This window comes from Bdellovibrio svalbardensis (assembly GCF_029531655.1).
Taxonomy (GTDB): Bacteria; Bdellovibrionota; Bdellovibrionia; order Bdellovibrionales; family Bdellovibrionaceae; genus Bdellovibrio; species Bdellovibrio svalbardensis.
Window position 1 is genome coordinate 57,672 of sequence record NZ_JANRMI010000003.1, and the last position, 56,805, is coordinate 114,476.

The 56,805-nt window shown below is 45.4% G+C and carries 60 protein-coding genes (2 of these 60 running past the window's edge); 20 read left to right on the forward strand and 40 right to left on the reverse strand.

The window, feature by feature from the left end; all coding sequences use genetic code 11:
• Nucleotides 1-1,781 carry the 3' portion of a DUF7844 domain-containing protein gene (locus NWE73_RS10360; protein WP_277578247.1) on the forward strand. 136 nt of this gene lie to the left of the window's left edge, so 1,781 of the gene's 1,917 nt are visible here — the last part of the coding sequence; the start codon falls outside the window, past its left edge; the stop codon is at nt 1,779-1,781.
• On the opposite strand, the gene NWE73_RS10365 is transcribed toward NWE73_RS10360, so the two are convergent.
• The gene (locus NWE73_RS10365; RefSeq protein WP_277578248.1) at nt 1,778-2,311 is read right to left on the reverse strand and encodes a dihydrofolate reductase family protein; all 534 of its coding nucleotides are present in this window, start codon (nt 2,309-2,311) and stop codon (nt 1,778-1,780) included. The two genes, NWE73_RS10360 and NWE73_RS10365, sit on opposite strands and share 4 nt — an antisense overlap.
• A gap of 31 nt (nt 2,312-2,342) precedes the next feature.
• On the opposite strand from NWE73_RS10365, the gene NWE73_RS10370 reads away from it, so the two are divergent.
• Nucleotides 2,343-2,861: an asparaginase domain-containing protein gene (locus NWE73_RS10370; protein WP_277578249.1), complete on the forward strand. Its 519-nt coding sequence runs from the start codon at nt 2,343-2,345 to the stop codon at nt 2,859-2,861.
• Nucleotides 2,862-2,946: 85 nt separating this feature from the next.
• Complete coding sequence (locus tag NWE73_RS10375; RefSeq protein ID WP_277578250.1) at nt 2,947-3,849, forward strand: hypothetical protein; 903 nt, start codon at nt 2,947-2,949, stop codon at nt 3,847-3,849.
• Here NWE73_RS10375 and NWE73_RS10380 read toward each other — a convergent pair.
• The 5 genes from NWE73_RS10380 to yihA form a co-directional block, all read right to left on the reverse strand.
• On the reverse strand, nt 3,846-4,448 hold the full coding sequence (locus NWE73_RS10380; RefSeq protein WP_277578251.1) for a TonB family protein: 603 nt from the start codon (nt 4,446-4,448) through the stop codon (nt 3,846-3,848). The two genes, NWE73_RS10375 and NWE73_RS10380, sit on opposite strands and share 4 nt — an antisense overlap.
• Before the next feature lie 5 nt (nt 4,449-4,453).
• Nucleotides 4,454-5,434 (reverse strand): KpsF/GutQ family sugar-phosphate isomerase, encoded by a 981-nt coding sequence (locus NWE73_RS10385; RefSeq protein WP_277578252.1) that lies wholly within the window; start codon nt 5,432-5,434, stop codon nt 4,454-4,456.
• A gap of 11 nt (nt 5,435-5,445) precedes the next feature.
• Nucleotides 5,446-7,050, reverse strand: coding sequence for a CTP synthase (locus NWE73_RS10390; protein ID WP_407652953.1), 1,605 nt, complete (start codon nt 7,048-7,050; stop codon nt 5,446-5,448).
• Nucleotides 7,051-7,139: 89 nt separating this feature from the next.
• Entirely contained in the window at nt 7,140-7,880 is a 741-nt protein-coding gene (kdsB, locus tag NWE73_RS10395; protein WP_277578254.1) for a 3-deoxy-manno-octulosonate cytidylyltransferase, read from the reverse strand.
• A complete protein-coding gene (gene yihA / locus NWE73_RS10400; RefSeq protein ID WP_277578255.1) occupies nt 7,877-8,452 on the reverse strand; it encodes a ribosome biogenesis GTP-binding protein YihA/YsxC in 576 nt (191 codons plus the stop codon). Before yihA ends, kdsB begins: the two co-directional genes overlap by 4 nt.
• A 208-nt stretch (nt 8,453-8,660) precedes the next feature.
• Here yihA and NWE73_RS10405 point away from each other — a divergent pair, with 208 nt between their 5' ends.
• Nucleotides 8,661-9,899: a sigma 54-interacting transcriptional regulator gene (locus NWE73_RS10405; protein WP_277578256.1), complete on the forward strand. Its 1,239-nt coding sequence runs from the start codon at nt 8,661-8,663 to the stop codon at nt 9,897-9,899.
• Here the strand turns inward: NWE73_RS10405 and NWE73_RS10410 are convergent.
• Nucleotides 9,889-10,863 (reverse strand): flagellar basal body-associated FliL family protein, encoded by a 975-nt coding sequence (locus NWE73_RS10410; protein WP_277578257.1) that lies wholly within the window; start codon nt 10,861-10,863, stop codon nt 9,889-9,891. The two genes, NWE73_RS10405 and NWE73_RS10410, sit on opposite strands and share 11 nt — an antisense overlap.
• A gap of 101 nt (nt 10,864-10,964) precedes the next feature.
• Here NWE73_RS10410 and NWE73_RS10415 point away from each other — a divergent pair, with 101 nt between their 5' ends.
• Both NWE73_RS10415 and NWE73_RS10420 read left to right on the forward strand, forming a co-directional pair.
• On the forward strand, nt 10,965-11,600 hold the full coding sequence (locus NWE73_RS10415; RefSeq protein WP_277578258.1) for a hypothetical protein: 636 nt from the start codon (nt 10,965-10,967) through the stop codon (nt 11,598-11,600).
• Nucleotides 11,601-11,876: 276 nt separating this feature from the next.
• Nucleotides 11,877-12,332, forward strand: coding sequence for a hypothetical protein (locus NWE73_RS10420; RefSeq protein ID WP_277578259.1), 456 nt, complete (start codon nt 11,877-11,879; stop codon nt 12,330-12,332).
• A 73-nt stretch (nt 12,333-12,405) separates the two neighbouring features.
• Here the strand turns inward: NWE73_RS10420 and polA are convergent, their stop codons facing one another.
• The 9 genes from polA to NWE73_RS10465 all read right to left on the reverse strand — a co-directional run bounded on the left by polA (nt 12,406) and on the right by NWE73_RS10465 (nt 21,194).
• Complete coding sequence (gene polA / locus NWE73_RS10425; RefSeq protein ID WP_277578260.1) at nt 12,406-15,024, reverse strand: DNA polymerase I; 2,619 nt, start codon at nt 15,022-15,024, stop codon at nt 12,406-12,408.
• A 76-nt stretch (nt 15,025-15,100) separates the two neighbouring features.
• Nucleotides 15,101-15,436 carry a helix-turn-helix domain-containing protein gene (locus tag NWE73_RS10430; protein ID WP_277578261.1) on the reverse strand — a complete coding sequence of 112 codons (336 nt, stop codon included), beginning with the start codon at nt 15,434-15,436 and terminating at the stop codon, nt 15,101-15,103.
• Nucleotides 15,437-15,533: 97 nt separating this feature from the next.
• Entirely contained in the window at nt 15,534-15,839 is a 306-nt protein-coding gene (locus NWE73_RS10435; RefSeq protein ID WP_277578262.1) for a septum formation initiator family protein, read from the reverse strand.
• A gap of 84 nt (nt 15,840-15,923) precedes the next feature.
• The gene (gene eno / locus NWE73_RS10440) at nt 15,924-17,192 is read right to left on the reverse strand and encodes a phosphopyruvate hydratase (RefSeq protein ID WP_277578263.1); all 1,269 of its coding nucleotides are present in this window, start codon (nt 17,190-17,192) and stop codon (nt 15,924-15,926) included.
• Nucleotides 17,185-18,219: a hypothetical protein gene (locus NWE73_RS10445; protein ID WP_277578264.1), complete on the reverse strand. Its 1,035-nt coding sequence runs from the start codon at nt 18,217-18,219 to the stop codon at nt 17,185-17,187. The genes eno and NWE73_RS10445 overlap by 8 nt, the downstream gene beginning before the upstream one ends.
• Nucleotides 18,220-18,438: 219 nt before the next feature.
• Nucleotides 18,439-19,551: a CpaF family protein gene (locus NWE73_RS10450; protein WP_277578265.1), complete on the reverse strand. Its 1,113-nt coding sequence runs from the start codon at nt 19,549-19,551 to the stop codon at nt 18,439-18,441.
• Between the two features lie 53 nt (nt 19,552-19,604).
• The gene (locus NWE73_RS10455; RefSeq protein WP_277578266.1) at nt 19,605-20,123 is read right to left on the reverse strand and encodes a cupredoxin domain-containing protein; all 519 of its coding nucleotides are present in this window, start codon (nt 20,121-20,123) and stop codon (nt 19,605-19,607) included.
• Nucleotides 20,083-20,361, reverse strand: coding sequence for a cytochrome (locus NWE73_RS10460; protein ID WP_277578267.1), 279 nt, complete (start codon nt 20,359-20,361; stop codon nt 20,083-20,085). Before NWE73_RS10460 ends, NWE73_RS10455 begins: the two co-directional genes overlap by 41 nt.
• Nucleotides 20,362-20,570: 209 nt before the next feature.
• Nucleotides 20,571-21,194, reverse strand: coding sequence for a hypothetical protein (locus NWE73_RS10465; protein WP_277578268.1), 624 nt, complete (start codon nt 21,192-21,194; stop codon nt 20,571-20,573).
• A gap of 326 nt (nt 21,195-21,520) precedes the next feature.
• Here NWE73_RS10465 and NWE73_RS10470 point away from each other — a divergent pair, with 326 nt between their 5' ends.
• Nucleotides 21,521-22,312, forward strand: coding sequence for a DsbA family protein (locus NWE73_RS10470; RefSeq protein ID WP_277578269.1), 792 nt, complete (start codon nt 21,521-21,523; stop codon nt 22,310-22,312).
• Between the two features lie 113 nt (nt 22,313-22,425).
• Nucleotides 22,426-22,812, forward strand: a complete 387-nt coding sequence (locus NWE73_RS10475) for a HEPN domain-containing protein (protein WP_277578270.1) — start codon at nt 22,426-22,428, stop codon at nt 22,810-22,812.
• A 159-nt stretch (nt 22,813-22,971) separates the two neighbouring features.
• Here NWE73_RS10475 and NWE73_RS10480 read toward each other — a convergent pair whose 3' ends face one another.
• From NWE73_RS10480 to sfsA, 4 genes are all read right to left on the reverse strand, one after another.
• Nucleotides 22,972-23,790, reverse strand: a complete 819-nt coding sequence (locus NWE73_RS10480) for a murein L,D-transpeptidase catalytic domain family protein (RefSeq protein ID WP_277578271.1) — start codon at nt 23,788-23,790, stop codon at nt 22,972-22,974.
• 132 nt (nt 23,791-23,922) lie between these two features.
• On the reverse strand, nt 23,923-25,440 hold the full coding sequence (locus NWE73_RS10485; RefSeq protein ID WP_277578272.1) for a hypothetical protein: 1,518 nt from the start codon (nt 25,438-25,440) through the stop codon (nt 23,923-23,925).
• Nucleotides 25,441-25,446: 6 nt separating this feature from the next.
• Nucleotides 25,447-25,812: a hypothetical protein gene (locus NWE73_RS10490; protein WP_277578273.1), complete on the reverse strand. Its 366-nt coding sequence runs from the start codon at nt 25,810-25,812 to the stop codon at nt 25,447-25,449.
• A gap of 108 nt (nt 25,813-25,920) precedes the next feature.
• Nucleotides 25,921-26,652 carry a DNA/RNA nuclease SfsA gene (gene sfsA / locus NWE73_RS10495; protein ID WP_277578274.1) on the reverse strand — a complete coding sequence of 244 codons (732 nt, stop codon included), beginning with the start codon at nt 26,650-26,652 and terminating at the stop codon, nt 25,921-25,923.
• A 300-nt stretch (nt 26,653-26,952) separates the two neighbouring features.
• On the opposite strand from sfsA, the gene NWE73_RS10500 reads away from it, so the two are divergent.
• From NWE73_RS10500 to NWE73_RS10515, 4 genes are all read left to right on the forward strand, one after another.
• Entirely contained in the window at nt 26,953-28,563 is a 1,611-nt protein-coding gene (locus NWE73_RS10500; RefSeq protein WP_277578275.1) for a 2-oxo acid dehydrogenase subunit E2, read from the forward strand.
• 24 nt (nt 28,564-28,587) lie between these two features.
• Nucleotides 28,588-30,012 carry a dihydrolipoyl dehydrogenase gene (gene lpdA, locus NWE73_RS10505; RefSeq protein WP_277578276.1) on the forward strand — a complete coding sequence of 475 codons (1,425 nt, stop codon included), beginning with the start codon at nt 28,588-28,590 and terminating at the stop codon, nt 30,010-30,012.
• A gap of 122 nt (nt 30,013-30,134) precedes the next feature.
• On the forward strand, nt 30,135-30,611 hold the full coding sequence (locus tag NWE73_RS10510) for a DUF421 domain-containing protein (RefSeq protein WP_277578277.1): 477 nt from the start codon (nt 30,135-30,137) through the stop codon (nt 30,609-30,611).
• Between the two features lie 164 nt (nt 30,612-30,775).
• Nucleotides 30,776-31,189, forward strand: a complete 414-nt coding sequence (locus NWE73_RS10515; protein ID WP_277578278.1) for a hypothetical protein — start codon at nt 30,776-30,778, stop codon at nt 31,187-31,189.
• Here the strand turns inward: NWE73_RS10515 and NWE73_RS10520 are convergent.
• Nucleotides 31,186-32,298: a hypothetical protein gene (locus NWE73_RS10520; RefSeq protein ID WP_277578279.1), complete on the reverse strand. Its 1,113-nt coding sequence runs from the start codon at nt 32,296-32,298 to the stop codon at nt 31,186-31,188. The genes NWE73_RS10515 and NWE73_RS10520 overlap by 4 nt on opposite strands.
• Before the next feature lie 65 nt (nt 32,299-32,363).
• Nucleotides 32,364-33,644, reverse strand: coding sequence for an acetyl-CoA C-acetyltransferase (locus tag NWE73_RS10525; protein ID WP_277578280.1), 1,281 nt, complete (start codon nt 33,642-33,644; stop codon nt 32,364-32,366).
• A 318-nt stretch (nt 33,645-33,962) separates the two neighbouring features.
• On the opposite strand from NWE73_RS10525, the gene NWE73_RS10530 reads away from it, so the two are divergent.
• The 3 genes from NWE73_RS10530 to NWE73_RS10540 all read left to right on the forward strand — a co-directional run bounded on the left by NWE73_RS10530 (nt 33,963) and on the right by NWE73_RS10540 (nt 37,845).
• Complete coding sequence (locus tag NWE73_RS10530) at nt 33,963-35,153, forward strand: clostripain-related cysteine peptidase (protein ID WP_277578281.1); 1,191 nt, start codon at nt 33,963-33,965, stop codon at nt 35,151-35,153.
• A gap of 182 nt (nt 35,154-35,335) precedes the next feature.
• Complete coding sequence (locus tag NWE73_RS10535; protein ID WP_277578282.1) at nt 35,336-36,526, forward strand: clostripain-related cysteine peptidase; 1,191 nt, start codon at nt 35,336-35,338, stop codon at nt 36,524-36,526.
• 401 nt (nt 36,527-36,927) lie between these two features.
• A complete protein-coding gene (locus tag NWE73_RS10540) occupies nt 36,928-37,845 on the forward strand; it encodes an HNH endonuclease (RefSeq protein ID WP_277578283.1) in 918 nt (305 codons plus the stop codon).
• A 331-nt stretch (nt 37,846-38,176) separates the two neighbouring features.
• Here NWE73_RS10540 and NWE73_RS10545 read toward each other — a convergent pair whose 3' ends face one another.
• The 8 genes from NWE73_RS10545 to NWE73_RS10580 all read right to left on the reverse strand — a co-directional run bounded on the left by NWE73_RS10545 (nt 38,177) and on the right by NWE73_RS10580 (nt 44,562).
• Nucleotides 38,177-38,677: a hypothetical protein gene (locus NWE73_RS10545; protein WP_277578284.1), complete on the reverse strand. Its 501-nt coding sequence runs from the start codon at nt 38,675-38,677 to the stop codon at nt 38,177-38,179.
• A 445-nt stretch (nt 38,678-39,122) separates the two neighbouring features.
• The gene (locus tag NWE73_RS10550; protein ID WP_277578285.1) at nt 39,123-40,307 is read right to left on the reverse strand and encodes a hypothetical protein; all 1,185 of its coding nucleotides are present in this window, start codon (nt 40,305-40,307) and stop codon (nt 39,123-39,125) included.
• Nucleotides 40,304-40,744, reverse strand: a complete 441-nt coding sequence (locus NWE73_RS10555) for a hypothetical protein (protein ID WP_277578286.1) — start codon at nt 40,742-40,744, stop codon at nt 40,304-40,306. The genes NWE73_RS10550 and NWE73_RS10555 overlap by 4 nt, the downstream gene beginning before the upstream one ends.
• A 327-nt stretch (nt 40,745-41,071) precedes the next feature.
• Nucleotides 41,072-41,506: a hypothetical protein gene (locus tag NWE73_RS10560; RefSeq protein ID WP_277578287.1), complete on the reverse strand. Its 435-nt coding sequence runs from the start codon at nt 41,504-41,506 to the stop codon at nt 41,072-41,074.
• A gap of 240 nt (nt 41,507-41,746) precedes the next feature.
• Nucleotides 41,747-42,178, reverse strand: a complete 432-nt coding sequence (locus NWE73_RS10565; RefSeq protein WP_277578288.1) for a BLUF domain-containing protein — start codon at nt 42,176-42,178, stop codon at nt 41,747-41,749.
• Entirely contained in the window at nt 42,171-42,590 is a 420-nt protein-coding gene (locus NWE73_RS10570; protein WP_277578289.1) for a MaoC family dehydratase, read from the reverse strand. Before NWE73_RS10570 ends, NWE73_RS10565 begins: the two co-directional genes overlap by 8 nt.
• A 10-nt stretch (nt 42,591-42,600) precedes the next feature.
• On the reverse strand, nt 42,601-43,917 hold the full coding sequence (locus NWE73_RS10575) for a PhoH family protein (RefSeq protein WP_277578290.1): 1,317 nt from the start codon (nt 43,915-43,917) through the stop codon (nt 42,601-42,603).
• 141 nt (nt 43,918-44,058) lie between these two features.
• Nucleotides 44,059-44,562: a PilZ domain-containing protein gene (locus tag NWE73_RS10580; protein WP_277578291.1), complete on the reverse strand. Its 504-nt coding sequence runs from the start codon at nt 44,560-44,562 to the stop codon at nt 44,059-44,061.
• A gap of 122 nt (nt 44,563-44,684) precedes the next feature.
• On the opposite strand from NWE73_RS10580, the gene NWE73_RS10585 reads away from it, so the two are divergent.
• The gene (locus NWE73_RS10585; protein ID WP_277578292.1) at nt 44,685-45,578 is read left to right on the forward strand and encodes a TonB family protein; all 894 of its coding nucleotides are present in this window, start codon (nt 44,685-44,687) and stop codon (nt 45,576-45,578) included.
• Nucleotides 45,579-45,615: 37 nt separating this feature from the next.
• Here the strand turns inward: NWE73_RS10585 and msrB are convergent, their stop codons facing one another.
• Nucleotides 45,616-46,035 (reverse strand): peptide-methionine (R)-S-oxide reductase MsrB, encoded by a 420-nt coding sequence (msrB, locus tag NWE73_RS10590; protein WP_277578293.1) that lies wholly within the window; start codon nt 46,033-46,035, stop codon nt 45,616-45,618.
• An 89-nt stretch (nt 46,036-46,124) separates the two neighbouring features.
• Between msrB and NWE73_RS10595 the strand changes: the two genes are divergently transcribed.
• Complete coding sequence (locus NWE73_RS10595; protein WP_277578294.1) at nt 46,125-46,694, forward strand: outer membrane protein; 570 nt, start codon at nt 46,125-46,127, stop codon at nt 46,692-46,694.
• A 50-nt stretch (nt 46,695-46,744) separates the two neighbouring features.
• Complete coding sequence (locus NWE73_RS10600) at nt 46,745-47,725, forward strand: aminopeptidase (RefSeq protein WP_277578295.1); 981 nt, start codon at nt 46,745-46,747, stop codon at nt 47,723-47,725.
• 2 nt (nt 47,726-47,727) lie between these two features.
• Here the strand turns inward: NWE73_RS10600 and NWE73_RS10605 are convergent, their stop codons facing one another.
• Genes NWE73_RS10605 through NWE73_RS10615 form a run of 3 tightly spaced genes read right to left on the reverse strand, consistent with a single transcriptional unit; the run spans nt 47,728 to nt 49,374 of the window.
• Nucleotides 47,728-48,231: a hypothetical protein gene (locus NWE73_RS10605; protein ID WP_277578296.1), complete on the reverse strand. Its 504-nt coding sequence runs from the start codon at nt 48,229-48,231 to the stop codon at nt 47,728-47,730.
• Nucleotides 48,232-48,281: 50 nt separating this feature from the next.
• Nucleotides 48,282-48,764 carry a hypothetical protein gene (locus NWE73_RS10610; protein ID WP_277578297.1) on the reverse strand — a complete coding sequence of 161 codons (483 nt, stop codon included), beginning with the start codon at nt 48,762-48,764 and terminating at the stop codon, nt 48,282-48,284.
• Nucleotides 48,765-48,768: 4 nt separating this feature from the next.
• Nucleotides 48,769-49,374, reverse strand: coding sequence for an RNA polymerase sigma factor (locus NWE73_RS10615; RefSeq protein WP_277578298.1), 606 nt, complete (start codon nt 49,372-49,374; stop codon nt 48,769-48,771).
• Between the two features lie 317 nt (nt 49,375-49,691).
• On the opposite strand from NWE73_RS10615, the gene NWE73_RS10620 reads away from it, so the two are divergent.
• On the forward strand, nt 49,692-49,946 hold the full coding sequence (locus NWE73_RS10620; protein ID WP_277578299.1) for a hypothetical protein: 255 nt from the start codon (nt 49,692-49,694) through the stop codon (nt 49,944-49,946).
• Between the two features lie 23 nt (nt 49,947-49,969).
• Here the strand turns inward: NWE73_RS10620 and NWE73_RS10625 are convergent, their stop codons facing one another.
• The 3 genes from NWE73_RS10625 to NWE73_RS10635 form a co-directional block, all read right to left on the reverse strand.
• The gene (locus NWE73_RS10625; RefSeq protein WP_277578300.1) at nt 49,970-50,815 is read right to left on the reverse strand and encodes a hypothetical protein; all 846 of its coding nucleotides are present in this window, start codon (nt 50,813-50,815) and stop codon (nt 49,970-49,972) included.
• Nucleotides 50,816-50,976: 161 nt separating this feature from the next.
• Nucleotides 50,977-51,909, reverse strand: a complete 933-nt coding sequence (locus NWE73_RS10630; RefSeq protein ID WP_277578301.1) for a diguanylate cyclase — start codon at nt 51,907-51,909, stop codon at nt 50,977-50,979.
• A gap of 138 nt (nt 51,910-52,047) precedes the next feature.
• Nucleotides 52,048-52,956 carry a S1 family peptidase gene (locus NWE73_RS10635; RefSeq protein WP_277578302.1) on the reverse strand — a complete coding sequence of 303 codons (909 nt, stop codon included), beginning with the start codon at nt 52,954-52,956 and terminating at the stop codon, nt 52,048-52,050.
• Nucleotides 52,957-53,194: 238 nt separating this feature from the next.
• On the opposite strand from NWE73_RS10635, the gene NWE73_RS10640 reads away from it, so the two are divergent.
• Nucleotides 53,195-53,605 carry a DUF3465 domain-containing protein gene (locus NWE73_RS10640; protein ID WP_277578303.1) on the forward strand — a complete coding sequence of 137 codons (411 nt, stop codon included), beginning with the start codon at nt 53,195-53,197 and terminating at the stop codon, nt 53,603-53,605.
• Between the two features lie 40 nt (nt 53,606-53,645).
• Here NWE73_RS10640 and NWE73_RS10645 read toward each other — a convergent pair whose 3' ends face one another.
• The 3 genes from NWE73_RS10645 to NWE73_RS10655 form a co-directional block, all read right to left on the reverse strand.
• Nucleotides 53,646-54,863, reverse strand: coding sequence for a glucose-6-phosphate isomerase (locus tag NWE73_RS10645; RefSeq protein WP_277578304.1), 1,218 nt, complete (start codon nt 54,861-54,863; stop codon nt 53,646-53,648).
• 81 nt (nt 54,864-54,944) lie between these two features.
• Nucleotides 54,945-56,087, reverse strand: a complete 1,143-nt coding sequence (locus NWE73_RS10650) for a metallophosphoesterase family protein (RefSeq protein WP_277578305.1) — start codon at nt 56,085-56,087, stop codon at nt 54,945-54,947.
• A gap of 2 nt (nt 56,088-56,089) precedes the next feature.
• Nucleotides 56,090-56,805, reverse strand: the 3' portion of a protein-coding gene (locus tag NWE73_RS10655; RefSeq protein WP_277578306.1) for a hypothetical protein. Its footprint extends 655 nt past the window's final position; the window shows 716 of its 1,371 coding nt (coding positions 656-1,371); the start codon falls outside the window, past its right edge; its stop codon occupies nt 56,090-56,092.

Genomic DNA, 56,805 nt, shown 5'->3' on the forward strand with positions numbered 1-56,805 from the left:
AATTCGTCAGCGCTTATGAGCTGCTTCCTCCGATAATGAGAATTCGCCTTGAAGGACGAATCAAATTCGATCACTACCAGCTGAAAGCCATCCCGATGGAGGCCCATGTCGCGGGCGAAGTGAACAAGGACGGGATCATTCAGATCAACAGCAATCTTCTTAATAAGCCAGAGCTGGTGACACGCATTTTAGTGCATGAACTTTCACATGTTTACGACTTCCTCAAAGTCATTCCCCAGGATATCCGCAGTCAAATCAGAGATTGCGAGATCTGGAAAGACCACTATCGCGATTACGGTGTGCCGGACTCCTGTGAACTGTATCAGAAGACCCGAACGACAGTTTCAACAATGCCAGATTTCTTAGATGCCGCCGGTTGGTATCAAACACTCAATGGCAAAGGCCTGCGCATTGATAACACTACGTTTGGCTTCAGATCACCAGATCCTTACGAAGCGACCAATCCCAAAGAAATGTTCGCGGTGAACATGGAGTACTTCCTCACGGATCGTGAGTACCAATGTCGTCGTCCTTCTTTATATAGATACTTGGCTAAGCACTTTAGCTATCAGCCTTTTGGCGAACAAGCCTGCCCGAAGACTTTGGCCTTTGTCGACCCTCAGTTTGATAAGGCTCAACAGGCGATTCGGGTCATTAATCCCAACAGAGTCTATGCAATTCACTATCTTTTAGCCGGGTCCGGCGAAGGAATCATGAGTGCCTTTGGTCATTCCATGGTTCGTGTGATTATGTGCGCACCGGAGCGTACGACTGTGGGACCTGAATGTCTTAAAGACATTCAGCACCATATCGTCTTGTCATTCCGTGCTTTCGTAGACTCTCCGCAAATCAATGGCTGGGCCGGTCTTACTGGTGCCTATGCAAGTCGTTTGTTCTTCATTCCGTTCCCACAAATTATAAATGAATACAATATCTCTGAACTCCGCGATCTGTTCAGCTATCCGCTGGCTCTTTCGCGCGAGCAGATCCAGTCTTTCTTGGAACGCGCCGTGGAAACCCACTGGTCTTACAACAGCAATTATTATTTCCTCAGTAACAACTGTGCTGTCGAAATCATGAATCTCTTTAAAGCAGGTATTGCAAATCCATCTCTTATGAACTCTCGCGAACAGACTCCAAAAAGTGTTTTGTTCGAACTTAAAAGAAAAAATATGATTTCTAATGAAGTCGACTTTGAAAATTTGGAAAATGCCAAAGAGCGTGGTTACTATTTCACTTCATATGAAAAAACGCTCGATCAAGCGTTAAGTGTCATTCGCACGCTGTCTGGACAAAAATATTCCATCAAAAAATGGGCTGAAATGGATCCGGAAGAGCGTCGCGCGCTCTATGGCAGTGTCCGATTTGGTGATTCGGGATCTTACAGAAAGTGGTCGGCTGCGTTCCTTTTCCTGGAGAGATACCTTGAGAAACAAGTGACTCAAAGCACTTACAATCGCTTCCTGCAAGGTGACATCGATCAAAAATCTGAAGCAGGTCAACAAACCAAAAAGTACGTGGATAGCATACTAAAAATATTTACTTTCGACCAAGAGTTGACGGGCCCCTCAAGTCTTGTCAAAGCGGGATATGGTATTCCGTCACAGCCCGAACTTTCTCAAGTCCAAGAATATCTCTATAAAATTAAAGAAAGACGCGATCAGAATCTCTCGCAAGTTGATTTGCTCCTTAAGAAGTTGATTCAACTTTATGGCGCAGATGAAATTGAACAAACTCGGGCGAATATCGCAATGTTTGCTCAAGGAATGAAAGTGAACTAACGAATATACACAGCCTCAATCACTCCAGTCGGAAAAGATTGGGTGCTGTGCAATTTCCATGAGGTCATTTTGGCAGGATGAGGATTCAAAGAAGTCCCCTCCCCCAGCATCACCGGAATATAGAACAATCTCATTTCATCGATAAGATCCGCCGAAAGAAGCGCCGAAACCAATAAGCCACCACCAACAATCCAAATATTCCCCTGGGACTCTGCTTTTAGTTTCCGAACCAAAAGGTGGGGCTCTTCAGAGGTCACTTTTCCATTTTTTGGAGCGGGCAGGTTTCGCTTTGAGATAATGAAAGCTTTCTTATCAGAATAGGGATAGGGAACTCCCGCTTTGTCAAACCACTCATAGGTCTTTGACCCCATAACGACAGTTTCGATATCTTTTACGAAAGCCTCATAACCATGATCTTGGGGTGTTCCATCCGGATTCTTGTCAAAAGAATATAGCCACTCGACCGATCCATCCTTTGTGGCAATCTGCCCATCAAGACTTGTCGCAATATAAAGAATCGTCTTTGCCATCCTCACTCCCCCACATTAGGATTCTGAAGACATGAGCACCTCAATTCAAGACGTAATTATTATTACTACCGGTGGAACGATCGAGAAAACTTATGACGAGTTCGATGGTTCTTTACAAAATCGCGGCACCAGCATCAAGAATCGCATTTTAACCAAGATGCGTTTGCCATATACCAATATTTCCGTCAGCCCTTTGATGAGCAAAGATTCGCTTTTTATGGACGACGTCGATCGCGAATCGATTGCCTCTTGCATTCAAGATCACATGTCTCACAACTGTCCGATTGTAGTTTTACACGGAACAGACACGATGAGCCTAACTGCAGAACATTGCTATAAAACTCTTCCAGCTCCTAAAGTGGCCGTCGTTTTCACCGGCGCGATGATTCCAATGGGCTTCGATGACAGCGATGCTGCTCAAAACGTCACTGAAGCATTGCTGGCCGCAAAACTTCTTGCGCCAGGATTTTACATCTCATTCCACAACCAGGTTTTCGCACTCCCTAACGTTCGCAAGAACAAAGAAAAGGGCACCTTCGAGAGTTACTAAAAGCTCTCTGCAAGAATTGAATATAAGAGTGTAATTAGACCATCGTCTAGTTGTCCCCTCATCCGCAGAAACCGAAAAGATATTTGTGAAAGTATCTTTAATTTCGCTCATTTTATTGTTTTCGCTACCAGGAGTGACCTCTTATTACGTCCCCAATTACTCCTATCCGACTAAAGAAAAGATCGAAATTGATGCGGACCTTTTGGGTCAATGCCTTGCCATAGAAACTATCAATTTCAACCCTCAATTTCCCATTAAATTCAACATCTCGAAGGGTGCTTGTGCATCTAACTTTGATTCTGACCAGTTCATAGACTACTTAGCTGCATTCCCGAATCGACACTGCGACTATAAAACTGGCTACGAGTCTATTCTTCGCGATTGGATTCTAAACCAAAAAGACAACTCCATTGATCCAGTCATGCTATTTCGGCAATCAATTAAACTAAACTCTGGTGACCCATGGGCGGCAACACTCACCATACATCAGCTACTTAGAAATGAAGCTCGTTGGGCTGAAAAGAAATTCTACACATATAAATCCAACGAAGAAAAGGAACATCAGTTCTTTAATAAGATGATCGATATTCGCGGAGACCTTTCTGAGCTCGGTGGAGACAATGCTGGAGATCACGAAGGGACGTGGTACCGCATATGGGGCATTATGCTTTATCGTTTTCAATTGAGCGGCTCAAATGTTGAAAAAATTGATACTTCAAAAATTTCAGAATGCATGAACATTCCCAGAACAAGTTTAAAAAGACTTCTTTCAGATTTAAAAAGTTCTTCAATTGCGATCGCAGCAGAGGGCGTAAAGCTGCTTGGTGCAACAGAGGGTGAAAAAGATTGGCGTAAGATTGAGATCAATCGCAAAGGGTCTCAAGCCGCCAGCTCTTTTATCAAAGCCGCAACATATCTCAAAGACACTCGCACTGATCCGGATCTCTTGGAGAGATGCAGCAAAAGGCAATATCTCAAAACTCGCTAGTTGAGGGAATACTCGATGGGTATTTCAAAGTAGGTCTCTTTGAAGCTTTGCGGAAGTGGCTTGTAGTGTTTAATTCCAGAAATCAATTCTTTAGCCGCCAGATTCAGGCGCTCAAATTTACTTGGAGTTTTTAAACTAACTTCCACGATGGAACCATCACGTTGAATTGTAAAGGCGACGATGATTTTCCCCGTTTCACGCAACTGTTTCGAAACCGGAGGATAGATCTTGCGACCTTCAATCAGGACTTGCAGCTCATACAGATAACGATCCCTCTCTGTCGCGTCGGAACCGCTCGCCTGCCCAAGCTCACCCGCTGATTGTGTTCCCTCTTTAAGACCCACTTCATTTTGCTTCGACAAACTCGTCGGCGCAGGCTGTGACTGTTGAGTTTCTATCTTTTGATTTACAGGCCGTGTTTGAGCTGTCGCAATTATTTTGGCAGGGGTGGCAAGGCCCACCTCGAACAGCATAGGATCACTTCTTTTGTCGACCCCAGACGGAGCCACCACAGGCTTTCCGGTCAGCAGCACAAGAATAACAAATGCTCCCAAGTGCAATGCGAGGGATAATAAATATGAAATCCATTGCCGCTTCATTGATTTTATCTAAGTTTCGCTCTCAAAAGATCCTGAACATGCAAGATGCCAACTGGCTTGCGAGCATTTGCAGAATCCTTATCCAGAACAAAAAGCATATTGATTTGGAATTGCTCCATAACGAACAAAGCTTTTTCCGCCAATTCGTTCGCATCAATAGTGCGTGGATTGGTCGTCATCAAATCTTTTGCAACGCCCGTCAGTGGATCCGTGCTCTTTTCCAAACGACGACGAATCTGACCGTCGGTAATAACCCCAACCAAATCGCCTTTTTCATCGACTACACCCGCCGCACCACGAACATCTTTGTGAGTCATGATTGAGAACACTTCGCGCACTGGCGCCTCAAGGCCCACTGTCGGCAAAGCATCCCCGGAATGCATCACATCTTTAACTCGAGTCAACAAGCGGTAGCCCAAACTTCCACCGGGATGGAATTCGGCAAAGTCTTCTGAGCTAAATCCTTTTTCTGCCATCACGGCCATCGCCACGGCATCGCCAAAAGCCAGCGTCGCGGTACTACTTGCTGTGGGTGCTAGACCCAAAGGACATGCCTCTTCAGAAACATGCACATTCAATGTCACTTGTGCCGCTTTGGCCAAAGAAGAATTCATATTCCCTGTAATCGCCACCAAAGGAATTCCTTTACGGGCCACAAAGCGCAAAATACCTGCGAACTCTGGAGATTCTCCGCCATAAGAAAGAGCCATCACCACGTCGTCATTCTCAATAACACCAAGGTCCCCGTGCGAACTCTCCGCCGGATGCAAAAACACCGCAGGAGTTCCCGTCGAAGAAAATGTGCTCGCCAGTTTGCGTGCAATTTGTCCTGATTTGCCCATTCCAGTCAAAATCAGTTTTCCCTTGCTGGTCGTGATGATTTTCACAACTTGCTCAAATTCAGCGCCAAGGCGTTCTTTCAAGGCAAGGATTGCTTGCGCTTCCACATCGAGAACTCTAAGACCTTGTTGAATGACTTTAGACATAACTCTTCTACCTACTTATTTTTCAAACTAGCTTTAACAAAATTCACAAACAACGGATGCGGAGCCAAGGGCTTGGACTTAAATTCCGGATGGAATTGAACGCCCACAAACCAAGGATGATCCGGAAGCTCAATGATTTCAACCAAGTCGCGTTCTTTACAAATTCCCGAAGCCACCATGCCATTTTTCTCGAACAAAGCTTTGTACTTATTATTGAACTCAAAGCGATGACGATGGCGCTCCATGATATTAGAGGCTTTATAAACTTGCGCGGCCGTCGTTCCAGAAGCAATCGCACAAGGGAAAGCTCCCAGGCGCATTGTTCCGCCTTTATTGACGATGCCACGTTGTTCAACCATGGAATCAATCACAAAGTTGCCATTACGTTTGTTTTCCGCATGGAACTCTCGGCTGGTCGCATCTTTGATGCCACAGACATTGCGAGCAAACTCAATCGCGGCCAACTGCATACCAAAACAGATCCCGAAGAATGGAATTTGTTTTTCGCGAGCGTACTTGATTGCTGTGACTTTACCTTCAACACCCCGAGTGCCAAAGCCGCCTGGAACCAGGATCCCATCGACTTTTCCCAAAAGTTCCTTGGCTGTCTTGTCTGTCACCTTTTCGGAGTCGACATAGATAATCTCAAGGCGTGCATTATTGGCAACCCCGCCATGTACCAGAGCTTCATGCAATGATTTATAAGCTTCTTTAAGCTCCACGTACTTTCCAACCACTCCGATTTTCACAGAGTGTGCGGGATTACTAAGAACCTTCACCAGATTCTGCCAACCTTTGATATCCGGCTTACCTGCTGACAAGCCCAAGCGCTCGACGATCAATTCGTCAAGATGCTCTTTATTCAATGCCATGGGCACTTCATAAATAAAACGGCTGTCTTGTGCCGCAATCACATGATTTGGTTGCACAGAACAGAACAAGGCAATTTTGCCCTTCAAATTTTCATCAATATGTTTTTCGCTACGGCAAACCAGGAAGTCTGGCTGCAAACCGATCTCGCGAAGTTCTTTCACCGAGTGCTGAGTAGGTTTGGATTTCAACTCTCCCGCTGCGGCGATATAAGGAACATAAGTCACATGGACCAGAACAGAGTTTTCCATTCCCACATCAATGCGCATTTGGCGAATCGCCTCTAAGAACGGTTGAGATTCGATATCCCCGACAGTTCCACCGATTTCCACCAAGATCACTTCACTGCCTTGAGCCGCCTCATAGATACGTGCTTTGATTTCTTCCGTGATATGCGGAATCACTTGAACAGTTCCGCCCAAATAGTCCCCGCGGCGCTCACGAGCTAAAACAGTGTCATAGATTTGACCTGTCGAAACTGAGTTTGAACGGCTCATGATCGCAGAGGTGAATCTTTCGTAGTGACCCAAGTCCAAATCAGTTTCCGCACCGTCTTCGGTGACATAAACTTCACCATGCTGGAAAGGAGACATCGTGCCTGGATCCACATTCAAATAAGGATCGAATTTCATAATAGTCACTTTGTGACCGCGAGCTTCCAAGAGGGCGCCAAGACTGGCTGCTGTAAGCCCCTTACCGATCGAGGAAACCACTCCCCCGGTAACAAAGATAAATTTTTGTTTCAAAGCTTTCTTCGTCGACTTCGCCGTCGAAATCTTTGTGGTTTTCTTCGCTGTTGTCTTACTTGCTGATTTCGATGCTGCTCTTTTTGCCATTATCTCCCCTGACTTAAGAGTTTTTCCAATTTCACCAAATCTTCGGGAGTATCCACCCCAAGACTTGCTTCTTGAACTCGAACGACTTTAATTTTTGCACCCAAATACAAAGCTCTGAGCTGCTCCAGGCTTTCTGCTTTTTCAATCAAAGCCTGAGGCGCTTCACAGAACTGTTTCAAAAACTTTTTCGAATAGGCATACATGCCGATGTGCTTAAGACAGCCTTCATAGGTCCCAAGCTCTGACGCCTTCATGCGCGAATAAGGCATCGCAAAGCGACTGAAATACAAAGCTTCATCTTTATGATTCAAAACCACTTTCACGGAATTTGGTGATTGCAACTCTTCTTCACTGATTGGATGAGCCAGAGTCGCCATGTCCATAGATGGATCATTGACAAAAACCTGTGCGAGCTTATCAACCAGCTCACCGGTCACCAGAGGTTCATCACCTTGGATATTGACGACAATGTCGCAATCGATATTTTTAATGGCTGCATGAATACGATCACTGCCTGAAGGAAGATCACTGTCGGTCATTACGACCTTTGCGCCCACTGCTTCTGCCGCAGCTTTGATACGCTCATCATCCGTAGCGACAATGAGGTCGGTTAGAAGTTTTGATTTTTTTGCGCCTTCGATCGTCCACTGAATAAGGGGTCGACCTTTTAAAGACACCAGAGGCTTCCCGGGAAAACGAGTTGAACCGTACCTAGCAGGAATGACTCCGACAATCTTCATTCTTTAATCCAATTCTCAAAGATATAACGTTCGACTTCTGCCGCGCCTTCTTTCTTCGTTGCCGAAGTCGCAAACACCGCGCTCAGTCCCGTTACTTTTTTAATTTTTGCAATCGCTTGAAGTTTGGCACTGTGAGAAAGCTTGTCAGCTTTAGCCAAAACAACCACGATCGGAAACCCTTCACGCTCAGAAAAGCGTCGCATGATTTCTTCGTCTTCAGTCCATGAACGGCGAATATCCATAACCAGGATCAAACCGCGCAAATTTTCCCGCGAGGTCAGATAAGTTTCGATCATTTGATGCCACTCACGCTGTTCATCACCACTGCGAGCCGCGAAACCATAACCCGGCATATCGGTCAGCACATAGGAGTCTTCCATATTAAAGAAATTCAGAAGACGGGTTTTACCCGGCGTCGAACTGACTTTAGCGATGATTCGTTTTGCGAGTCCGTTGATGAACGAACTTTTTCCGGCGTTGGATCGACCCGCGATCGCCACTTCGGCCATGTTATGAACAGGATAATCTTTGGCCAGGACGGCACTTTTAATGAACTGAATCGTTTTTGGCATAACAGAGGATACCAAAGCCTGAGCCAATTCTCAATTCTCAGAAGAAAGTCCTTAGACTGATAATAGGGCGAGTCGAAAGTCCCCCAAGTCCGTTTAAATCCATCTGAGCGTGGCAGAGCCCTTGTAATAGCCATTCCCGAAAGCCAACCACTCCGGACTCACCGAAGTGCAGACAGGTTTGAACACTTTTTAAGCAGGAGATTTCCTCATGACCCCAACGACACAAGCATTTCTTAAAACTTTTGGCGATAATGCGAAGACTCTTTCAGTCAGCGACTTCGCCACCCTCGGCAAGGATGTAAACTGCCAAATTCAGCTCGATGGCGAAGATATTGCCGAACGCCATTGCCGTCTCGAACGCAAAGAAGCGGGCTTCCTGATCCGCGATATGCGCACTTCCTTTGGCACGTTCGTTAATGACGCCAAAATCGTGGAAGCTCTTCTTCAGGAAGGCGATATCATTCGCATCGGTTCCCAGGAGCTTCTTTTTACTCTGGAAAAAGAGCAGCAATCTTCATTTCCGTTGAGAAGCCGCAATGAAGTTTGGCACGAAGAATTGCAAGTACTAGGCAACGTTGCCAAAACGGACTTCCCCGTTTTAATTCTGGGTCCCTCAGGCACAGGCAAAGATGTCATTGCATCTGCACTTCATGAAAATAGCTTACGAAAAAATGGTCCTTTTATGAGCGTCAACTGCAGTGCTCTCAGCGAAACCTTGATTGAAAGCGAACTGTTCGGTCACATCAAAGGCAGCTTTACTGGCGCGATCAACGATCGCAAAGGCGCTTTCGAGTCTGCTCGCGGTGGAACCCTGTTCCTGGATGAAATCGGCGACCTTTCCTACAGTCTTCAAGCGAAGCTTTTGCGCGCTCTTGAGAACGGTGAAATTCGACCTGTAGGCGCGGATCGCAATGTAAAAACTGACGTGCGTATCATTGCGGCGACTCATCAAAACTTGAGTGAGAAAATTCGCGAAGGAGCCTTCCGATCCGATCTGTATTTCCGTTTGAATGTCGTCAACGTCACTCCTCCCGCCCTGGTTTTGCGCATGGAGGATTTCGATGAGCTTCTTTATAGTTTTGCCAAGAAAATGAAAGTGCGTTTCTCATTCAATGCGATCTCGCGAATGAAAAAACACCCTTGGCCGGGCAATATTCGTGAACTTAAAAATCTGGTGACTCGTGCTGCGGCTCTTTATCCACGTATTCAGATTGAAGATTATCATATCGAAAAACTGCTGGATAAATCTTTACTCAGCCATGCCGAAAGCACACCGGCGAATAATATTCCTGTGATCAAAGAGATTGAGAAGCAGATGATTATCAAGCGCCTTGCCGTGAATAAGGGCAACCAGCGCCGCACGGCCTTGGATTTGGGTATGCCGAAAAGCACGCTCCACGATCGCTTGAAATACTACAATATCGACCTGGAAAACTTTAAGGCTTAACGATTGCCGTCTTAAAGAAGATGCGTCTGACTTTGCCCTTAGTGAGGACTTTATTGAGTTCCTTACGAAGACGATCACAAAGCAGACGCTTTCCCTCCGCTGAGGCCATCTGATCGTAGGTCATATCTTCGATCGTCCTTAGAAATAAATCCCTGATTTCAGATTCACGGTCTTTGATTTCCACAACCGCCTCAGAGACCGTTCCTTCTACATAAAACTCGAAGGCCCCCATAGGATTAGGGCCCGAAGTGCCGGAACGACGCAAATTCACCACAAACTTTTTGAGTTCAAGAACACTTTGAGAAGTTCTGGTTGAGTCGTAAAATGACTCCATCTGATCTTCAGAAGAATACTGATACTTAGCCTGAGCCCAATCTTCCAAAGACGAAATAAAAAGCTCGCTGTCTGGTGGAAGCAATTTATGAGTGGCCAATTTATAGATCACGTAACCTGATGCTCCCGTCGCTCCGAGCAATCCAACGAAGGCAAGTTTCTTCACCAAACTGAAAGTACTAAATGCCGCCAAGCCCTCACCCACCGAGGACTTCATGGACTGAATGCGATTCTTCAACCAGCCAAGAAGTAAAGGACCCGCGTTGCGAATATTATAGATGCTCTGCTCTTTAAATTTCGTCCAACTGAGGCGCAGACTTGTGCGCTTCATTTTTACCTTGTACGAGATCTTTGGCAGGAAGGGGAAAAATTTAGCCAACTTAGGGCGCTTATCCGCCCACAATTTCACTTCGTCTTCGAGAGTGTACTCAAGGCCCAAGCTTTCGTTGGAAAGATCCACATCGATCTCTTCATCGGGACCGATCTCACTCAAGGCTTTTGCGAATTCGGGATCTTCTTCGGCCAAGATAGAATCGAGATTATCCAACGACAGAAGATCTTCCGAATTTTCCTCCGGAGCTCCATCTTTGTTTTCTTCCTCTACTTTGGTCGTGGTTTCATTGTCCGTCAAAAGTTTCTCCCAAGACGATTGTAAGAAAAGAACCAAATAACCAGCAAGAACAATTTATAAACAGAAGTCCATCGGCTAGAATTAATTTTAGGAGTCTATAGATGAAAGTGATGAAATTCCTCGTTCTTGTGCCTTTCTTAACCGCCGGCTGTGCAAATCTTCAAAGATCTTCAAGTAGTGGCTATGGTTCTTCAGGGGTCAGCTATAACGACCGCAGCGACCGAGATGCCGCTCGCGACAAAAGCGTTCGCCAAACGGCTTATGAATTGGGAAAAGATCCTAATTCATTGTCGGAAGGAGATCTGCAAGAGATTCGCGATCGCCAGAAGGTTCGCGAGCTAGAGCGAACTTTGAGCTCCAAGAAAGAAAAGGAACAGTACTCCAAGGTTTTGCCTTGGATGAAAAATGACGAGGAAAAGGCCTCCTTCTTGGCGATTCCATCATTGGAAGGCCGCCAGGCTTGGATCAACAAACACCAAATTTGGGATCGCTCGCAAGCTCCACATGCTGAAATGAAGGACCTCATCGAAACTCAAGATATCGCCGTGGGAATGCCGCAAGACTACGTCAAGAAATCCTGGGGAGATCCATTGAGTGTCGAAGTTTCAGGAAATCCAATTTATAAAAATGAACGCTGGAAATATCAGTGCTTCTCTTCATCACCTGAAGGCTATCGTAAAGAAACGCGCTATGTGTATTTTGAAGGTGGCCGAGTTGTTGGTTGGGAAACTGAATAGCTCACCCTGCTAGTCCACAGAGACGACACACCACTTGGAAGCAAAGAAGCTTTGTTAATCCCATTTACTGAAGTACATAACTCTGTCTACTTCTTTATTATCTTCCGCCCCATTGTGATTCAATATTTCTAATTCTTTATTAAAATTGAAGGAGTCGCCTAAAAGTTAGGCGATTTCCCGCAATTGTTATCAAGCTTACCCTCTATTAATCCGAATAATACTCAGTGCGATACCGCACCACTAAGCATCACCAAGGTGATGATGGAGACTTTGCACATGAAAAACCTATCGACTGGTACGTTAGCTCAGGTTTTACTGATTTCAATATTCACACTAGGTCTCACAACAGGTTGCCTTGAAAAAGCAGCAGAGGAACCCAGCACTGACAGCGGTACGACAAATAAGGCAACACTCTCCTCGTGGGCCACTGCCAATGCCGCTTGGGCGATTCGCCTGGATTTAGCAGGCGCAAATATCACGGGAACTCCATTTACTTTGACGATTAAATTTTCAGACAATTCTGAAACTCATTGCTCTGCCACGATCAATGGCACCGAAGCATCAGGAAGTTACAATGTCAGTGGCTGCGCTAGCACAACGCCAGGATCTGGGAGTATGAGCGATTCCACTGGTGGCGCCGCCTTTAATACAGGAGGGGCCGGCACCTATGTTAATAATGGGGCAAGCTTCTACTGGTGTAGAGCCAATTCAAGTTGCTTCACTTATTACTAAGCGAACTGATACATTCCTGAAATAAAAAGAGGCAAGACCACGTCTTGCCTCAGAGGACGCTCGTACTAGGACTCTAGTGCGCTTCGTCCCAATTGTTCCCAACAGCGTAATTCACTTTTAGCGGAACCTTCAAAGTCGCAACGGACTCCATGATCCTGACTAATTCGGGAATGTGCTTATTCAAGTTGTCTTCGGTGTCTTCAAAGATCAATTCATCATGCACTTGTAAAAGCATGCGAACTGGAACCTTTTCAAAAACTTCGATCATCGCTTTCTTTACCAAATCACTCGCTGTTCCTTGGATCGGAGCATTGATCGCGGCACGTTCGCCGAATTTTTTAAGCATCACATTCTTCGACTGAAGTTCATCGATATAGCGGCGACGTCCAAACAAGGTTTCAACATAGCCCTGTTCATGCGCCAGCTTGATCGTGTTGTCGATATAATCACGAACGTTTTTAAATCTGGTGAAATAACGATCGATGATATCTTTGGCTTCGCCCCTTGGGATCCCCAAGTTTTCTGCCAAACCGAAGGCACCCTGCCCGTAAGCAATACCGAAGTTCACCGCCTTTGCGGCACGACGGTGCTCTGACGTAACGTCTTTCAAAGACAAACCAAATATCTCTGCCGCAGTCGCCGCATGGATGTCGAGATCCTCAGCGAAGGCCTTACACAAATTAGGATCTTCCGAAATATGCGCCAAAATTCTTAGCTCAATTTGCGAGTAGTCGACGGAAAGCAGCTTCATGCGCGGATGTGCGATGAAAGCCTTTCGGACTCTTTGCCCACGCTCCGTGCGGACTGGAATATTCTGCAAGTTCGGATTGGTGCTGGAAAGACGACCCGTCGTTGTCATGGCCTGGTTAAAGCTCGTGTGTAAGCGATCATCCTTCGGGCTGATCAAAGCCGGAAGAGCGTCCACATAAGTCGACTTCAACTTCGAAAGCTCGCGCCATTTTAAAACCAGCTTTGCGATCGGATGGTCCAAGCTTTCTAAAACGTCCGTATCAGTGGAATAACCTGTTTTGGTTTTTTTACCGGTAGGCAGGCCCAACTTTTCAAATAGAATCACACCGAGCTGCTTCGGACTTCCAACGTTGAAAGTCTCACCCGCTTCTGCGTGAACTTTCTTCTCGAGCTCTTGAATTTCCAAGCCCAGATCTTCGCTTTCTTTTTTCAACAACTCCGTATCAATGCGAATCCCGTAGTTTTCCATCGTCAAAAGAACACGCGCCAGAGGCAATTCAAGTTCATGATAAACCTTATCGCCGTGGATCTCTTTAAGTTGCTTGTCGATGGTTTTTGCGAAGTGCAGGTGTGCATTGTATAGCTGAGAGGGAGTTGCCATGTCCGGCAAGGCTTCACCCATAAACTTTTGATACATTTTTGCAAAATCCGTCGAATCCCCCGCCTTCAAGACATAGGCGCCAAGCATCGAATCCCAAGAGGCAATGGGAGTTTTCGCGCCGATCTTGTGCCAGAACTCTTTCAAATCAAAACCATTCCATCGGATCTTGAAGGTGTCCGTCAGGATCCCTAAATTTTCATGATCCGAAATGGCGATCACTTCTTTTTCTGTTCCCACAAAAAACCCGCGCGAATCAGAGAAGCCCCACAAAGATTGATTCTCTGCCAGAACCTCCGTCAGCTCACGAGTCGACATTTTTTGCTCTGGATATTCCTGATTTGAATATTGAGCGATCTCTGCCAAGGGGGCTGTCAGCGGGGTGCTGCTTGATTCAGCTTCTTTTACCTTGCCCGCATTTGATTTAGCCGGAGCCGCCGTGGAGGTCGAGGCATACCAATTTGCACCGGCGGCCGCTGGTGTCACTTCACCATCTGCTCCCAAAAGATTTTTCTCGAAGGTTTTAAAGTTCATTTCACGAAGGAACGCGCGCAATTCATCTTTTTTCCAGTCGCGAAGTTTATAGACTTCCATGTTGTGATCGACAGGGATATCCGTCGTGATGGTCACCAACTTTTTGGAAATCAGACAATTCTCTTTTGAGGCGATTAGTTTTTCACGGATGCCCTTGGGCTCCACTTGATCGATTTTTTCGTAAATCTCTTCGATGTGCTGATACTGCTCAAGAAGCTTGATCGCGCCTTTTTCACCGATGCCTCGGACTCCCGGAATATTATCCGAGGTGTCGCCGATGATTGATAAGAAATCGATAAACTGGTCGGGACGCACTCCCCATTTTTCAAAAGCCAGCTTGGCGTCATAGCGAACGTCTTTCATGGTGTCGTAGATCACCACATGATCTTCGATAAGCTGTGCAAAGTCTTTATCACCGCTGACAATGACGACTTCCATACCCTGGCGACGGCCATACTTGGTCAAAGTTCCGATAATATCATCGGCTTCATAGTTTGGAACTTCCAGAGCGGGAATGCCCAAAATGTCCGCGAGCTGTTTGATGTAAGGAATTTGCTTCCCCAGATCTTCCGGCATTTCCGTGCGATGGGCCTTATAATCCTGGTACATTTCTTTTCTGAATGAAGGCTCTTTACGGTCGTAGCAAAACACCATGTATTCAGGCTTTTCTTCCTTCATCAGCTTGGTGATCATGCTAAGAAAACCATAGATCGCATTCACGGGAAGACCCGATGGAGATGTCAGAGGGCGAACGGCGTAAAACGCACGAAAGAACATCGAGCTGACGTCGATGAGATATAGCTTTTTCATTGTAGAATTGGTCACAGAGTCTCCCGGTTGCAGAAAATATCTCTACAACGGGAGCACATTAATGTCGATTATTCGATTATTCTAGATCCGCTTTGACGCGTGAAAATTCAATTTGCTCAAGGGCGTTTTTGTCCAGGGCAAGTTCTGAGGCCGGAGTGTATTTTACCTCGTCCGAGCACTCTTGGCATTGGCGGTACATGATTTCCAATTCACCCTTGATTTGAGCTTGCATAGAACCTTGCCCCTCTTCGAAAGCTTCGACATCTGTCAAAGAGCATTTCAACCGGCGGGCCATATCGGATTTACTCCAGCCCAAACGAAGGCGGAGGGCACGAACGCTTTCTTTGTTCCACTCAAGAGAGTAGATCTCTGTGCTGCTTTCGTGTGTGTTCCCGGACATGTTCTCAGTCATATAAACCTCTAGATTCACTAAACTAATGTGATCTGTTTAGAGTATGAATACTAGAAAGATTGTACCCGAAAATCACGCAATAATGCGCTGCTGTAGTCTATTGTTCTGGAAAAACAAAAACTAGGTCGTGCTCGCCGGCCAGATCTAATTTATCGCGAGCTTGGCGCTCAATAAAGGCTGGATCTTTGGCTTGTTTAAGTTGCCCTTGAAGGTCGCCAATGCCAGCGCGGGTCTGATTGATTTCATCTTGAATGTGAGCATAATCCCGATGAAGACCCCAAAGTCTCCAGAGATTGCCATTAAGGACGATTGAAACACCGAATACCATAAGGCAGAGAACGGCAACTTTTCCTGGATGATTAAGAAATCTGCGAAGGCCTAAGGCAAACTGAGTGTATGACATGGATTAAGTTTAGCCACCTCATCGTAGAGGTGGCTAGTCCAGTTCCGCACTTACAAAAACCAGTGCGCTTTTTCAAGCGTGGGCTTATCTAAAAGCTGCTTTATCCCAGTAAACGCCCATACCGCCTAGATCTTCTTCGATGCGAAGAAGTTGGTTGTACTTCGCGGTTCTTTCACCACGGCACAGACTTCCCGTTTTGATTTGATGACAGTTCAAAGCAACTGACAAATCTGCGATCGTTACGTCTTCAGTTTCGCCAGAGCGATGAGACATCACAGTTTTGTATTTGTATCTTTGTGCCAAATTCACCGCTTCGAACGTTTCTGTCAAAGTACCGATTTGGTTTACTTTCACTAACAAGGCATTGGCTGCTTTTTTCTCAAGACCTTGGCGGATGCGTTTTGGATTTGTCACGAACAAATCATCGCCCACCAATTGCATTGTTGAACCCATTTGCGCCGTTGCTGCCACCCATGAATCCCAGTCATCTTCAGAGAAACCATCTTCGATAGAAATAAGTGGATATCTTTCCGCCCAGTTTTTGTAGATGCCAAGAAGTTCAGAAGGAGCGATTTTGCTGTTTTCCCAAGTGTATTTGCCATCTTTGAAAAGCTCGGTAGAAGCAACGTCCAAAGCCAAGAAGACATTTTGACCTGGATCGTATCCAGCATCAACGATCGCATTCATGACCAAATCAAGTGCTTCTTGATTTGAACCCAATTTCGGAGCGAAACCACCTTCGTCACCTACTGCCGTCGAGAAACCTTTTTTGCCCAAGATTTTTTTAAGAGTGTGGAAGATCTCGGCACCCGCACGAAGTGATTCCGCGTAAGAGTTGTTCACCGTTGGTACGATCATGAACTCTTGAACGTCCAAACCATTGTTGGCGTGTGCGCCACCGTTAAGCACGTTCATCAATGGAACTGGCAAGCGGCAAGCTTGAGAGCCACCTACGTAACGATACAACGGCAAATTGCTGTCAGCGGCTGCGGCTTTCGCAACTGCCAAAGAAACACCCAAGATCGCATTGGCGCCCAAGTTGGCTTTGTTTTCTGAGCCATCCAGTTCGCGAAGAATTTTATCGATGTAAACTTGTTCTGTGACTTGCAAACCCAAAAGTTCAGGCGCAATTTTTTCACGAACGTTATCAACAGCTTTGTAAACACCTTTACCCAAGAATCGTTTTGCGTCGCCATCACGAAGCTCATAGGCTTCATGGGCACCTGTAGAGGCACCAGATGGAACTGCGGCGCGACCGATATTTCCCTCAGCAGTTGTCACTTCAACTTCCACTGTTGGATTTCCACGGCTGTCCAAGATTTCACGGGATACGAGGCTGATAATTTCAGACATGATGATTTCCTTCTTTCTCGGCGTTTTTATGATTCATTTTTTTAACCAATTCCATGCTTTCGAAAACAGTGCGCGGGTACTGCGTTTTCACGAACTCCCAATCAACACGTCTCATCGCCTCTTTCACAGCCGGAGTCATTTTCCCCTGAGCCGCAAGCATGGTGATGAGTTGCTGTGCGCGAACCATGTAATCGTGCATGCGTGCCAGGTTTTGATTCAAAACATAACCTGGAGACTCGCTATCAAAATTCAGATGCGACAAAGTTCCTTCGTGCGGAATGAGCGAATTTTTTGCAGTAGGAATATCGGCAGCTTCAAGTCCGCCGGCAAGCTGAACTTTTTGCTTTTCATTGTCGCGGATCTTCTCTTCCAGATCGCCGACGTACTTTTGCAAATCTTCACGCTCACGCTGAGTCTTTTGCAAATCGTCGATCAAACTTTGGAACAACTCTGGGCTGACTTGATGGCCAACGCGTTCGCCGCTTTCACTGAAAATAGATTTCTGCTCAGTCGACCAATTCAATTTTAAATTGATCCCCGTCCATTCACAGCGCGCAGGTGGCTGACCGACGTAGACTGGCAAAGATTCAAAAGCCGCTTTAAGGTAAGTCGTTACCAGAGGATATTGTTCTGCCGGCAAGGGCAGATCGAACGAGATACTCACTTCATCGCGACGGAGGTTTTCAATCGGTGGTTTTGGCGAAATAAAATATGAAAGAAACTGCTCGGGCTGATTAAAGATTTCCTGCGGGCGAGGCATCATGCGCAGAACGCTGTCCAACACTCCCCAAGCACGAAGCTCCGGTCCGTTGTGACCGGCCCTTTGCAAAACATCACCATCTTTTTTCAGTGGCAGGCGCAAAGCCATTTCCAGGAATTGCTCCATATCAGGAGCCGAGATCCAGTAAGAAGAATCGCGCAACAGTTCGACAGACAAATGTGTCTGCTCATAGAGAGGTGTAAGGTCTTCACCTTGCTCCTCAAGAACGGTCAAAACTGCGTTTGTAATCTTACAACTAAAATGCACGTTTTCGTCTTAGCGTACTTCGCATGCCATTGATATAACTATATTATGCAAAAACTCAGAAATCAGGTACGCCGTACCTTTTTGAGGCTCAGTGCATCATTCGCCCGAGAAAGTCCTCGGATTTAGGAGTGAACACTTGGAAAATGACGCAGCGTAGACCCAAAAAGATGACAGGCACCTTTTTGGTCCTTGGAGCGCAGCTTACCTGCGCGACCAATATTAAGCGGCTTGGGGTTTACTGAATTTAGATTTTGGGAATGGGAGCTTGTTGTCGATGATTTCTTCCATGAAGGTTGGAATGTTGCCTGTGGCTTCCAACTTTCCTTCGAGGGTTCCATCGGGACGGCGCACCAAACGACTGAGCTCGAATATTGGAACGACATCGTAACTGCCATCTGGCAAGAAACCACGGACTTCACTGATGGCGCCAATGCGGCGCGAACCGTCACCGTAGCGGGAAATTTGCACAATGATATCGATTGCGGATGAGACCTGCTGGCGCAAAGCTTTTTCACTGACTTTGCCATCGCCGCCTTGAGCTAATGCTTCCAAACGAACGATCGCGTCTTCGGGAGTGTTCGCATGCACTGTACCCATACAGCCTTTATGACCAGTATTCATCGCGTTGAGAAGTTCGAGGGCCTCGCCAGAGCGAACCTCCCCGACGATGATGCGATCCGGGCGCAGACGAAGTGCACTCTTAACAAGATCCTTAATCGTGACTTCACCTTTTCCCATCGCATCGGCCATGCGAGTTTCAAACATCACCAAGTGATCATAATCAATTTGCAACTCTGAAGAGTCTTCGATCACAAGAACGCGTTGGCCTTTGGGAATTCTTGAACAGAGCAATGACAACAAAGTGGTTTTACCAGAACCGGTACCACCACTCACGATCACGTTCTTACCCAAGAACATACAGATGTCCATGAAGCGGGCTCCGTCTTCAGAGATCGTTCCAAATTTAATATAATCAGTGAAACTGATTTTTGTATTAGTGAATTTACGAATGCTCAGAGTCGTTCCCTTGCGTGAGCAAGGAGGAATGACCGCTGCGATACGGGAGCCATCCGGCAAACGCGCATCCAAACGGGGATTTTCATCGTCGATACGACGACCCACACTTTGGGCAATGGAATTGACCGCGGCACGCAAGTCGTCTTCTCCTGGAAAAGTTTCAGCGACTCTTTCGAGCTTACCTTTTCTTTCAACGAAAACTTCTTTGGGACCGTTGATGAGAATTTCAGAAACGCCCGGGTCCTCGAGATATTTCGCCACAGGACCCAAATTTTGCATAATGGTCTGTTTAAAAACGTTCGATTGATCCGACATAAATTCCCTCTAAAACAAACACTCCGACCAAGTCGGAGTGTAGACAAAACAAACTAATTTGAAGCTGGTTTTCTTCCTGAGGCCGCATTGGCATCAGAGTAGATAATGAACTTTCCCTGCACTGCCGTTTCCGGGCATTGATACGAGAAAATACCATCCGTTTTTGGAGTTACGTTGAAAACTTTTTGTTCTCCGAAAACAGTGTTGTGATGTTCCGAAAAGGCATCCAGCACGAAGCTGACATTCTTCTCTTTGCCATTCACATTCACGATGTGCACACGATAGTTGTTCCCCTTTTTCAGGCGAACGGTATCAGGAACAAAACCCTTGTCGGTGTTCATGATCACGATATCTTGAGTCGGCTCTACAGAGTCGAAAACTTTAGTGAGAATCGAAGCTGATTGATCTTCACGGATGCTTGCTGGGAGACGATCTTCATTGCTGACTTTATCAAATTCAACCTGGCGGCGAGAGAAGTCCACTTCAAACGCTTGAGCCGTCGCTGCTGATGTCAGAATTACTAAAGCAATCTTAGTGCAAATCTTTACGATCTTGGAATTCACAGAACTCACGAGCAACCTCCATCGCGATATAATTCACGGATCTTTGATCCATCATGTGAAGTTTCTGAACAAGAAGATCTTTGTCGTTACGGCAACCGTTGATGGTTTGGAAAGCGTCACTCAAGATTTGTGGGTTCGCCATCATCTCTTTCGTTACTTCGCTCCAGTCAAGTTTCAGAACTGGGTCAATTGCCCCAACAGTGAAAAGCGCATCGAACATGATTTGTAGGTCGCCTTGTAGAAACATTGAATCCTCCTAATTGCCTACTCCGACTCTGTCGGAGTGTAAGCAGGCATCCTGCCCGCTTCTTCCATGATGTTTATATCGGAAGGAGTTCGTTAGAACTTGAGTCAATTTGAGGCGATTTTCGATGACTTGAGGAGATCTATCGTTTGACGCTAGCCCGTGGTCTGCGTCGACCAGGGGCCAGGAAAGTGAGGGCGAGTCGAGGGAAATTATTGCTGTTGAGTGGAATTTTCTGCCGATGTTTCTGTCGTTTTTGCCTGCGGCTCTACAGGCTGTGACAGAATTTGATTCGCGATTTCAGAAGGAGACACCAAAGATTTCATCATGCGAAGACTTCTTTCATCTTGTGCGCCCTTCGAAATCTCAAGCTTTGCGTCTCTGATTCTTTCAGCAATCTTCCTCTCAAAACCGTTATCTTTCACCAGCGGTTTGATCTCTGCCAAAAGATTTTCCAGGAAGATGGCATAGGTCACTTGGACCACCGGTTTAAACGTATTTGGATGCTTCAAGGCTCCAATTGCTTCGTCAGTTAATTGACTGATCGTTTTTTCCCAGGCGTCCAATTCATCTAAATTTGAGCGCAGTGGCGCAACAACTTTATCAATCATGTCATCTTCATTGGGCCTTGAGTAAACCGCCTGAAGTGCTTCGCGCAAAGGAATGACCTTTCCGCTTGATGATTTCTTAGATTCCTTAACTTTGTCGTTCACCAATTTATTGATCTGATCGAGATCCTTAATTGCCAATTGTGAATAGTTAAAAAGCAAACCCGCGTTCGCTTGCAGACAAAATACAGTCACCAAACTTGCTAAAATAAAATTTGAATTTTTCATACCAATCAGTCTAAAGGGTACGGTGGGCCGAGCAAGTCCAGAGTGACACGAAGAGGGGCTTCTCCGCTCAGACAGTCCTCGCTCGTGTCTTCACTGGATCTTTTTGAGATTCTTTGGCTCGCTGCGGAACTCGCTCCGAAGCCCCTCTTCGCGTCACTCTTGATTGGGTCCTAGTACCTGGCGTGTTTGAGGCGAATTGGGAGGGGGAAATCACGTTAACTGGACTTTGGTTGGGGTTGTTTTTTTGTTTTCTCGGGGTTCTTTTTGGTGTCAAATGTAGTGGCTTTTGTTTTTGTACAATTTAAATTTCCATCTTGGAGGAAAATTTGAAAGCATTTAAGTTTTTGGGTCTCTCTGTGTTGGCACTTTCGCTTGCGAACTGTGCTCCTTCTGCAAAACAACTAAAAGAAGCTGTTGAAAAAGATCCTAGCATCGTTTTCGCTGCGATCGAAAAAGCTCCTGAGCAATTCATTGAAGTAGTTAACAAAGCTGCTCAAAACGCTCAAAAGCAAGCTCAAGAAAAAGCTGTTGCTGAAGAATCTAAGAAGCGTGACGAGGAGTTCAAAAATCCTTTGAAACCGGTTATTGAAGAAGACCGCGTTATCATGGGCGTGAAAGACGCAAAAATCACAATCGTTGAGTACTCTGACTTTGAGTGCCCATACTGCTCTAAAGGTTATGCAACTGTTGAAGAAGTTTTGAAAGCTTACCCTAAAGACGTACGCGTAGTTTATAAGCACTTGCCTTTGGATTTCCATCCTATGGCGATGCCTGCGGCTCGTTACTTCGAAGCACTTGCAATGCAAGACCACGCAAAAGCTGAGAAGTTCTATCACCAAATCTTCGAGAACCAAGGCGAACTTCGTTCTAAAAAAGAAGGTTTGTTGAAAGATACTGCTAAAAAAGTTGGCGCGGACATGAAACGTCTTGAAAAAGATTTGAAAGACGAAAAAATCACAAAGCGTATCGAAGCTGACATGGAAGAAGCTCGTAAATTCAACTTCTCTGGTACTCCAGGGTTCTTGATCAACGGTGTTTCTCTTCGTGGTGCTTACCCATTCTCTGAGTTCAAAGACATCATCGACCGTCAATTGGGCGTTGAAAAACCTAAAAATTAGTAGTGAGTTTTTAGAAAAATTCGGGAATAATGAACCCACAATTCGCAAGGATTGTGGGTTTTTTTTACCCTACTCCAGGAATACCGGAGTGTAGATCTTAAAAGGAGTTCATCGTGAGCGTTTCCCAAGCTAAATCTCTAATCCTTAAGGCTCAGGACAATATCGAAACTGCTAAAAACAATCTTGGCGATGACAAACAACACGATATTGCTGGCTACAACCTGGCTCAAGCCTGTGAACTTTTCTTGAAGTCCTTGTTGGAAATGCGCGAACTTGAATATCCGCACGATGAAGACGGACATGATCTTGACACCTTGATGTCAATTCTTGAAGAAGAAGGCATGGCTGAAATCTCCTCTCATGCAGATATTATTGAGCTGACTCCTTACAATAATGCGAGCGCACACATCAGACCGGATGAGCGCTTGAATTTGAAAGAGTATCTTTCACAAACCGAAGACCTTAAAAAATTGGTCGGCGATCAACTTAAACTTTTCTAATTTCATTTTCTCGAAAATTAAAAATAAAAAAGCTGACTCCACAAAGTCAGCTTTTTTTATTTCAAGCCCTCACTCTCCGTCCTGACGCTCTCTGTGAAGCAAAAGGTGCCAGGCACCATTTGCTTCACGCGCGGCATCGCAAAAAGGTACGGCGTACCTTTAGTTTTCGGTGGCGGAGGCGTAGATGAGGCTGCCGCCTTTGATCATGTTGATGAGCTTGGTGCGGTTTTCCATGGCTACGGCGGGGCAGCCCCAACTGCGGCCTTGGATGACAGAGGCTTCAGACACGTAGTCGGCTCCGTGGACTACGACGGAGCGGCTGCGGGCGTTGGAGTTGGTTGAGGAGAGGCCATCGAGTTTCAATGAATAACCGTGGCTGCCGTCATAGGTTTCTGCCGCCAGGTAGTAACCCAAGGAGCTGGCGTTTGAACCCGAGGCATTGCTGAAGCTGTTTGCGTAGCCGTCGTGATCAGGGTCCGAGCCTTTGCCATGAGCTACGCGGATGGCCCACACTTCACCGGTTTTCATATTGATGATGAAAAATCTTTTCTTTCCAGAGAACTGTCTAAAGTCGATCACTGAAAGATAGTCTTTATTTTTGATCTTCGCCGCATTGGCATCGTAATAAGCCAGGGCACTTTTCAATTGCCCCGCTGGGACGATTTTTGTTGGATCCACATAGCTGTACTTGGCAGCCAAAGATGTGGAGCCAGAAGTCGAACCAGAGCCTGAGGTCGATGGTAAATCTGTTGTGCCCGAATTGCCTGATGCTGGTGGCGTCACTGGTGGAGTTACAACCGCCTGCCCAGTATTGCTGCTGGAACCGTCCCCTGTACTGACAGGTTCGTTTTGTGGGTCATCGGCCAGTTTGGTTGCCGAGGTTTCCATGCCGCCGGGCGCACAGGCAGCCAGAGCCAGTGTAAACAAAGAGACGCAGAATATATTCTTGAATGTTTGGTTTAGTTTTTGAGGCTTCATGCCGGGACCTCCGTGGTAGTCACAGAGGTCTTCGGTGGGCTCATTTTTTTACTTTAAATATTTTTTTAGTGTCGGAAATGTCGACAGCGAAGTTCTGAAAAGCGTCGAGCGAGCTGACATTCTTATTTACATCTATTTACATTCACTTCCGTTGTTCTCGCTGCTGGCTTTGCATCCGAGAGCTTTTTGAATTTCAGGTTTTGCAAACATCACGCGATCCACACGCAGATCGGTTGAAGGATGGGTCCCACTGCCCTCGGCACTTGCTTCCGCCATGAGCGACTCGACTTCATCCAAAAATGGACATTTCCCCATCGTCACCGCTTTAATTTTACTCACTACAGATTGTTTAACATTCTCACAACCAATGCTCAGAAAAACAGACTCTGAAGCAAATGCATATTGCCGAGCCTTTTTGGAGTCAGGAATATCCTTGATCTTTCCCGCCAAAGTCTCTGCGGCTAACCAATCTGACCAGGCTTCTTGAAGATGTCCACTGCCAGTAAATTCAGAACAGCCCTTAAAAGCGTCGTAATGGGTGTTTATTATTTTTCTTTGATCTTCAAAGCCAGCAATTGTGGCATCTCCCAGCTCTCCTTTAGGAATGCCACTTTGTTCACCGCCTTCGCCGCCTTCTTCGCTATTCGCAGCCGCCTCTTCGCGAAGAGCATCTTCTTCTTCATTGATCTTATTGATCAAACCACTTTTTGATGGAACTTGCACACCAATCGAAGAAGGTTTCTGCAAACATGAAATCACACTCGCCAGTGGATTCTTATTCGTTGGAATCGCGGAAATTTTGATCTTTCCTTTTTCTCCAGATCCGCCCATGAATGTGGGATAGTTCAGCTCAAGATCTTTCTTTCCTTGCGAGTACGAAAATGCCACTGAACACGGGTCAATAGCGTGACCCAACTCATGGGATAAAGTTGTGAATAGGGCTGCATCGGGAAGATTCAAAAATTGCGGGCAGACTGTAACACTGTGTTTGCTTGGCTCATAAAATGCATTTGGAGATTCGCAACCTTCAGCACTGAGCGAATAGATACCATCACCCAATTTCGGTGACACAAACTTCGCTGTCTTAATTCGGGTAATCATATTGTTAATTTCCGCAGCATTGCCTTTCGTGCGGCGCGACTCCAGAACTTTGACCATGCGTTTTTGCGCATCTGCAAAGATACTGCGAGCCCTTCCGAGCTCCTTATTGAATCTCGCGAGATTCTTCTTTTGTTGCTCAGCCCCGCCGGCCTTTTCAGCACTCACCAAGAGCTCGGGATAAACAAAGGGATCTGATACCAAGGCTTGAGGGAAAGGTTGGCGCGTACAGGCCTCCCCGACACGCATATAACTCAGCATTTGAAAGTTTGGAATCTGATGTCCATCTTCATCTTGATATAAGTAAAAGCTTTGCGCTTTATCGGCGAACTCGCCGCAATAACCGCCAAAGGAGCAATTCCGCGAAGTGGGAGTTTCACAAGCCTGGGAGGATGCTGCAGAGATTTTCAAGGCCTCACGCACTTGCCCAATTTTCTGAATCATTTCCTGAACCGCCTGAGAGTTCTCAACGTCATTGGAACTGGCGTCCGGTACAGGCTGTGCCTGCAATAGCGAAAAAACCCCTGAAAGAATCAAAAGCAATTTTATCATAACGTTCTAAATCCCGTTGGCGTAGGTGCGAATTTCTTCAAGGTTTTTGATCATCCTGCCGTAGGAGTCACCCTCAGTGCAGCCTTCTCGTTTGAATGATTTGATTTTATCTTTCTTTTCAAAAGTGTAGGTGCCCGAAGCGCATCTGGCAGATTTGGCAGAGATCGTCGGGCCTTTTTCAAAGGTTCTCCACGAATTCAAGGTTGAAGTTGGCAAGGTTTTGCCAATATCTTTTCCATCGAAAATGTAGACGCCATTTTCGTGCTTCAGAATATCAATTTTGCGGATGCCAGCATGATTGGTGCGATCAAAGGTGATTTCCCAGGCAAAGGCTTGTACTGAAAACAGGAAAATAAGAATGAAATATCTCATTGTTTCAGTTTAAAGGTTCAGCCTTTGCTTTGTCTCAAAGAAAGTACCCAGGCCCGTCGACCTAGACTTTGGCCGACTGACTTTGGGTCAGCCAGGCCTTTTGTGAAACTAAAACTTCAGAGGAAGTTTTTGCTCTGACAGACTCGCTTCCATTGGGCTAAGCTCCACCACAATCGGAGACACCGTCAGACCTTTGTGGAAAGCCTCGCGCAAAAGCTTCCCGTACTCAGGGTCGATATCATCCGCCGGAGAGAAAGTTCCGCAGTCATTGCGCTGAATAGTGAAAACGATTTCTGCCGTGTGCCCCTGTTCCATCAAGGCCATCAACTCGCGCAGATGTTTTTGCCCACGTTCAGTCACGGCGTCAGGGAACTTAGCGACACCGTTTTCGCCCAAAGTGACGTTCTTCACCTCGATGAAATGCATTTTTTCGGAAGACTTTTTCTTAATCATAAAGTCCAATCGAGTCTCTGCGGAAATCTTATATTCAGGCTTCACTTCGTCGAACTGCGCCCAGTCTGCAAAAGTTCCGACAACTTCTTTGCCTTTACCGACGACATGCTGAAGAGTTTCGCGCACCACTGTATTCGGAGTTGAGGTATTGACCCCCACCCAGGCGCCTTCAGGTGACTTGATCATCTCCAAAGTCCATTTCAATTTTCTTTCCGGATTGTCACTCGCCGAAAACAAACACGGCTGACCGGGGTTGTTAGCACTTTTCAAGCTGCCCGTGTTGGGAAGATGAGCTGTCAAAGTTTGCCCCTGAAACTCGATATCCGCAAAGAAGCGCTTGTATCGTTTCAAGAAAATGCCCTCTTGCAGCTTATTAGAAAACTTCATGATTCCCCCCAATAACTTCCCGGTTGCGTTACTGTATTTGACAGTGCTTCGGAGGCTAACTTAGAGGGGCTTTCGTGTAAATTCAACTCTCGTCCCCGGATGACCGATAAATAGCGGCCTTAAGAGGCAAAATAATGCGCAAAGAACCCCCTTTTGCGGTGCGTTGCTGAGTGCAAATGCTCTACGGCGGGACTAGAAAGAACTGTTTATAAAAGACAGTAAAAGCCCCCGTTTGGTGCCCCCTCTAAAATGGGTCCACCCGATTGGTTGGTTTTAAAATTTGAAAGGAACATTCTCAACATGGCAACTGACGTAAAACTGCCCGAACTTGGTGAAGGTGTCGCTGAAGGCGAATTAGTAAAATGGTTGGTAAAACCAGGTGACTCGGTCAAGGCGGATCAACCTATCGCTGAAGTTCTTACTGATAAAGCAACTGTAGAGGTTCCATCTCCTGTTGCCGGTACTGTCGGTGAATTGAAATTCAAACCAGGCCAAGTTGTAAAAGTTGGTTCTACTATGATCACTCTTGCCAACTCTCATGAAGGTGGTGCCGCTAAACCAGCAGCCGCTCCGGCTCCTGCGGCTGCGGCCTCGAAACCTGCAGCTCCAGCGGCCTCAGCTCCAGCAGCTGGCGGTGGCAAAGTTCAAGACGTTAAACTTCCTGAATTGGGAGAAGGCGTTGCTGAAGGCGAACTTGTTAAATGGTTGGTAAAACCAGGTGACTCTGTGAAAGCAGATCAACCTATCGCTGAAGTTTTGACTGACAAGGCCACTGTTGAAGTTCCGACTCCAGTAGCTGGTGTCGTTAAAGAGGTAAAATTCAAAGCAGGCGATGTGGTTAAAGTGGGTTCAACTATGATCACTCTTGAAGGATCGGGTTCTGCTCCTCAGGCAGCAGCTCCGGCTCCTGCAGCACAAGCTTCTGCACCAGTTGCAGCGGCGGCAAAAGCGGCTCCAGCGGCAGTTGCCAACGGCATCTTCCCTCCAGTTGCTGATTCAAAAGTTTTGGCGACACCTGCAACACGCAGACTTGCTCGCGAGACTGGTATCGATATCAATTCACTTTCTGGTTCTGGTCTTGCGGGTCGTGTGACTCGTGAAGACGTATTGAGTGCCGGTGGTGGAGCAGCTCCAGCGGTTTCTGCAAAAGCACCAGCAGCTGGCGGCATCTCTATTCCTAAACCTGCTTACCAAGGCCCTGCAGGTGCGATTGAAGAGCGCGTACCACTTATGGGTATCCGCAAACGTATTGCTGAAAACATGCAACGTGCAAAACACATTATTCCTCACTTCACCATCATGGATGAGGCAAAGGTTGATGCAATGGTCGCAATGCGTGAATCATTGAAAGAACATGCAGAGAAAAACGGCACGAAGATCACTTACCTTCCAATTGTTATGAAGGCTTTGGTTTCTACAATCCGCGAATTCCCTCAGTTCAATGCTTCTATCGACGACGCTGCTGGTGAAATCGTTTACAAAAAATACTTCAACCTCGGCTTTGCGGCTGACACGCCAACAGGACTTGTGGTTCCAGTTATTAAAAACGTGGATCAAAAAACCATCCTTGAAATCTCTAAAGAAATCTTGGATCTTTCTAAACGCGCTCGTGATGGCAAATTGAAGCCAGACGAAATGAAAGGTGCAACTATCACTGTGACGAACATTGGTTCTATCGGTGGTACTTATGCGACCCCTGTGATCAACCATCCTGAAGTGGCGATCTTGGGTATGTACAAAATTGACGAAAAACCTGTGATCAAAAACGGTCAATTGTCTTCAATCAAAGTTATGAACTACACAATGACTGCCGATCACCGTTTGATCGACGGCGCTGCGGCTGCAAGATTCCTTGCTGCTTTCATCTCTCGTATTGAAAACCCAGGTAAACTTTTGGTGGAGATGCTCTAGCCAAAGGCTAGCAAGGAGATAAGTATGGCTCAAACTTTTGATGTGGTAGTAATTGGTGCGGGTCCCGGCGGTTATGTCGCTGCGATTCGCGCATCTCAACTTGGTTTTAAAACGGCTGTGGTTGAACGTGAGTTCTTGGGTGGTGTGTGCTTGAACGTGGGATGTATTCCATCTAAAGCCATGATCACAGCGACTCACCTTCTTCACAAAGCTCAACACAACTTCAAAGATATGGGCCTTGTGATCAAGGGCGGTATCGATGTTGATATGAAACAGCTTGTGAAATGGAAACAATCTGTTTCAGACAAAATGTCGAGCGGCGTGGGCCAGCTTCTTAAAGGCTATGGCGTCACTGTTTTGAAAGGTGAAGCTGAATTTAAGAACTCAAAAGAGATCTCTTTGAAATCAGCAGCTGGCACTGAATCTGTTCAAGCGAAATTCTTCGTTGTGGCGACAGGCTCACGTCCGATCGAAATCCCTGGCTTCAAATTTGACGAAAAAGATATCTGCTCGTCTACGGGTGCACTTGCTTTCGATGCTATTCCTAAGCGCGTGGCCGTTATCGGTGGCGGATACATCGGCCTTGAAATCTCTTCTTACCTTCGCAAACTTGGCACTGAAGTGACTGTGATCGAAGCTCAGTCTTCATTGCTTGCTGGTGTGGTTGATCCAGATTGTGCAAATGTGGTGGTTCGCAAGCTTGATAAAGCCGGCGTCAAAATCATGTACGGCGCAAAAGCTAAAGGACAGAAGAAAGTTAAAGACGGTTACGAAGTGACTGTCGAAATCAATGGCAAAGATGAAGTTGTTAAATGCGACAAAATCCTTGTTACTGTAGGACGTCGTCCTAACGGAGACCAAGCCAACTTGAAAGCGGCGGGTATCGCCGTTGACGAACGTGGTTTTGTTAAAGTGGATGCTCAACGCAGAACTAATGTTTCTAATATCTTTGCTATCGGCGACATCTGTGGCCAACCAATGCTTGCGCATAAAGCGTCTCACGAAGGCGTTCTTGTGGCGGAAGTGATGGCCGGTCAAAACCGTGTTTACGACGCGAAAACAGTTCCAGCGGTTGTCTTTACCGACCCGGAAATCGCGTCTGCGGGCATGACCGAAGCTGAGGCGAAAGCCAAAGGTTTCAATGACCTGATCATCGGCAAGTTCCCATTCGCAGCAAATGGTCGCGCCGTGAGCATGATGGAAACAGATGGTTTCGTAAAAATGATCGCTGACAAAAAGACACATGTTCTTTTGGGCGTTCATATCGTGGGACCAGAGGCTTCCAACCTGATCTCTGAAGCTGTCCTTGCGATCGAAATGGGTGCACGCATTGAAGACTTGGCATTGTCTATCCATCCTCATCCGACTTTGGGTGAAACAATGATGGAATGTGCTGAGGCGACTTTGGGACATGCGATCCATATCATCCAAAAGCCATTGCACAAGTAGATCTTACTTAAAAAGTAAAATCCCAAAGGGAGTTCATTGCGAACTCCCTTTTTTTATTCTGAAAATACACTGGACACAGGGCCTCCCTGGTAATGGAATAGATGGCAGTATAAGGAAGTTATATGCTCAATCTATCCATCCCTTGGTGGGAATTCGTTGTTCGTGCTTTGGTCGTCTTTGGATTTTTACTTTTTGCCCTTCGCGTGTTGGGAAAAAAGCAAATCGGCCAGCTGGCTCCCTTTGACCTGGTTCTTCTGCTGATTCTCAGCAATGCCGTTCAAAACTCCATGAATGCCGGCGATAATTCTTTATTAGGTGGATTGATCTCTGCCGCAACTTTGCTGCTGCTGGATTATTTTTTTGGCTGGGTGACCTTCAAAAACAAGCGCGCCTCGAAGTTGATCGAAGGCCGCCCCGAAGTCTTGATTCATGACGGAAAAATCTTTGAGAAAACTCTGATAAAGGAACGCATCAATCACAACACTCTCGAGGAGGCTCTTCGTAAAGAAGGCGTTTTCTCAATCCAAGACGTGCACTATGCCATCCTCGAAAATAGCGGCGCTATTTCAGTCATCAGAAAAAAAGACAAAACCACTTAAAAAAAGATCCCCGGGTGAGACATTTGAAGATTTCGCCTACGGGATTGACACAAATATTCAGAATCTAAAAAAATGAGAGTGGGAGCACTCTCTTTTTTTATATCTCTTCTAAAAACACCGCAAAGTTCCTTTAGCGCGGCTGAACCTGATCCGATAAATACATTATGCAGGTCGGACAAATCATCAAAGCCAAAAATGATTTCGAACTCTATGGATTGGTAAAATCCTCGATCTCTATCTCTGATTTCCATCCCGAGCATTATCAGATTTTTCATTTCACAAAAATATCTGCCACGGAATATCTCGTCGATGCCTTCTTTGAAGGGGAAGACTACAGCGAAAACAAAGCGTTCCTAAGTCAGTTTTCGGAAGAAGATACTTTTTGCGCACTGGATTCCACAGACAATCGCGACCATTTTTCGTTTGGTTCAAAAGCCCTGTTTGCATCTGTGATTTTCACGGACCTTTTCTCTTGGACTGAAAACTATCAGGATCATCTTGGAAATCCTGAGTTCAATGCCTATATGGATAAAGAAGCTCGCGAAGGTTTCGCTCCACCAAAGAAACTGGCCAGCTAGTCTTTCTTTTTACCGAAGACAATTTCCAAATTCACATAAAGAGTCCACGTCGCCGTGAAATGCTCAATACGGGGCCACGACAGCTCTGGAGTGATCTGCAAGAACATCCAATCCAACGGATGCAAAGCCGTGCGGTAGGTGATACCCGCTGTATAATTGTCAGTATAAAATTTATTGTCCTGCGTGCCCGTAATCAATCGCAAATCGAATGATGCCAAGCTGATTTTATCAATCGTATAAACGAATGAGGGTCCGTGGTAAGAGTTGAACGTATAATTACTAATGCCCCAATCCGCTTCGTTAATAAAACGGAACAGATTCTTTTTGTCTAAAGCATAGTCCGAGGTCACAGAGGTGATTTCTTCCCAAAGACGCGCAGAATCCCAACTGACCTCTTGGAAGAAGTGATTGACCACAGGGCCTGTTAAGAAATTCTTACTCAAACGCCCCGCGATTTGATAATCGACCGGGCGACTGAATCGCAAATTTACACCCTGATTGAACTCCCACGGATTGAGTTCCTTAAATTCGGTCTTAGTGACGCGAGCCTCTTCAACTTCCGTCTCACCTGACCACCAACGTTGAATCACCTTTTCGGTATTTCTCCAATTCGGAAGACTTAGATTTAAATTTGTTTGAATGTCATAAGAACCCGAGCCCTTGGTATTTACATAGGATTTTTGATAAATCCGGAAACTGCTTTCGTAGTATTCATTCAAGGCACGAGTGTTACCAAAGAGTTTATCCACCTGATTGGCAAGGATGATCACTTGATCTGAGATACCCTCTTGAGACCCTTGCAGATAGCCAGCCGCCTGTTTAATTAAAGGCTCTGGAGGTGCCTGAGGCGCGGGGGCAATTTCACCTGTTTTTTTGCCCTTCTTGGATTTTTTGGACTTCTTGTTTTTATTCTTATTTGATTTGTCGGTCCCGGCTTTGCTATCGACCTGGTTTGCATCAGAGGCCGGGGCTCCGCCAGCTCCCCCTCTCACTTCCTGTATGACTTCTTCCATAACCTCGTCAGGCACTTCCTCTGACGATTCTTCGGACGTCTGAGCAAAGGCCACTTGCGAGGCTATTAAGATACAAATAAGGATTCTGAGAAGCACGACACCTCTTTCTGAAGATCATCTTAATAGACTTCAGAAAGAAATGTCATCGTTGTTTATATCATTTATCTTTCGACGATGGCGGTAACGCCCATTCCACCTGCGGTGCAAATTGAAATCAGCCCACGGCCGGAACCTTTTTGCGATAGCATCTTTGCAAGGCTGATTAAAATACGTCCGCCCGTCGCTGCAAAGGGGTGCCCTAGGGCCAAGCTTCCACCGTTCACATTCATTTTGGCGCGATCAATAGAACCAAGTGCTTTCGGCTCACCCAATTTATTTTTGCAGTAGTCCTCGGACTCCAAGGCTTTCAATGTGCAAAGAACTTGTCCTGCAAAAGCTTCATGGATTTCGTAAAAATCAAAATCCTGCAGAGTCAGATTATTTCTACGCAGCATTCGCGCAATCGCGTAAGTCGGAGCCATGAGAAGTCCTTCCCCCGCGACATAGTCAACAGCAGCCACTTCCGCATCAACCAAATAGGCCAAGACTGGAAGGTTCTGTTGTTTTGCAAACTCTTCGCTCCCCAACAAAACGGCAGAGGCTCCATCCGTTAAGGCCGTGCTATTCCCGGCAGTTAAAGTTCCTTGTCCGGTGAAATCAAAAGCTGGTTTCAGCTTCGTCAACTTTTCAAGACTGGTATCGCCGCGCACAAGACTGTCTTTCTTCAAGCCATTGAATTCAAAAACCAAGTCATTGAAAAAACCATCCTTCCAAGCTCGATCGGCATTGAGATGACTTTGCAAAGCCAACTTATCCTGCTCCAGCTGTGTGATCCCCCACTCTTTCACCATTTTTTCTGTATGCTGGCCCATGGATAAACCTGTGCGAGGTTCCATCACCGCTGGGAATTGCGGCATCAAATATTTCGGTTTAATTTCTGCAAATTTTTTGATTCGCCCAAGCAGAGTCTTTTCTTTTTGTGCGTCCATCATGATCCAGGAAAACTCATGAGGCAGAACACCGGCGATATCGCTGTTGGTGTCTGTACCACCCGCGATGCCGCTCTCGATAGCGCCTGAGGCAATCTTCAAACCAATCTGCCAAGCTGTCTCAAGACCGGTACCACAAGCTCTTTGCACATCATAACCAGGAGTGTGAGGATTCAAACCCGCCCCCAAAACAGACTCCCGGGTCATGTTCCAGTCAGAGGCATTCTTCATAACCGCACCCGTGGAAACATCTCCCAGACGCTTCCCCACCAAATTAGTTTTCCAAACCAGATCGCGAATCGTTGCGGTCATCATAGTTTGATTTGAAATACGGTTGTAGTTCGTAAAGGACTTTGTAAATGGAGTTCTGGAACCTGCAAGAATAGCTACGGGACGCATCTGCTTTGTTTTCATAAATCGATCCTATCGCAAGAGAAACTCTTGATGAGTTTGCTTCTATAACTTCAGCACCCTCACCGCCCGAATGCAAAAAGTTCTGAGCGTTTGGCGCAAGACTATCGCACGACGATCATCCAGCTCATGGCAACAAACTAGAGTATGTATTCATTTCTAGCCCCAGCAAAGGTCTTATCAAATGTGAATTCTAGTCCTAGTCCAGTTCCAAAATGGAGCTAAGCTAGCGTCTGACACAATTATTCTGTGTAACTTCGACGACTCTGAAATCAGAGTGCATGGATGCAAGTCGAAGCGTGGACCTTCATGGAGGAAAAAATGAACCACCACTTGTCGCGCGTTTTAGTATGTCTTCTTTTGTTGATCGGCACGTCGTATTCGCACGCTGCTGAAGAAATGAAAGAATGGAACTTTCTAGTTTACATTAATGGCGTTAATAACCTGGATAGCTTCGGTGCTCAGAATATCAATCAAATGGAAGAAGTCGGTTCTTCTGACAAAATGAATATCCTGGTGCAATGGGGTTCCGCTAAAAATCCCAACGTCACAAGACTTCTGGTCAAAAAAGACAGCGACAAGAAAAATGTAACCTCACCCGTTGTGCAAAACCTTGGCGGTGCGGACATGGGCGACTGGAAAGAACTTGTTCGCTTCGTTGAATGGTCAAATCAAAACTACCCGGCAAAGCACTACTTCATCGTAGTTTGGGATCACGGCAGCGGTTGGCATATCGCGAAAGCTAACAACACCGGCACGCACATCCAGGATATCTCTTGGGATGATCGCACTGGCAACTATATGACGACAGAACAACTTGCTCAGGCTATGAGTGAATCTGCAAAGATCATCGGTCATAAAGTTGATATCTATGCATCGGACGCTTGCTTGATGGGAATGGTCGAAGTTGCCTCTGAAATGCAAACTGCAGTTCAGTACTATGTGGGTTCTCAGGATGTTGAGCCCGGTGCAGGCTGGCCGTACAATACTTTCCTGAGCAAATGGTCTTCACAAATTGATTCACTCAGTGCGAAACAAGTCGCAACTTTACTTTCTAAAGACTACGCGGCTGCCTATAACGGTGGAATCTATGGTAAAAGACCTGTCACTATGTCGGCCTACGATATGTCTTATATCTCAGCTTACGAACAAGCCTTCAAGAAAGTGGGCCAAGAGCTTAGCAACTTGAACGCGGCTGATATTGCAAAGGCCAACAGAGCGGCTTCGGCAACGAAGTACTTTACGAACTGGGACTACAGAGACTCTCTTGATTTCCTCACTCAACTTGAAAAAAATGGGGTGACGGCGGGTTCATTTGCAGATCTTCGCGCAGCTCAGAACAACTTCGTTATGTCGAACGATCAAACTCAAGACCAAAAAACTTGGGGTGTATCCGTTTGGCTTCCAACCAGCAGCAGTGACTACGACACTTACGCTCAACGCTATGAAGGTTTGAAGTTCCATCAAAATTCTGGATGGGGTTCATTCCTGAAAAGACTGATCAAGAAATAGAGTTTTTTGAACTTTGATTTCTTCAAATGTTTTCTGAATCAAAAAGCCTGGGAATAAAACCCCGGGCTTTTTTTATGATGTCCTTGCACGACCATAGTCTAGTTATGAGCTCCCTCCCTAGTCTAGCTCCAGAATGGAGATAACCTAGCATCTGACACAAAATTCCGTGTCATGGAGTAAAAATGAATCAGCTGTTGTCGCACGTTTTTGTATGTCTTCTTTTGCTTCTCAGCACGTCCTACTCGCATGCCGCTGAACCTGTGAAGGAATGGAACTTCCTGGTCTTCATCAATGGCGTTAACAATCTGGATAGTTACGGCCCTCTGAATATCAATCAAATGGAAGAAGTTGGGTCTTCAGAAAAAATGAATATTCTGGTGCAGTGGGGTTCTTATACAAATCCCAACGTCACAAGACTTCTGGTTAAAAAAGACAACGATAAAGCCAATGTCACCTCGCCTATCGTGCAAAACCTGGGCGGCGCCGACATGGGCGACTGGAAAGAACTCGTTCGTTTTGTAGAGTGGTCACAACAAAATTATCCAGCAAAACATTACTTCATTGTGGTTTGGGATCATGGCAGCGGCTGGCATATTGTAAAGGCCAACAACAAGGGTGCACATATCCAGGATATCTCGCAGGATGACCGCACTGGAAATTTCATTACCACCGAACAACTGGCACTAGCCATGAATGAGTCTGCCAAAATCATCGGCCACAAAGTGGATATCTATGCGTCCGATGCCTGCTCGATGGGGATGGTGGAAATTGCTTCTGAAATGCAAGAGGATGTTCAGTATTACATCGGCTCTCAAGATATTGAGCCCGGCGAAGGATGGCCGTACAGCACGTTCTTAACCAAATGGTCTTCGCAAGTGGAATCCCTCAGCGCAAAGCAAGTCGCAGTTCTTCTTTCGAAAGAATTCATGGCCGCCTACGATGGTGGAATTTATGGCAAAAAACCTGTGACGATGTCTGTTTATGACCTGTCACAAATTTCCAACTACGAGCAAGCTTTCAAACAAGTGGGCCAAGATTTAAGCCGTTTGAGCCCTGCTGATCTTGTAAAAGCAAACAAAGCGGCTTCAGACACCAAGTACTTTTCAGTCTGGGACTACCGGGATTCTTTGGATTTCCTATTTCAATTGGAAAAAAATGGCATCACGGCTGCTTCCTTCGCGAAGCTTCGTGCTGCTCAAAACAACTTCGTTATCACCAATGACCAAACTCAAGATAACAACACCTGGGGTGTTTCAGTTTGGCTGCCCGTCGATAATGACGACTACAGTGAACACGCTCAACGCTACGAAGGTCTGAAGTTTCAAAAAAATTCAGGCTGGGGCGTTTTCTTAAAACGTATGATTCTGAAGTAGGGCTGTCTTCACATCGACTTACTTCGCGAGCTATCGAAAGAAAAGCCTGGGAAAATCCCGGGCTTTTTTTATGTCTCTGCATCCCTACTTCATTGGCAAAAAATTCTATTGAAGGAAATAAACTTTCCAAAAAAGTTAAATTAAAAATTAACTTTAATGAAATTTCATTTGACGTGGTTTTTCAATTTATAGGATTCGTTCCATGCATCGCAAAGAATCACAGCTGGACCGGCTATTCTTAATCATCAGCTTCATTCCAATGGCCTGTTAGTGACCTCCTATTAGCTATTCTGCTTCTCCAAATCAATGGCAGATCTCCTCGAGATTTGTCCTAAAATCCATATTTAAAACCCATGCTATACCCTTAAAAAGAAACGGCACACCCGTAGCGGAGGTAGATCATGGATATCAAATTGTTTTCAAACTCAGAACTCATGACTCGATTTGGAAAACTTGTCCAAACCGAAAGAAAGATCACTCATTTGGTTCTTGAGTGCATTGCCGAAATTGATACGCGGAAAATATATCTGGAAAGAGCCTACCCCAGCCTTTATGAATTCTTGGTAAACGAATTTGGTTATAGCCCCTCATCGGCTGTTCGCAGAATTGAATCCGCTCGACTTCTTCGAGATGTTCCAGAAATGTCCCAGAAAATAGAAGCCGGAGCCTTGAACCTTTCGCAGCTTTCAAAAGTTCAACAAGCGATTCGTACTGTTCAAAAGACCGAGGATCGCAAGATGGATGCTGCAGAAAAACGAGATCTTCTAAAAAAGATTGAATATACCACGCAAAACCAAACGGAACTGATTCTGGCACAAGAGCTGTCGCTGCCTATATTTTCAGAGGAGCGCGAAAAAATTCATCGTAATGAATCCGTGACTTTGACCATCACATTTACAAAGGAACAAATGGCCTTGTTAGAGCAAGTCCAAGATATGATCGCGCATAGTGTTCCAGATAAGAAGTGGTCTGCGGTATTGAGTTATCTTGCTCAGAAAGAAGTTGAACGACGAACCCAAACTAAACGTAAAGAGGTGCAAAAATCTTTCTGCAGTCCCCCTAAAGAGGATCGCTCTTACATTAGAAAAACCATCCGCCCCAATCTTCGAAAATCCATTTTGGGACAGGGAAAATGCTGTGAGTATCAAGATCCCCTGACAAAGAAAATCTGCGGCAGCACTCGCTTCTTGCAGATTGATCACATCCAACCTGTCTGGGCTGGCGGCGACAACAGTCCTCAAAATTTAAAGGTGCTTTGCCAACAGCACAATAGTTTCAAATATGCGAAGGAGTCAGGACTACACCCGCTACGGGTGTGAAGGTTCAGAATCAGAAAGTAGAAAACCCGCTGATTGGTAAGTCCGCGGGTTTCGTTAGTTTCTATAGTCAATTTTCTAGTTCTATAAATCTCTAAATATTCGCTAAATAATCGCAAATGGCTTGTCCTAATTTTTGATCCACTCCATTAGACATATAAGTTGCCTTCGAAAGATCGAGTTTTAGCACATCTCTCGTCAAGCCTGGCTCCAGGTCAGGATTACGCATAAAAATAGCCAGAGCTTTTCGGCCACTGGCTATTCAGTAAATTCTTAAAGACCACTCAGCTATGAATAAAGATTTTAAGCCGATATTTATTACGAAAATCAGGAGTTACATTGGATTAGGAAAGCTATCGAATTGACCAGATTTATACCATACTTTGAGGTAACAATTTTCCCCGTTAAACACATCAGCACAAATCTTTTTCATCTCAGAAAAATCACTTTGCTTAAGCGAGCCCAAGCTCTCGTGAACATTTCCCTCTGCTCCAATAGACCAAGCGTATGTTAAAGGAAAATTATTAAACATCAATGATCCATTTTTGAACTCTAGCTTACCAGAAGACATGCAAAGCTTACTGTCATTAAATTCAGTCTTCATGACAGTTGCGTATATACACTTCACACTTCCTGCCCCCTGACCAAACGAAGTAAGAACGACTGGTTGCACTTCGCCCTTGTTAACTTCGAAGTAAAGGCTTCCATCGCTTTCATAATTTAACTTGGAACTGGGTTTTCTCGCTTGCCCTTTATCCTTTGAGGATAACGAAATCCCCGCAAACGAACTGAGAGATATAAAAAATATGACTGCTGCACTCGTGAAAAATTTCATAACATCCCCTTAAGATATAATGTTAAGAACTATCATAATGGACATACCTCACCACTAGGTAGTCTAGAATTTTTTGAACCTATTGGACTCTTCAGTTGTTCATCAGAAAAAATATTTTTAATCCACGTCGTAATCAAAATACAGAAAACTCTCTACCATCACAGCATCGAGGCTCAGACATTTAGACACAGTGTGATTGTGACAAACACCGATCAGGCACAGATTAGAAAGCTGTGTGAGATAATCAAGATAGCTGTTTGGGCTGGCGGCGACAACAGTCCTCAAAATTTAAAGGTGCTTTGCCAACAGCACAATAATTTCAAATACGCGAAGGAGTCAGGACTACACCCGCTACGGGTGTGAAGGTTCAGAATTCGAAAGCAGAAACCCCGCTGATTGGTAAGTCAGCGGGGTTCGTTAGTTTCTATAGTCAATTTTCTAGGGGTTACTGAACGCCCTTGGAGGTCTCGCTTTTTCCTTTAGGGGCAGCCCCACAATTATCTAAATTAGAAAATTCAAGCTGCGCCGAGGTTATATAGAATTGCTCATTGTCTTTGTTCTTCGACACGTATGCGATTTCATCATCTGAAAGAAAAACTGGGTAGTACAAGTCAGTTCTCTTTTGCGATTTTAGAGGGATAAGTTTTTTGTTTTTCCGGTCGTACAAAAACAAACTCAAATTTGTCCCATCGTCTTTAGGAAGTCTAAACTGGTTAGTACCAATTTTATTGCCCCCATCGACATGAAATGCAAGAAAGCGCCCATTAGGACTGAAATCAATTTTTCCCACTAATGATGGGATCTCGGCTACGACCGCGCAAGTCGCAATAGAGTATACTTTGGTGCTTTGGCTTTGAGGATCATAAGTCGAAAATTCCGTTCCATCTTTGCTGAGCATTGGAAGTGCACTATTGATTCCCGTATTAGTGTTACACATTGGTTTGGCATCACCTAATGGAGTAAGCTTCTGATTTGATGGATTCCAAGTGTACTCTTTAAGCATGATGCTCTTTGAACCTTCATAGAGCATTCTATAGCGGGTTTCTTTGACGTTTTTAACAACACCAAGGGACTGATAATTTTCACTTACGGTGGCGTCGAAAGCCGTCAAATTATAGGCCTTTGGGTTACTCTTATCTTTGGTATAAAAGCTCATTCCACTCGCCAGATATGTTGCTTTCTGCGCTTTAAGTGCAGAAAGCGTCAATGTCGTTGGCTGCCAATTAAGTGTGTTTGGACGTCTTTTTTCGACGATTTGAGTTGAGCCAGTATACCTGTACTCAATTTTTTCCAGCTGCTCTTCACTTATTGATTCTGGGGACTTTGGCGTTGCGTCTGCTCCCAAATAGACAACATCCCCCGGGACGGCAAGTAATACTCCATCAGGCGAAGGGACCGGGTCAATTATACCGGCGACATTTGTTGATTGGCCCGTTTGAACATTCATAATCATATTTTTGCCGGAGAGAGTAGCAAAACCGACTTCTTTTGTTTTTCCTGATGGTCTTAGAAAATAGCTGACGCCATCTGGAGCTAAGATCTTCTTTTCATGACTGAAAGATGCTTCTGTAGAGCAATATTTTGTTTGTGCGAACGAACTAAAACTAAGAAAAATAACTGTTAATATCATTTCAGATACATTCCTATCATTCGATCAAGTTCCTCTTTAGATTTATATCCTGGAGTTGTTGGACCGCTAAAACTTCCGTGCTTAATCAAAAGGTAGCTGGGATAATGTACACGTAAGCCTCGTTCAATGAGCTTGCTTGATTGAATCGTTTTTAAATATGTATCTGGCCACTGATGCTTAAATGCTACCTTTTGAGCTAAGCTGAAATCACAATTTGGATCGAGAACTACGATGAGCTTGATCTTATTGGATTTTGTAAACTGAATAGCTTCGTCGAGTCCTTTTATAGATAAAGGCATGTGTGGAGACCAGGTGAAGATCATGACATTATCGACTTCACCAGATCTTAATGTAGACTCTAGATCGGCATTAGAAAAATATGAGCTGCCACTTGCCCAGCTCAAATGAAATGATAGAAGAATCACTAAATATGACATCCTCTCATTCTATCAGTCTCTCTCTTTAGTTTCATAGCAGAATTGATTCTTCGATAGCTTCTGGACCTGACGGTGACAATTGAGGCTCAACCCCTGAGACGCGGTGTGGTTGTGACAAACACCGACAGTCCTCAAAACTTAAGGGTGCTTTGCTAACAGCACAATAATTTCAAATACGCGAAGGAGTCAGGACTACACCCGCTACGAGTGTGAAGGTTTAGAATCCGAAAGTAGAAACCCCGCTGATTGGTAAGTCAGCGGGGTTCGTTAGTTTCTGTAGTCGTTTTTTAGTGTTTTGATTGAAGCTGATTCTTAAAAAAGAAATGGCTATTGAATGCCCTTTTCATCCTTTGGGGTTTTGGATTTTTTGGGGCTCGGTATTTTCCCTGAATTATTTAAACCCACGGAAGTGGCACTATCGCTTTTGCAAACATAGAATGCGCCTATTTTTTCGCCTTTTCCTTCAGGGCATTTGCTGGCGGAATCATGCAGCAGACAATCTGTCATAAGCATTCCCAAACCACCCATGCGGTCGCTGATTCGGGCATCACATCCATATTTTGTCTTCAAATCTCTGATCATTTGAATACACTCATTGTCTGATAAGTTCTCCAACATAACAGTAGTGACCTCTGAAACAACGTTGGGATCTAACTCTTTGCAAGCTTCTGCTTTGCAATCACATCCATCAAGGGTGCATTTCAAATCTGCAAATGAGAATTGAATAAAAACAGTGATCAACAAGAAAATGACGACTCTCATACACCTTCCTTTTTTATAAATGTTACATCATACCGTAAACAGGCTCAAATTTTTCATCAAATCAAGACCTAGGCTCGAATCAATTAGAACACGATAGAAACAATGCCTCATTACCATCACAGCATTGAGGCTCAATCCTCGAGACACGGTGTGATTGTGACAAGTACCGTGCAGGCACAGATTAGAAAGCTGTGTGATGTAACCAAGATAGATGGAGCCAACACTTCACTTGTGGTTTTCTTATTTAAATTCAGGAGCGGAGGCGCGGAACTTGCGGACCATTGTTTGGATAACGACTTTGTCGCTCATGCCGGATTTTAGGCACAGTTCAAAAAGCTCTATGAGATCCACTGTTGAATTTGCCTGGATATCGCCATCCAGAAAGGCCATGGACCAATCCGCGAACAATCGCACGGGACTGTCAGCTTCAAGCAACACACGCAATTTGAAATTGCGATCGTCATCTTTAATTTTTGCGACTAATTTTAAAACTGACTCTTTGTTTCCTTCTAGGACCTGAAGGAAGTAGCCTTCGCGATAGATCAAAACACCAGTGATATCTTCTTTGGCGTTATGCGCGCGAGAGACGTCGAGGATATCGCGAATATCAGTATAGCTAATATCCTCAACGGCATGACTTAAATAAACGAGCTGAAAGATAGGTTTAGGCATGTTCCATGTCGGCGCCGACCATGATCACAGCTTCGCCTTTTACAACCATGTCACCATTTTCTTTGGTCACATTCGTTTCAACAGTTGCGATACCTTTTTCTTTGCGAACCGCAGTGATCTTGATCGTCACAGTGATCGTGTCGTCAATGAACACTGGGTTCACGAATTTCAAAGATTGACCCAAATAAACGCCGGCGCCACCAATACATTCGACAAGTGCGCGAGAAATCAACGCACCCGAAATCATACCGTGAGCAATACGGCGTCCAAAGCGAGTCTTGGCAGCAAATTCTTCGTTCATATGAATTGGATTATAATCGCCAGATAACTCTGCAAACTGCTGAACCATTTTGTCAGTCACTTTTACAGTAATCGAGTTCGTAAATCCAACGTCAACGTTTCTTCCTGCCATCTTAAAACTCCTAAAGAATATTTGCAGCCAGCTCAGCCAGCTCTGATCTTTCACCTTTTGTGAGAGTTACATGGGCCGCAATTGGATGCCCTTTGAATCTCTCCACTGCGTAAGTCAAACCACTGTTCGCAGAGTCCACATAAGGATTATCGATCTGATAAACGTCACCGGTGAGGACTACTTTGGTCCCTTTTCCGGCACGGGTAACAATTGTCTTGATCTCGTGCGGAGTCAAGTTTTGTGCTTCGTCCACAATCAGGTACTGCTTCGGAATGCTGCGACCGCGAATGTAAGTCAAAGGCTCAATATTGAGCATCCCTTGATTGATTAATTCTTGCGCACGACCCGCCGCTTTCTTGTCTGAACCCATCAAGAACTCAACGTTATCGAAGATAGGCTGCATCCACGGGTTCAATTTCTGTTCAATATCCCCTGGCAAGTAACCGATGTCGCGGCCCATTGGGAAAATTGGACGCGAAACGAGCAATCTTTGGAATTGGCCTTGATCCAAAGTCTTATGAAGACCCGCAGCAATTGCCATCAAAGTTTTACCGGTACCCGCTTTACCCACCAAAGAAACAAACATGATTTCGTCATTCAAAAGACAATCCAAAGCAAAAGCCTGCTCGACGTTGCGAGCATGAATTCCCCAGATTGAATCCGCGGCTTGATTCAAAGGCACAATGGCTTTTTCCGCCAAGCTGTAACGACCAATCGCCGAGTGATTTGGATTTGCTTGATCTTTCATGATCACATACTGATTGCCGTAAAGTTTCACTTCGGTTGCAAAACGCTTCTCTTTGTAGAACTGATCGATTTGCTCAGAGGAAACCATGATCTCTTGATAACCTTCGTAAAGATCATCACGATTAATATCATTGGTTTCGTAGTCTTTTGCGATCACACCGTAAACGTCCGCTTTAATACGTAGATTGATGTCTTTAGAAATCAATTCCACTTTGTAGCGGGGATGTTGTTTTTGCAAAGCCAGCGCCGTATTCAAAATACGGTTGTCTGCTTTTTGGTGATCCAACTCTGAAGGCATTCCGGCAAGCATCAAATCTGTGTTGATGTAAACCATTGTTTCAGAGTTTTCGATTTGCACACCACTTGCCAAAGGACCCTTCGCGCGAAGGACGTCGATGAAGCGGCTGAACTGACGCGCATTGCGTCCGTTTTCACCTTGGTCTCTTTTGAATTTATCAATTTCTTCGATAACGGAGATAGGGATGTGAACATCAGCTTCTCCGAAACGCAAGATGGCCTGAGAGTCGAAAAGGATCACATTGGTATCAATTACAATTTTTCTGCGCTTTGCTTTACTCAAGGACACCCTCCGTGCTGATTGGCTGTTCTCTGGCAAAGCCAAAGAAGTGGGATTTGCAACATCCGGTTGCAGTAATATACCACAACTAAATTGCAACAAATCCCAAGACCAAAGTCTACGGAAAAGGCTTATGAAATGAAATTAAGAGATATGAGAAACTACGACATCGCCTGAATCTGTTTTCAGACTAGCGCTGACAGTCTCAATGAACTTCACAAAATGATGGAGCGCAACATCATTCATCGTGCCTTTTACAAAATTAGCACCATGACGAACAACGCCTTCTTCTTCAATCACACGACCATTGGAAACACGAATCGTGAATGGGAAATAAGTGGTGTGATTTAAGTACACACGCATTGCTACTTCTTCACCTTGCTGGAAAGAGCCTTCAAGCATATCCAATTCAAAAGCCAAACCATTTTCAGAGATGTCATACAAGGCAACCTTCATCAGGCCTTTTTCAGGAAGGATCACAAAAGCACCCACGAACTCTGTCAAAATAGTTCGTTTCACTTCACGGCGGTCTCTGCTCAGGATTTCTTGACGTGCCTCAGTAATATCATAGACCTCTGCTACTTTAGTGTTTTTTTCCAAAGAGTTTTCAGATCTTAGGCGCGTGTTAAACTCGAGAACTTTCCCCATTTTTCCCCCATTAATGTCTCTTCTTATCGGCACGATCCTGTCCCAACTTTAGCCACTTTCAGCGAGGTCGAATCAACCACACCCGACTTGCACTAAGGTCTAGTTTGTCTCATAATGGGATTATGAAACGTGTTTTAGAGGCCATATTTGCCAGTTTTATATTCCACTTCCTGCTTCTGCTGGGTGTGGTTCTCTTGGCACCGCGTTTTGAAAACAAGCCTCCGGAAGTCATTGAAATCTCTTTGGCTCCTCCACCAAAAACTGAACAGAGGAACGCCACGAAAAAAGAACAACAGGTGGTTCGCCAAGCGCTGGTTCCGGATCGCATGAAAGCCCCCGAAGATGAAACCTTGGCGCGCTTTCTTTCAGAACAAAAACAAAGAGTGAAGCAGGAAACTCAAGCTGCAGATAACGGTATGACTGAAAATCGCAGCAACCAGTCTTCGCAAAAATCACCACAGAAACAAGAACAGAAGCCTCAACAAAAACAGCAGGCGCAAAAAGAACAAACTCAAGAAAAAGATAAAGACGGCTACAGAACTGTCGACATCTCAAAAGAACTCAACGAAATGAATCGCCTGAACGAGGGCCGCTCCATGGTTGGTGAATCTTTGCCCACTGACGTGAAAGTCGGTTCTTTCACCGCGCTCAATACGGATAGATATTTATTTTATACATTCTATGCGCGCATTGAAGAACTCGTAAGATTTCGCTGGGAATCTCGAGTGCAACAGGCTATCGACAGCTTTGACAGAATGACGGCGGTCAACGCCGGCGGCAAAAACTGGAACACTCAGGTTGAGTTTTTGCTGGATAGGAAAGGCTTTCTTCAAAAAGCCATCATCATGAAAGAATCAGGGATTAAGTCTTTCGATGCGGCCGCGGTCAACGCTTTCAAAGAAGCACGAATTTTTCCGAATCCACCGCAAGAAATGGTTCAAGACGATGGTTACATCCATCTGAAATTTACCTTCACGGTGAATTATCGTCCGCCCGTCCTCGTAGATCGCAATTAATTAACGCGACTGCGACACCAAAAGTGTGTCCGTACCCCTACTCTTTTTTCTTCGGTACGAATTTTAGTGATGCGGAGTTTATGCAGTAACGAAGACCTGTTGGTCCTGGTCCATCATCAAAGATATGACCTAAATGGGAATTGGAACTTTTAGCTCGGACTTCTATGCGAGTCATACCGTGAGAATAGTCAGGCAGTTCGACAACCGCTTCTGGTGTGATCGGGCGAGTAAAGCTGGGCCATCCTGTACCGGAATCAAACTTGTCTTCACTCGAAAACAAAGGCTCTCCAGAAATGGCATCTAAATAGATTCCAGCTTCGTGGTTGTCCCAATAAGCATTTCTAAATGGGGCCTCGGTGCCGTTCTCGACCATGATCTTATACTGCTCAGGCGTGAGAAGTTTTCGTAATTCAGCTTCATCTTTGGGAAGTCCACACTTCAAGGGTTTTTCACTCATACTTTGGTTGTAATCGGTCTTGGCTCTTTAGTCCAGAGGTCAGCAGATTTCGTGTTACTCACCACACTCCCTTGGTAGGATAAACAGATATGAAAAGATTATCTCTGTTCTTGGTCGCAGCACTTAGTTTGGCTTCACTTTCAGCAAATGCAATGTACACCGAGCTTGGTGCCTCTTACGGTTACAAAACTCAAACTTATGATGCCAACAATAACAATAGAACTGAATCCTTAACCGGCTCTATCTCTTTATACTTCTGGGAGCGCATTGCTCTGGAACTGAGCTACACGGACGCAACAGCGATAGTGGAATCCAAAGCCTACACGGCGGATCCTAAACGTACCACAAAACAGCAATCGCAAATTATGGGTGCCGACTTGATTTTCATCTTGGCAGACAAGAAGGCACTTTTCCAACCGTATATCAAAGGTGGAATGGCGCAAATCAAACGTACGCAGACTATCAAAATCGAAGGTCAAGACACTTACTCGAACGATCCTGAGAACGCCGTGGCACCCAGCTATGGTGTGGGTTTAAAGGTCTCTTTAACAGACAGCTTCGGACTGAAATTCAGCTATGATGCCTGGAAGACTCCGGTAGGTAACGACACACAAACTGACGACTCCGCATTCCGCGCCGGTATCACTTGGGTTCTGTAAAATTTCTGATTTTATTATTTCCCCTGCTCGCCGGCTGCCAAGTCAGCTATTTGTTCTCGTCAGCTTACAATCAGATGAAACTTCTGAACAGTCGCATACCGATTGATGAAGCACTTAAAGATCCAAATATTTCACCGGAAGAAAAAAAGAAACTGGAACTCGCGCAAAAAGCGCGTGCTTTTGCTGAAAACGATCTTCATCTGAAAGCCACCAAGAACTATACCTCTTATGTCAAATTAGATCGTCCCTACGTCACCTATGTCGTAAGTGCAGCTTACAAATGGGAGCTTAAGCACTACCAGTGGTCTTATCCTTTTGTCGGCAAGATGCCCTACAAAGGATATTTCAATGAGGACGATGCCAAAAATGAAGAAGTGGAATTAAAAAAGGAAGATTTGGATACTTATATGCGTGGGGTTGCCGCTTACAGCACACTGGGATGGTTTAAAGATCCACTCCTAAGCTCGATGCTACGCTATACTGATTATGATCTGGTCAACACAATCATCCATGAAACTGTGCACGCAACTTTGTACATTAAGCACGAAGCGGACTTCAACGAACGCCTGGCCAACTTCCTGGGCAACAAGGGTGCAGAGATGTACTACTTGAAAACTGAAGGCCCCGACTCCAAAACACTCCAAGAAGTTAAAAAAGACAACGCTGACGACAAGTTGTTTTCAGAATTCATCTCCAAAGAACTTAAAGACCTGGGCGAGTGGTATAAAAACCTGCCTGCAAACGATCACGCCGAGGAAAAGCGCACCGAGCGCCTGGCTGACATTCAAAAAAGATTTAAAGAACAGGTCCTGCCTAAAATGCAAACCAAGGGCTATGAAAAGTTCAGCAGTGCCAAGCTGAACAATGCGCGCCTGCTTGTATTTAAAACTTATATGCAAGACTTGAGTGATTTCGAAAAACTTTATGAGCTTTCAGGTCGCGACTTCAGCAAGTTCATCGAAAAGTGCAAAGAACTTGAAGGAGCCAAAGATCCCTCAAGTAAACTCAAAGAGATTATCGCACATATTTAAGATTATTTTTCTTCAATCACTTTCGGTGTCGGAAGAGTTTTCTTGTCTGACTTAACCGGAGGTGCATCCGGATTGGCCAACATAGATTTGATTCGATTCGTAAGATCCTGCTTGATCTGGACATACTGAACAAATCGATCTGCCCCCAGCAAAGGTTTGAGCTTGTCGAACTCTTCCTCACTCACATGATTATAAGATTGCAGCGTCTTACGATAGTGCGTGAGTTCTTCCTCGCGCTTTTTGGTATTCGCCGCCTTGCTCATTTTCTCGACCGACTCCAGCAACGAATGATTGAGATCGGCTTTTCTCTTGTTGAGGCCTTTCACAATCTCTGTGAACTTTTTTTCCTCAACAGGAGAAAGCTTTAGCTCGTCACTCATTTTCCAAATGAAGAGCTCTTCCAATTGATTTCGTTTTTCAGATGTTTGAGCAAAGACAGTTTGAGGCAGAATGCCAACTGTAAGAACCGTGGTAAGCAAAACTATTTTAAGAACTATCCAGCGCACGTCATCATCCTGCCTGCACTCCAACCTCGTTGGAGTAGACTATGGGGTGATTAGCGCACGCTTTCCCCCATAATTTTGTTGAACTTAGCTACTGATAAATTTTCAAATGATTCGCTAGCTACGTCTACAAAAAAGTCCGATTCAGTCTGAGTGCTGATTAAAGTCTGGGAAAGATCTTCGGGGGCTAACAAGGCCTCCGCAACGATGCGTTCATGACCGTCACTCAAAAGACCTACACGTTGCATGGATTGGTTTACTTTTGACACCTGAGTCAAAAGTAAAGATGACAGCACAAACACTGACATCAAACCGCCAACGGGATAAAGCCATCCGCGCCAGTGAGAGCGCAGCAGATTTCGCGGCGTCATCAATACTGGAGCTGGTGCCATTTCAGCCTCTTCGACTTTGGCCATGATTTTGTCGTGAAGCTGATCGAAAAAATCATCGCTCATCGACATCTCAAAATTATCGACCGCTTTTACTTTTTTGCGAACCTTATCCAAGCGCACGTTTTGATCATCCATACGGTCCATGCAACTATCCTTCTGCTTCCGCAAATTTATGATTCATCTCAGTAAAGAAACCACCAACTTCCTCAGTCCAGTTTTTGAGCTCTTCTTGCTGCTCAAAAGTGGTGCGAAGTTTCATCAAAGCGTGGCGGTAGTTCGCTTTGGCTGTGTCATACGGGCATTCCATAATCTCAGCGATCTCGTTGAAGCTCATATCCTCGTACACACGAAGTACCAAAGCTGTCTTTTGTTTCATTGGCAACTTATCTACTTCTTTTTGAAGTATGTCAGCCACCGCCGTGTGGACCAGAGTGTGTTCAGCCTCCGCAGCTACTGCCAAGTGCACGTCTTCCACGTCGACCGTGTCACGCTTAAACTCACGCAGTTTATTGCGTGCCGTGTTCACGCCAATTTGGAACAACCAGCTTTTGAAGGATGCTCTTCCTTCAAAGGAGTTCAGTTTCTCGTAAGCTTTAATGAAAGCTTCCTGAGTTACATCCTCCGCTACATCCATGTCTTTCACGAACCTCAAACTCAAGCGCAGCAAACTTCTCTGATGTCGTTTCACGAGTTCGGAAAAAGAGCGTCTATCCCCAGACTTCACTTTTTCGACCAGTTCAAGATCTGTTAGCACTATTAGATCTCTCTCCATACTTTGACTCGTTTCTGTCTATTTTCGGTTAACGTTCTGAATTTTTTTCCAGAAGAGCCATTCTGCCCCCCTTCAGCCCCCGGTAAATTCGCCCCCAAACCCGCGGTGCCTACACTGTTTCATATAAGCAACGTTGATGCCAAAATGTGCAGAGTCAAAGTGACTCTAAATATATGAAACTATTTAGGAATTACGCATTTTGTTATGACGCACATAAGAAAAACTTATGGGCCCTTTTCTAACAGCCTAGGTTGACTTGAGGACCCCCAAAATCAATCCTAAAGGGGTCGGAGGTTTAAATGAAACTGATCGGAATTTTAGCGTTTCTTTTACCTGTCTATATATATGCGGAGACGACTGCCAACAATGCCCCCGTTGAAAACACCGAGGCCCAGGCGCTTCCTCCAGAACCGACACCGCCACAGCCTGATCGTCCTGACACCACACTGGTGGGAACCAAAAAGCAGCACAAAGAGGGCAAGAAGAAGGCCGATCAAAAGATGAAGGAGGCTGGAAAGAAATCTCCAGAGCCTCCTTCGAATGTTTCACCTTAAACTTTTTATGGACTCCGCTCCGTCTAGCGTTGAGCTAGTTGAGAGCGCATATCTGTAGACTTAAGACCCAAGCGGCAGTAGTTGCTCTTCGCATAGGCATAGGCCTGATAAGGCGATGAGTTGCGGCTGGTGTAAGGGACTGAGTTGTATTCATTCAAATGAGTCATGCCCTTTTGATAATGAATCGTCCTGATATCGCGATAGTTACTGTCAATCACCTCAAGGTCATATCCCATGAGGGTCTTATTCATATCAACGACCAACCAAGCATGAGCCATGATTCCCGGGATCTGTAGCTTCTGATAAGTTACATGCCCGCGTTTCACTTCCTGATAAAGTTCATCCATCATGACTTTCAAAGTTCCCGGCTCAACTCGCGTTCGGCCCGTAATTCCACGCAACCAACCAAATGCAATGCCCTCGCCAATTTGCCAGCGATTCAAAGCACTTTGAATTTCGCGGTGATAGTCCGTCGAGAACTCATAAAGATTGTGATAGCCGGGAACTTCCACAACAGCCCTGCCATCGACAATATCGGCGATAATTTCCACAGCTTTCTGGCGATCCGCGCGACGAAGATCAGGTCGATACACCGCCACATAGGTCGCATTTCTGGTAAACATGGAATGCCACCAACACACACCACCATTACCAATGCCGCCACTATTCAAAAAAGAAAGGCGATTTTCATAGCTGTAAACCAAACTTTTAAAATAGTTCACATCGGAAGCGCCGGTGCAATATTCTTTTCGACTGGTGGGGGCTTTCACACTTCCCGATTTATTAATCTCTGCCGCGTGCAAGAGTGACGAAAACAAAGTCGTCACAACAAGAGTCATTCCATAAAAAAACGTGCGCGATTGAATCATAAGGACCTCTATCAATATTTGAGTGAAGGCCTTCATAGCAAGTGTTATTTATTTTGGCTCGTTAGGAAATGGCAACAACGAGGACAAGCATCCACCGGAATATGTCGCAAAAAAAAGGCGCCTCAATGGGCACCTTTTTCTTTAATATGTCTTAATGAAATCTAAGGAGCAATTGTGGTGCGGTTTCGCCCGCCTTGCTTTGATTGATACAAAGCTTTGTCAGCGCGGTCGTAAATCTGACTCCACTCGGTCTCATGAGGTTGCTTCGTCGCGACCCCCACTGAAATCGTAAGAGGGATCTTCTTGTTCTCAAAAACAAACTCGCTGGTTTCGATGGTATGACGAATACGCTCACCCACTTCTCCAGCCACTTTTGCGTTTGAGCCCGAAAGAATCAAAACGAACTCTTCACCACCGTATCGGGCAAAGAAGTCATTCGCACGAATCAACTTCGTGATCACGATGCGGCACAATTCTTTAAGAACGTAGTCACCACCTGGATGTCCGAAGGTGTCATTGATTTTTTTGAAATGATCGATATCGAAAGTCACGATACTGAGTGGCTCGTTCAACACTTCGGAACGTTTCACAGCCTCAGGGCCTTTTTCAATCAAGGCACCTTTTGAATGTGCGCCCGTCAAAGCATCCTTCTGAGACTTTTCGTACATCGCTTGGTTCGTGATCGCTTCCAAACTTCCTTTCTCAAGGAATTTGAAAATCACATTACCTGTTTTAATTTGATCATTATTTTTCAACAAACAAGATGCCAACGGTGGCAAAGCCTGACTGTTTACGATGGTCTTATTGGTGGAGCCCAAATCAATGATGGAAACTTCACCGTTGTTGACAGCAAACTTTGCATGCGAGCGACTCAAGCTTTTGTCATCAATATAAACTTGGCTCTCAACCGAGCGTCCGATAACGATATCATTCGCAGTGATAGGATATTGTTTTCCAACGTATCCTGGAGGACCAATCAACACCAGAATCGCCGGTGGAACTTCATCAGCTTCGCGCAAGCGTCCCTTGAAAGTATCACTTGCGACGATACTGGTTTTTTCTAAATTATCGGAGCTGTCATCGTTGTGAGCCATAAAGAAAATTATAGAGCCCACAAGCGACGAATGACAATCAAGCATTGTTCAATTTTCTGTTCGCTGGTCACTGGCCTAGCACAATTGTCGCTACGACCTTTGTCTTGATGTCAAAATGAGACGACCAACTACCAGCCGCTATTTCTGCACAGGCTCAGCGATGATCAAACCATAATTGCTATTTGCTTCCAGCTTCTGTGTCTCTGTTGAGATCCAGGATAAGTATGGCTGAACTTTTGTATAAATCGTTTTACCAACACAAACCGCCTGAGGATCTGACTTAATATCCGCGCGGCTGGTCACACCCGCCAGATAGTTCTGCCCTTTCGAACTGACATACGCCGGCCCCCCGGAATCGCCATGACAAGCTCCCTCACCATTGGTGTTATCAATCTGCATTTCCGTCTGTGTAAAGTTGGGATCCGCGATCTGCACAGTGACCTTCAACAGCTCCGTGGCATAAGTTTGCTTCACGCCATCGGTTTCGCCAAAGCCTGCCAGAGTGACTGGCATCTTCGCAGCAAGAACAGCATTGGCAGGAAGTAATGTCGCAGGCACATACCCCTCAGGCAGTCCCCCTGTAAATCGAAGCAATGAAAGATCGCCCCAGTTTTCATCACTATTGCCAGAGAGATGCTGCCAGTTTGGTGCTGTCACACCGGCAACAACTCGACGAACCAGCTTATTTTGAGAGATCGTTTGAAAGAAGGCTTTAAAATCTGGAACCTGATTTGAGAAGAGCAAAATCAATTCTCGCGGATTCTTAGAAGAGCAATGACCCGCTGTCAGAATGATATCTTGAGAAAGGATTGTGCCCGTGCACGTTTCCAAGCCCTTAATGATGGTATGACCCTGTTGATCTTTTGCGAGATCCACATGAAGCAGCTGCACGGTGGAAATATTGATCGGATCCTGCTCCCCAACAGCAGTGCCACCGATGATCGCGGAAGAGTTTCCAGTTCCAATCATTTGATGGCTTTGTGGCGCACATCCAGTGCCTAAAACCACCCCCAAAAACACTCCGAGAACTCGTTGTGAAACCCCCATAAGACCCCTCCTATTTGGGAGCGTGTTAGAATCCAATTTGCTGTTTCATGCAAGCTCTTTATTTAACTTTTGTTAATTTTCCCGATAAAAACCCAATAAAACAGCCCCTTAGGTGTCCTTAAGATTGTCAGCTACGGTTGTTTTTTCAAAGCCTCTCCATCGCAGAAAATTCCTCTATCTCTTTTCTGCTCTTTTTAATAAGTTAACTTTTGTTAAACCCAAACGAAGTGAGGATTTCATGCCCAAGTCGCTCTTTACTGTATTGGTTTTGCTCTCAAGTTTGATTTCTGCCCGAGCCCTTGCGCTTGCAAAGGATGACTCGGCCCTGATCCGCGCGATCCATGACGACCGCGGTGTTAACTATATAGAAGCCGGACAAATGGTCGTTGAGGAAATTCTGCCTGATGATAATCAAGGCCTTCCTCATCAAAAATGGCTGGTCCGTTTAAGTGATAACAGCTCGGTGGAGTTAGTCTATAACTCTGACATGGGGGACAGAGTCCCGCTTCAGGTTGGAGAAGTTATGTCGGCAGGAGGGCAACTGATTATGGCGCAGCAGGGACCTCTGTTGCATTGGTTGCATTCAGATCCGAAGCAACATCGCCCTGATGGCTATGTTTACGTCAATGGCACGTATTACGGGAAGTAAGAACCAGAAGCTCCGGCAGGCCCGGAGCTTCTCTTAAGCTTTAAACTTTTTTAAGCTTTGCCTTGGCCAAAACTTTTCCAAGTTCGACCCCTGGTTGGTCGAAGGCGTTAATTTTCAGATATTCACCAAGGCCTGCGACAACCAACTGCCAAAACATGAACATATAGCCCAATGTTTCTTCATCCAATGCCTTGGCTTTCAAGGTCATCGTTGCGACTCCATTTTGATTTAAAGCCTCTTGTGTCGCCAGGGCCTCGGCACGAAGAAGTTCACCCATGGTGCGACCGTGAAGATCCGCTGTTTCTCTAAAATGTGTTTTATGAATTTTCTGCGATCCACCCTCTGATTCTTCGACACGCATAAAGATCACGAATTTGTCTTTCGTGCCTTCCATCACTTGCTGAAGAATGGAATGTTGATCAGAAGCCCCAATGGCCCACATCGGGGTGCTCACTCGCGGAGCGGTACCACCCGCACGGTTTTGTTTCTTCCCCAAAGACTCTGCCCACAACTGCTGGAACCAGCTGCCAAAATTTTTCAAGCGTGAGTTGTACGGCCACAACAAAGTGATCCACTCTTCGCGCTGATAACTTTGCAGCACTTGCGCCATCGTTTGAGTCACCAGAGCTGTGTCTAGCAAGGCTCTCTTGGCACCCACGCGCATTTTCTCAAGATCCAAACCCAAGTATGCTGCCGGGAACATTCCCACTGGCGACAGAACCGAAAATCTTCCGCCGACGTCCAAAGGAATTTCACACTCTGGAACATTGTGCTTACGCGCCCATTGAGTCAGGGAACTGTCTTTCGTTTCAGAGATCACGATGCTGTGCTCTGGCAAGCTGAGTTTTTCATCATGATAAATTTGTTCAAGCAGTTCTAAGGCGCACAAAGACTCGATTGTCGTTCCGCTTTTGGAAATGAATGCCCAGGCCACGTCTTTAAGACTACCCAACTCTTCAATCAGAGTTTCAAACTCTAGCGCATCGACATTGTCGACGAAGAACAGTGATTGCGAGCGAAAAACTTCTGCGATCACACGCGTGCCCAATGAGCTTCCGCCCAAACCTACAATCACCAGTTTTTTGAACTTCGCCGCGAAGTCGGCTCCGTGTTTATGAGACTGCTGCCACAGTTGAATTCGCTCCACCAATTGCGGGAAACCAATTTCTTTTCTTTCCATGAAAAGCTTCAAAGAAGCTTGGCATTCTTGAAGAAGAGTATTTTGAATGGGCTGACTTGAGTGTGAAATTTCCAACATATATTTCTCCGCCGGACTGGTTTGCACTCCGGCTTCGCCGGACTGGTTTGCACTCCAGCTTCGCTGGAGTAGGCGGAAAAACTACGAGATCGCGACGTCTTCCTCGATGCGATGATAACCCTTCCACTCTTTCAGACGACCGCGAGGGCGTCCTCCATCTTCAGGGTATTCGATGAGCACGTACGTAAGCTTCGTGATTTTTCCTAAGGACACAATATCCAAAGAAGTGAGCTCCGTCCATGTTCCTGTATTAAAATATTCTTTGTTCTCGCTCCATTGACGATATTGATAAACGTGCGTGTGTCCAAAGACCACTGTATGCACACGGTCATCATTCAAAATCTTACGCGCTGATTCACTAAGATCAGGGAAGATCGCGCTTTCCAGAATAACCTGGATGATTCTTCTAATCGGCCAATGACGGCGAGGATCTGCAATGAAGGCACTTTTGACGAAATAGACTAGAGCCATAAAGAAGGCTTTCACCATCGTCATAGTCTCATTGACCATCCCCCAGCGAACCATTTTACCGAAAGGGCGAATTTTATCGACATGGGGATAGGTCTGTTTGATCTTTAATACCACTTCCAAAAAGAAGTGCGATCCAAATGGCAAGTTCAGAATGGGTTCAACCAGATTCTTCTTTAGGAAGAATTTTTTAGGATCCATACGGTTGGCGGCTTCATGCATATGACCATGCTCAATATGCACACCATCGAAGAAATAAACGATGTTTTTAAAACGAACTGGCGCACCCACGACTTGATTTAAGAACGCACGACATGCGGGCCATAGCATTCCTTGATCGTGATTTCCCACGATATAAGTAATATTATTGCCGGGCTTCGCCGCAAACTCTGCCATCGCCTGAAAAACAGAGGCATGTCCCTTAACAATATCTTTCAGAATCTCAAGTGTTACAGCTTCAGTGATCACCGAAAGGAAATGACCTTTGTAGTCACACTGCAGGAAATTGAAGAAGTCGCCATTGATTATCAATTCAACTTCGTAGTCGCGATAGATCCCCGTGGAATAGTAGTGAATGAACTCGACAAGCTTTTCACCATAGTAAAACTCTTCCAAAGAGTTCAACCCACCTTGTGGCAGCAGACGTCCTTTGCCCAAATGCAAATCACTCACGACAACTTTGATTTTTTTGATAGGCGCGGGCTTGGCGACGACTGCTGTGCCGTCGCTGGACTCTACTGTCGAGGTGGACTCCATACTTACTCTGCTTTCTTAAATGGCGTGAGGTTCTCCTCTTTGACCTCTAAGTTCGTCAGAGCTAAACGCAGGGCGCGTTCGGTACGTTTGAACTGGTCTTGGTTCGCCTCGAGGGTCTTGTTAAGTTCAAGACACTTCTTGCGATAATTATCCAGTTCCTGAGAAAGCTGATCAATCTTTCTTTTCTGGTCCAGAATATACTCATCTTTAGACCGAACTAGAGCGGCCTTTTCAGCGCGCAACAGTTCCAATCTGTTTTCGAGTTCTCTTTCACGGACACGGATCTTTTTAAAATCGGATTTAAGTCGAGTTTCCAGCTCATCAACTTTGATACGAGCCTTCGCAACTTCGTTTTCCTTGTATTGAAGATTGCCCTTCAAAATAAGGATTTCACTGTGTGCGGATTCACGAACTTCCTCTTTTTCTTTTTCCAAAGAAGAAATACGCACCGACAATTCATCTGTGCGCGAACGAATGATCTCACCAGCCGAAGCCAGTTCTTCATTTTCTGCGCGAAGATGCTCAGTTTCTTTTTCAAGTTCAAGAATACGCTGTTGGGCAAGTTTTAAGTTTTCCGCCTGTGCCAAGCTGGCATCGACGGACGTTAAAACATTGGCTGCTCCCGTGCGACTGCTGCCGCGGAAGTTCCCGACACTAACTTTGACATCAACATCAACATTTTTGCGTGCACCCAAACGAGCATTCGCAAAACCATCTA

Excerpts from the sequence above, each read along its gene's own strand:
- NWE73_RS10365 (WP_277578248.1), bottom strand. The coding sequence starts at position 2,311 with ATGGCAAAGACGATTCTTTATATTGCGACAAGTCTTGATGGGCAGATT.
- NWE73_RS10370 (WP_277578249.1), top strand. The coding sequence starts at position 2,343 with ATGAGCACCTCAATTCAAGACGTAATTATTATTACTACCGGTGGAACG.
- NWE73_RS10380 (WP_277578251.1), bottom strand. The coding sequence starts at position 4,448 with ATGAAGCGGCAATGGATTTCATATTTATTATCCCTCGCATTGCACTTG.
- NWE73_RS10385 (WP_277578252.1), bottom strand. The coding sequence starts at position 5,434 with ATGTCTAAAGTCATTCAACAAGGTCTTAGAGTTCTCGATGTGGAAGCG.
- kdsB (WP_277578254.1), bottom strand. The coding sequence starts at position 7,880 with ATGAAGATTGTCGGAGTCATTCCTGCTAGGTACGGTTCAACTCGTTTT.
- yihA (WP_277578255.1), bottom strand. The coding sequence starts at position 8,452 with ATGCCAAAAACGATTCAGTTCATTAAAAGTGCCGTCCTGGCCAAAGAT.
- NWE73_RS10405 (WP_277578256.1), top strand. The coding sequence starts at position 8,661 with ATGACCCCAACGACACAAGCATTTCTTAAAACTTTTGGCGATAATGCG.
- NWE73_RS10415 (WP_277578258.1), top strand. The coding sequence starts at position 10,965 with ATGAAAGTGATGAAATTCCTCGTTCTTGTGCCTTTCTTAACCGCCGGC.
- NWE73_RS10420 (WP_277578259.1), top strand. The coding sequence starts at position 11,877 with ATGAAAAACCTATCGACTGGTACGTTAGCTCAGGTTTTACTGATTTCA.
- polA (WP_277578260.1), bottom strand. The coding sequence starts at position 15,024 with ATGAAAAAGCTATATCTCATCGACGTCAGCTCGATGTTCTTTCGTGCG.
- NWE73_RS10430 (WP_277578261.1), bottom strand. The coding sequence starts at position 15,436 with ATGACTGAGAACATGTCCGGGAACACACACGAAAGCAGCACAGAGATC.
- NWE73_RS10435 (WP_277578262.1), bottom strand. The coding sequence starts at position 15,839 with ATGTCATACACTCAGTTTGCCTTAGGCCTTCGCAGATTTCTTAATCAT.
- eno (WP_277578263.1), bottom strand. The coding sequence starts at position 17,192 with ATGTCTGAAATTATCAGCCTCGTATCCCGTGAAATCTTGGACAGCCGT.
- NWE73_RS10450 (WP_277578265.1), bottom strand. The coding sequence starts at position 19,551 with ATGTCGGATCAATCGAACGTTTTTAAACAGACCATTATGCAAAATTTG.
- NWE73_RS10460 (WP_277578267.1), bottom strand. The coding sequence starts at position 20,361 with ATGTTTCTACAAGGCGACCTACAAATCATGTTCGATGCGCTTTTCACT.
- NWE73_RS10465 (WP_277578268.1), bottom strand. The coding sequence starts at position 21,194 with ATGAAAAATTCAAATTTTATTTTAGCAAGTTTGGTGACTGTATTTTGT.
- NWE73_RS10480 (WP_277578271.1), bottom strand. The coding sequence starts at position 23,790 with ATGAAGCCTCAAAAACTAAACCAAACATTCAAGAATATATTCTGCGTC.
- NWE73_RS10485 (WP_277578272.1), bottom strand. The coding sequence starts at position 25,440 with ATGATAAAATTGCTTTTGATTCTTTCAGGGGTTTTTTCGCTATTGCAG.
- NWE73_RS10490 (WP_277578273.1), bottom strand. The coding sequence starts at position 25,812 with ATGAGATATTTCATTCTTATTTTCCTGTTTTCAGTACAAGCCTTTGCC.
- sfsA (WP_277578274.1), bottom strand. The coding sequence starts at position 26,652 with ATGAAGTTTTCTAATAAGCTGCAAGAGGGCATTTTCTTGAAACGATAC.
- NWE73_RS10500 (WP_277578275.1), top strand. The coding sequence starts at position 26,953 with ATGGCAACTGACGTAAAACTGCCCGAACTTGGTGAAGGTGTCGCTGAA.
- lpdA (WP_277578276.1), top strand. The coding sequence starts at position 28,588 with ATGGCTCAAACTTTTGATGTGGTAGTAATTGGTGCGGGTCCCGGCGGT.
- NWE73_RS10510 (WP_277578277.1), top strand. The coding sequence starts at position 30,135 with ATGCTCAATCTATCCATCCCTTGGTGGGAATTCGTTGTTCGTGCTTTG.
- NWE73_RS10515 (WP_277578278.1), top strand. The coding sequence starts at position 30,776 with ATGCAGGTCGGACAAATCATCAAAGCCAAAAATGATTTCGAACTCTAT.
- NWE73_RS10525 (WP_277578280.1), bottom strand. The coding sequence starts at position 33,644 with ATGAAAACAAAGCAGATGCGTCCCGTAGCTATTCTTGCAGGTTCCAGA.
- NWE73_RS10530 (WP_277578281.1), top strand. The coding sequence starts at position 33,963 with ATGAACCACCACTTGTCGCGCGTTTTAGTATGTCTTCTTTTGTTGATC.
- NWE73_RS10535 (WP_277578282.1), top strand. The coding sequence starts at position 35,336 with ATGAATCAGCTGTTGTCGCACGTTTTTGTATGTCTTCTTTTGCTTCTC.
- NWE73_RS10540 (WP_277578283.1), top strand. The coding sequence starts at position 36,928 with ATGGATATCAAATTGTTTTCAAACTCAGAACTCATGACTCGATTTGGA.
- NWE73_RS10545 (WP_277578284.1), bottom strand. The coding sequence starts at position 38,677 with ATGAAATTTTTCACGAGTGCAGCAGTCATATTTTTTATATCTCTCAGT.
- NWE73_RS10550 (WP_277578285.1), bottom strand. The coding sequence starts at position 40,307 with ATGATATTAACAGTTATTTTTCTTAGTTTTAGTTCGTTCGCACAAACA.
- NWE73_RS10555 (WP_277578286.1), bottom strand. The coding sequence starts at position 40,744 with ATGTCATATTTAGTGATTCTTCTATCATTTCATTTGAGCTGGGCAAGT.
- NWE73_RS10560 (WP_277578287.1), bottom strand. The coding sequence starts at position 41,506 with ATGAGAGTCGTCATTTTCTTGTTGATCACTGTTTTTATTCAATTCTCA.
- NWE73_RS10565 (WP_277578288.1), bottom strand. The coding sequence starts at position 42,178 with ATGCCTAAACCTATCTTTCAGCTCGTTTATTTAAGTCATGCCGTTGAG.
- NWE73_RS10570 (WP_277578289.1), bottom strand. The coding sequence starts at position 42,590 with ATGGCAGGAAGAAACGTTGACGTTGGATTTACGAACTCGATTACTGTA.
- NWE73_RS10580 (WP_277578291.1), bottom strand. The coding sequence starts at position 44,562 with ATGGGGAAAGTTCTCGAGTTTAACACGCGCCTAAGATCTGAAAACTCT.
- NWE73_RS10585 (WP_277578292.1), top strand. The coding sequence starts at position 44,685 with ATGAAACGTGTTTTAGAGGCCATATTTGCCAGTTTTATATTCCACTTC.
- msrB (WP_277578293.1), bottom strand. The coding sequence starts at position 46,035 with ATGAGTGAAAAACCCTTGAAGTGTGGACTTCCCAAAGATGAAGCTGAA.
- NWE73_RS10595 (WP_277578294.1), top strand. The coding sequence starts at position 46,125 with ATGAAAAGATTATCTCTGTTCTTGGTCGCAGCACTTAGTTTGGCTTCA.
- NWE73_RS10610 (WP_277578297.1), bottom strand. The coding sequence starts at position 48,764 with ATGGACCGTATGGATGATCAAAACGTGCGCTTGGATAAGGTTCGCAAA.
- NWE73_RS10620 (WP_277578299.1), top strand. The coding sequence starts at position 49,692 with ATGAAACTGATCGGAATTTTAGCGTTTCTTTTACCTGTCTATATATAT.
- NWE73_RS10625 (WP_277578300.1), bottom strand. The coding sequence starts at position 50,815 with ATGATTCAATCGCGCACGTTTTTTTATGGAATGACTCTTGTTGTGACG.
- NWE73_RS10630 (WP_277578301.1), bottom strand. The coding sequence starts at position 51,909 with ATGGCTCACAACGATGACAGCTCCGATAATTTAGAAAAAACCAGTATC.
- NWE73_RS10635 (WP_277578302.1), bottom strand. The coding sequence starts at position 52,956 with ATGGGGGTTTCACAACGAGTTCTCGGAGTGTTTTTGGGGGTGGTTTTA.
- NWE73_RS10640 (WP_277578303.1), top strand. The coding sequence starts at position 53,195 with ATGCCCAAGTCGCTCTTTACTGTATTGGTTTTGCTCTCAAGTTTGATT.
- NWE73_RS10645 (WP_277578304.1), bottom strand. The coding sequence starts at position 54,863 with ATGTTGGAAATTTCACACTCAAGTCAGCCCATTCAAAATACTCTTCTT.
- NWE73_RS10650 (WP_277578305.1), bottom strand. The coding sequence starts at position 56,087 with ATGGAGTCCACCTCGACAGTAGAGTCCAGCGACGGCACAGCAGTCGTC.